The sequence below is a fragment of the Klebsiella sp. JN_Kp126 genome, from assembly GCF_033843325.1.
Classification (GTDB): domain Bacteria; phylum Pseudomonadota; class Gammaproteobacteria; order Enterobacterales; family Enterobacteriaceae; genus Klebsiella; species Klebsiella michiganensis.
Genome location: NZ_JAWXQV010000043.1, coordinates 1 through 57,671, shown reverse-complemented (window position 1 = coordinate 57,671; position 57,671 = coordinate 1). Strand labels below are relative to the sequence as shown.

Genomic DNA, 57,671 nt, shown 5'->3' with positions numbered 1-57,671 from the left:
GAGCTCGCCTTTGTCGTAGGCGGCGAGGAACGCTTTGCCGAGACGCGGCCCCAGCGCATCGCTGAGGAAGTAGAGATAGCTGATGCCCTCGGCATCCGCCAGCGCCTGATGGCGGGAGGTCTGTACGGCATCGCGGTTGATGGCGGTGACCGTCGCCAGATTTTGCTCAATTACCGCCTTCGGCAGCGCAGTGAACGCCGAGAGCAGCGCAATACCCGCCTGCTGGTTGGCTTTTGCCTGGAAGTCATAACCGCTGGCCTTCAGCCACGCGGTATCCGCCTGTGTTTTATTCTGTCTGGCGTGTTCAAGCTGGTCGCGAGTCAGGGTTGCCGCATCGCCCTTCAGCGCGTTGCGCAGCTGCGACAGGCTTTGGCTCTCCAGAGCATCAAACCCCGGACTGGCGGCGGCTGGCGTCACGCAGTTGGCGATTGCCGCCGCCTGATTCAAAGGAACCTCTTTCGCCAATGCCGGCAGCGCCAGCATGAGCGCCGATGCGAGAAGCGTGATGTGCAGTTTCATTATTTTTCCTTTTATTCAAACCATTACCTTGCCTTTACGTGACGCTAGCCCTTCTGTTTGACGCTTTTATGACACGGTTATGTTTTGCAACGCTTTAAGCGGAATGGAAACAGCGCGGCGGTAATCCAGGCCGATCTGCGGTAAACTATCGGTCATCTTGTCTCAATCCCGGAATCACCGTATCCATGCTCAGTTATCGTCATAGCTTTCACGCAGGCAACCACGCCGACGTTCTTAAACACACCGTTCAGAGCCTGATCATTGAATCGCTCAAAGAGAAAGAAAAACCGTTTCTCTATCTGGACACCCACGCCGGCGCAGGCCGCTATCAGCTGAGCAGCGAACACGCCGAGCGTACCGGTGAATATCTCGAAGGCATCGCCCGCATCTGGCAGCAGGATGACCTGCCCGCCGAGCTGGAGCCGTATATCTCCGTCGTTCAGCACTTCAACCGTAGCGGCCAGCTGCGCTACTACCCCGGCTCGCCGTTGATTGCCCGCCAGCTGCTGCGCGAGCAGGACAGCCTGCAGATGACCGAACTGCATCCCAGCGATTTTCCGCTGCTGCGCGCCGAGTTTCAGAAAGACGACCGCGCCCGGGTTGAAAAAACCGATGGCTATCAGCAGCTGAAGTCGAAGCTGCCGCCGGTTTCTCGTCGTGGACTGGTGCTGATCGACCCGCCTTACGAAATCAAAAGCGACTACCAGGCGGTCGTGACCGGTATTCATGAAGGCTACAAACGCTTTGCTACCGGCACCTACGCGCTGTGGTATCCGGTGGTGTTACGGGCGCAGATTAAGCGCATGATCAAAGAGTTAGAGGCCACCGGCATTCGCAAAATTCTGCAAATCGAGCTGGCGGTGCGTCCGGATAGCGACCAGCGCGGGATGACCGCCTCCGGGATGATCGTCATCAACCCGCCGTGGAAGCTGGAGCAGCAGATGAACAACGTTCTGCCGTGGCTGCATAAAAAGCTGGTGCCGACCGGCATCGGCCATACCACCGTCAGCTGGATCGTGCCTGAGTAATCGCAGTCATCGGTGGAAACTATTGATTTCAGGTATACAATCGCGCCAATCAGACATTAAGGATAAGACTCATGAGCAAGCATTATGACTATATCGCCATTGGCGGCGGCAGCGGCGGTATCGCCTCCATTAACCGTGCCGCTATGTACGGCCAGAAGTGCGCGCTGATTGAAGCCAAAGACCTGGGCGGTACCTGCGTGAACGTCGGCTGCGTGCCGAAAAAAGTCATGTGGCATGCGGCGCAGATCCGTGAAGCCATCCATCTGTATGGCCCGGATTACGGTTTTGATACCACTATCAATCACTTCGACTGGGACAAACTGGTCGCCAGCCGTAGCGCCTATATCGATCGTATCCACACCTCCTACGATAACGTGCTGGGCAAAAATAAGGTCGATGTGATTAAAGGCTTCGCCCGTTTTGTCGATGCGAAAACCATCGAAGTTAACGGCGAGACGATAACCGCCGATCATATTCTGATCGCCACCGGCGGCCGCCCGAGCCATCCGAATATCCCCGGCGTCGAATACGGCATTGATTCCGATGGTTTCTTCGAACTGCCGGCGCTGCCGAAACGCGTTGCGGTTGTCGGCGCGGGCTATATCGCCGTTGAGCTGGCGGGCGTAATTAACGGCCTGGGCGCGGAGACGCACCTGTTCGTGCGTAAACACGCGCCGCTGCGTAGCTTCGATCCGCTGATCGTGGAAACGCTGGTTGAGGTAATGAACGCCGAAGGCCCGCAGCTGCATACCCATGCCATTCCGAAAGCGGGAGTGAAGAACGCCGACGGCAGCCTGACCCTGGAACTGGAAGATGGCCGCAGCCAGACCGTGGACTGCCTGATTTGGGCGATCGGTCGCGAACCGGCAACCGATAACTTCAACCTCGCCGCGACCGGAGTGGAAACCAACGATAAAGGCTATATCGTCGTCGATAAATTCCAGAACACCAACGTTCCGGGTATTTACGCCGTCGGCGATAATACCGGCGCCGTCGAGCTGACCCCGGTCGCCGTTGCCGCAGGCCGTCGTCTCTCCGAGCGCCTGTTTAACAACAAGCCGGACGAACATCTGGACTACAGCAATATCCCGACCGTGGTGTTCAGCCATCCGCCTATCGGCACCGTCGGCTTAACCGAGCCGCAGGCGCGCGAGCAGTACGGCGATGAAGCGGTGAAAGTGTATAAATCCTCTTTCACCGCCATGTATACCGCCGTGACCTCACACCGCCAGCCGTGCCGCATGAAGCTGGTCTGCGTCGGCCCGGAAGAGAAGATTGTCGGTATTCACGGTATCGGCTTCGGGATGGACGAGATGCTGCAGGGCTTCGCGGTGGCGCTGAAGATGGGCGCAACCAAGAAAGACTTCGACAATACCGTGGCGATCCACCCAACCGCCGCGGAAGAGTTTGTGACGATGCGGTAAGACGCGCACCATGCCTGAAAAAGAAGCTCTCCGGAGCTTCTTTTTTTTCCTCTACGCCACGCCGTTATTCCCGTGACGCTTAAACGCCGGCCGCTGATTCAGCGCCATATACCAGCGCCCCACTTCCGCCATTTCAGGATGGGCGAACGGCGTCATTTTCCAGCGATGCACCGACAGGCCAAGGACAATATCCGCCAGCGTAAACTCTCTACCGGCGACCCATGCCCCGGTTTGCTGCAGCTGCGTATTGACGATCTGCACGCAGCGGGTCCAGGCGGCAATACTCTCTTTGATAGCCGTCGGATCCTGAAAACGCGGGTCCTTGCGTACCAGTCCCATAAAGGCATAGCGCCAGGCAGTATTAAATTCCGTCGCCTGCCAGTCCATCCAGTGCTCAACCTCGGCGGCAGCCCGCGGCGCCGTGGGGAGCAGGTCTTCCCGCCCGGCTTTGCGCGCCAGATAGCGGCAGATGCTGTTCGACTCCCATAACACAAAGTCGTCATCCCGCAGCACGGGCACCAGGCTATTCGGATTAAGGGCGCGAAACTCCGGGGTCTCAATCGACTGAAACCCGCTACCGTAATCCTCCTGCTGATATTCAAGCCCCGCTTCTTCGCAGGTCCACAGCACTTTGCGCACGTTAATTGATGAGCGTTTGCCCAGTATTTTTAGCATTGTCAGCAATTCCTCAATCAAAAGAGATGGTTGTTTCACAATACTGCATCGGCGGCGCATGTACAGCCGGATAATGTGTATAGTGGATTGCACGATTTTTCTCCAGGACAGGTTACCCGACATGTTGACCTCTTTTAACGTTTTAACACCGGGCAATATCCGCTTTGGACGCGGCCTTGCTCGCAGCGCCGCCCCCTGGCTCGCCGCCCGCTCCGCACAGATACTGCTGATTCACGGCGCCAGCCTGCAGCGCGCGGCGTTCTTATTAAGCGAACTCCACGCTCACCAGCTGAACGTCACCACGCTGTCTATCGCCCATGAACCCGACCTGCAGGATATTGAACGGGGCGTCCGTCTGGCGCGGGAAAAAGGCGTCGGCGCGGTGGTCAGCCTCGGCGGCGGCGCGGTGATAGATGCCGGCAAAGCGATTGCGGCGCTGGTTCCCGCGCAGGGGCCCGCGATCGAGTATCTGGAAGTGGTGGGTACCGGGCGCCTGTTAGAAGCCAATCCGCTGCCGTTCGTCGCCATCCCCACCACGGCCGGTACCGGGGCGGAAGTCACAAAGAACGCGGTGATCAACGTCCCGGAGCAGCAGCGCAAGGTCAGCCTGCGCGACGACCGCATGCTGCCGGACCTGGCGATTGTCGACCCGTCGCTCACCGACAACACCCCGCGCGCGGTGACCCTCGCTTCCGGCCTGGATGCCCTCACCCAGGTGATTGAGCCCTGGCTGTGCGCCCGGGCGAATCCTTTTACCGACGCTCTCTGCCGGGAGGCGATCCCGCGCGGCATCAAAGCGCTCAGAACGCTGATGGCCAAAGAGTGTCCGGATAGCCGCGATGAGATGGCATGGGTCAGCCTGTGCGGTGGGCTGGCGTTAGCCAACGCCGGTCTCGGCGTCATTCACGGTCTTGCGGGCCCATTAGGCGGTCTGAGCAACGCCCCCCACGGCGCGCTTTGCGGCAGCCTGCTTCCCTTCGGCCTGGCGCTCAATGAAACGCAAATTAGCGACGAACGCCTCCGCCAGCGTTTTGCCGACGTACGCCAGTGGCTGGCCGCCGGACTGGACGCCGATCCAAACAGCGCCTGGGAGAGCCTGCGCGAGTGGAGCCAGCGATCCGGTCTGGGCAATCTGCGCGAGCTCGGCGTCCCCCGCGAAGCGCTGGAACCCGCGGCCCTCGCCGCCAGCAGCTCATCCTCCATGAAGGCTAACCCGGTTATGCTCACCAGCGAGCAGCTGCTGGAAATGCTGGAGGCCGCGTGGGAGTAAGGGCTTAATCGCTAAAGCGCCTGGAAATTTAGATTTTGTTGCAAAACGAAATCTCCGAATTTTTCGGCGCAATACGAAGCGGTTAAAACGGTTTTAATGCGCCAGGTCAACGAGTTAAAGCAGAAACCCCGGGCAGACGGTTTAGAACAAAGCGTGATCTACCGCACACTTCTCTTTTCGTTTCCCGCTGCGAATGTCTAAGCTTAATAGACAGGTCGGGCGCGCCCGGCATCCTCTACTGACGCAATCCGGAGGTCCGTACCACTATGTTCAGCCAGAAATTACGCAACGTTGATGACGATGAGCTCAGGATCGAAATCGATCCGTGCTACGAAGCCGATCCGTATGAGTTAAAGCTGGATGAAATGTTCGACGCCGAACCCGAACCGGAGATCATAGAAGGGCTGCCCGCCTCGGATGCCCTGACCCCTGCCGATCGCTATCTGGAACTGTTCGCTCACGTCCAGAAGTCGCGAATTTTCGCCGATAGCAAAACCTTCCCCGACTGCGCGCCGAAGCAGGACCCGCTGGATATTTTGATTCACTACCGTCGCGTCCGGCGTACCCCCGGATTCGATCTCCGCCAGTTTGTTGAAGACCACTTCTGGCTACCGGAAAACCGCGCCGAGGATTACGTCTCCGATCCCACGCGATCGTTAAAGGAGCATATTGATAATCTGTGGCCCGTCCTGACCCGCGAGCCGCAGGATCATATTCCCTGGTCGTCGCTGCTGGCGCTGCCGCAGTCTTATATTGTCCCTGGCGGGCGGTTTAGCGAAACCTACTACTGGGATTCCTACTTCACCATGCTGGGGCTGGCGGAAAGCGGCCGCGAAGACCTGCTGAAATGCATGGCCGACAACTTCGCGTGGATGATTGAAATCTACGGCCATATTCCTAACGGCAACCGCACCTACTATCTCAGCCGCTCGCAGCCGCCGGTGTTTGCCCTGATGGTCGAACTGTTTGAAGAGGATGGGGTTCGCGGCGCCAAACGATACCTTGACCATCTGCGGATGGAGTACAGCTTCTGGATGGACGGCGCGGAATCGCTGATCCCCAATCAGGCCTACCGTCACGTGGTGCGGATGCCGGACGGCTCGCTGCTGAACCGCTACTGGGACGATCGCGATACGCCGCGCGATGAGTCATGGCGGGAAGATGTCGAAACGGCGAAGCACTCCGGGCGCCCGCCTAACGAGGTCTATCGCGACCTGCGCGCCGGGGCGGAGTCCGGCTGGGATTACTCCAGCCGCTGGCTGCGGGATATTACCCGGCTGGCGAGCATCCGTACCACCCAGTTTATCCCCATTGATTTGAACGCCTTCCTGTTCAAGCTGGAGAATACCATCGCCAACCTCTCCGGCCTGAAGGGCGACCGGGAAACAGAGGCCGCTTTTCGCCAGAAGGCCAGCGAGCGCAGGGCGGCGGTAACCCGCTATCTGTGGGATGACGAAAGCGGCTGTTTCCGCGATTACGACTGGCGCCGCGAGCAGCTGGCGCTGTTTTCCGCCGCCAGCCTCGTCGCGCTGTACGTCGGCATGGCGACCCATGAACAGGCCGACAGGCTCGCCGACGCGGTACGCGCCCGCCTGCTCACCCCCGGCGGTATTATGGCGACGGAATATCAAAGCGGTGAGCAGTGGGATAAGCCCAACGGCTGGGCGCCGCTGCAGTGGATGGCGGTACAGGGTTTTAAAATGTACGGCCAGGATCCGCTGGGCGATGAGATAGCCCAAAGCTGGCTGCAAACGGTGAATCATTTCTATAAACAGCACTATAAGCTGATTGAAAAGTACCATATCGCCAGCGCCACCCCCCATGAAGGCGGAGGCGGTGAATATCCGCTCCAGGATGGCTTTGGCTGGACGAATGGCGTGGTGCGCCGGCTTATCGGCCTGTACGGCGAACCGTTGTAAAAGCGGACTATTCCCGCGGTCGATGTCCTGCTATGTTCATGGCATCGACTTTCGCCGGAAGCCCAGCTATGCCTGAACTGGTTACCCCACGTCTGCGCTGCTCGCCGCTGCAGCTTGACGACTGGCCCTTTTTTCTCAGCTTACAGCAAGACCCCCAGGTGATGCTTTACGTCGCGGATCCCCGCCCGGTAGCGGACATTCGCGACGCTTTTGATGCCCGGCTCCCCGCGTGGTCGCCGGGCGCGGCCCACTGGCTGTGCCTGGTGGTGCGCGACCGCTACACCCACGCTCCCCTGGGCCTCACCGGCTATCAGCATCACGCTCCCGATAGCGCTGAAGCGGGTTTTCTGTTCGCTCCCCGGGCGCAGGGCAAAGGTTACGGCTATGAGTCTCTGCGCGCGCTGTGCGATTACGCTTTCTCCGCCGGCGGCATCCGGCGGCTGACGGCAACCGTCACCGCGGGCAATCTGGCGTCAAAAAATCTGCTGCAAAAGGTCGGTTTTCACCAGGAGGGCGAGCTGCGCGACTGCTACTGGCTCAACGGTCGCTGGCACAACGATTGGCTGTTTGGCCTGCTGCGCCGCGATTACCACCAGCCTGGGCCATCTGGCGAATAGGGCGCGACGCGCTTTTCCTCTACACTGCAGGCCGACAACAGAGGAAGCGATAAATGTCCCCAACCATACCGCCGCTAAGCCTGCACGGGCTGGAGTTTATTAAGCGAATGCAGGGGCTAGCGCTCGCCCCCTATCGGGACGAAAGCGGCCTGCGCGTGATTGGCTACGGCCACGTTCTCAATGATTACGAATCGTTCCCTCACTTCACGCGCGAGATCGCGGAGACTCTGCTTATCGTCGATCTTCTGCAGTGCCAGCGCGAACTTAAGCGCAGGCTCCGGGTCACGCTTAATCAAGCGCAATATGATGCGCTGGTCTCTTTAGCCTTTAGCTGCGGGGCGGCGTCTCCGGCGCTTGATACCGTCCTGACCCATCTTAATCATCAGCGGTTCGCTGACGCGCTGAGCGCATGGGAAAATATTCGCAGCGGCCGCGAACAGCGGCGCGAAGAGTGCGCAAGATTCAAAACCAGAGCCGATTAAGTTTCGCTGACGCGATGAAAGACCATCGCCGCCTGGGTACGATTCTTCACGTCCAGCCGACGGTACAGCGACTCAAGATGGGCCTTTACCGTGCCGGTGCTGATATTTAACGTCCGGCTAATCTGTTTATTAGAGTCACCGGCGGCCAGCAGCTGCAAAATCTCCCGCTGGCGCTGGCTCAAATGAACCCGTTTATTATCGCTCACCTCCGCCATTATTAATCCATCGTCCGGCAAGCAGGGCAGCCCCCGCCGGAGACGGTTGATGGTCTGAGCGAAAGTGGGCAAACTTTCCTCGCGCTGCACGATGGCCCGCACATTATAAGACAGCGCGCGCTGTAGCCAGCCCTTGTTATCGTCAGAAACGATCAGCAGGACCTGAGCGTGCGGAAAACGACGCTGTTTTTCCTCCAGCAGCCAACAGCAAAACTCACCGTGCATATCCCCGTCCAGCATGAGCAGCGCGTCAGGATGCGCCGTCAGCTTCTGCCAGAGCTGTTCAGCCTGACAGGTGCCAAAAATATCAATCTCTGGAATGTATTGCTGGAGGCCAATTTTCATTCCATGAATAAATATCGACTGCCTGTCAAACATGAGTATCTGCATGGGTTTCGCTCCAATAAATAAATGCCCGATGAAAAGACAAACATCAGCCAAAATAAATAACAACTTGCCGTTTGGCCTGGGGCATTTTACCGATAGGGATGCGAAACTAAATATCATAACAATGAATAGTTACAGGGCTTATTGGCCCCATTACTTATCCACAATATTTATTACATTTGAATTAAGGAAATCCTTAATCAGGCGGGCAAGAAAAAATAAAAATAATACTAATTTTCTAGTTTAAACGAAGCCGGAAACGCAGGCGATGGCAAAATGAGGAAAGTCTGTTACGAAATAAGAAAGTGCATGAAATACGTTAGCCCCTCCATACTCTATGGAGGGGCGCGGGATTACAAGAACATCCCACCGGAGACTTCTACGCGCTGGGCGTTCATCCAGCGCAGGTCATCGCTAAGCAGCGCGGCGATGGCATCGCCAATATCATCCGGCAGCCCCACTCTTCCGAGCGCCGTTTGCGCGGCAATATGCTGATTCACCTGCGCGTTATCCCTGACCACACCGCCGCCAAAATCGGTTTCAATCGCGCCGGGCGCAATAATATTGACCGAAATTCCGCGTTCTCCCAGCTCCTTCGCCTGGTAGCGCGTCAGCACCTCCATCGCGCCTTTCATTGAGGCGTAGGCCGCATAGCCCGGCAGCGCGAAACGCGCCAGTCCGCTGGAAACGTTGAGGATCCGCCCCCCGTCCTGCAATAACGGCAGCAGGCGTTGGGTAAGGAAAAACGGCCCCTTAAACTGGATGTTCATTAATTCATCAAACTGCGCCTCGCTGGTTTCAGCAAAGGGAATATTCAGGCCAATTCCGGCATTGTTCAATAAATAGTCGAAGGTCTCCCGCTGCCAGCGCTGCTGAAGCACTTCTCTTACCTTCTGAGCAAAACTGTCGAAACTGCCAACATCACCGACGTTTAGCGGTAATGCCGCGGCTTTCACGCCTTTTTGCTCAATTTCAGCCACTACGTCCAGCGCCGCCTGCGGGTTACTGTGCCAGGTCAGAATAATATCGGTTCCCTTTGCCGCCAGCTTCAATGCGGCGTTTTTTCCCAGTCCACGGCTACCGCCGGTGACTAAAGCGATACGTTGCGTCATCAGAAAACCCCTTCTTGGTTGCGTTTGCATCGTTGAAGAGCTTATTAGCTGCTATAAAAACAATAAATATGGCAAATTACGTTTTACTGTTTCATTAAAAACAACAATAGGCCGCCGGCATGGATAAAATTCACGCAATGCAGCTGTTCATCAGAGTCGCGGAGCTGGAAAGTTTTTCCCGCGCCGCCGATACCCTTGGCCTGCCGAAAGGAAGCGTCTCGCGCCAGATTCAGGCGCTGGAGAGCCACCTTGGGGTTCGTTTGCTGCATCGCACAACCCGCCGGGTACAGCTGACGCAGGATGGTATGGTTTATTACGAACGCGCCAGAGACCTGCTCAGCAATCTTGAAGAGCTGGACGGCATGTTTCAGCTCGACCCCTCCAGCATCAGCGGGCGTCTGCGGGTTGATATGCCCGTCGCCGTAGCGAAAAAGCTGGTCATTCCACAGCTGCCGGCATTTCTGCAGCAGTATCCCGGCATCGAACTGGAGCTCAGCAGCAGCGATCGGTTAGTCGACGTGGTTCGCGAGGGCTTTGACTGCGTGGTGCGCGTCGGTACGCTGAAAGATTCCGGGCTCATCGCGCGGCCGCTGGGCAAGCTAACGCAAATCAACTGCGCCAGCCCGCAGTACCTGACGCGCTTCGGCTATCCGCAATCGCTGGACGATCTCGCCGATCATGCGCTGATCCACTACGCAAGCAGCCTCGGGGTGCGCCCGCTGGGCTTCGAAGTGGTCAGCGAGGGCGCCGTCCGCTGGATCAAAACCGGCGGCGTCTTGACGGTGAACAGCACCGAGACCTATCAGGCGTCGTGCCTGGCGGGGCTGGGCATTATTCAGGTGCCGCGGGTGGGGGTTCGGGAATGGCTACGCACCGGCGAGCTGATAGAAATTCTGCCCCACTACCGCGCCGAGCCGCTGCCGGTGTCGCTCATTTATCCGCACCGGCGTAATCTCTCGCGCCGGGTACATCTGTTTATGGAGTGGCTGGGCGGCTTGATGAAAAACTACGTTGATTAGGCCGAATGATGAAAAATCTGTATTTGAGAGCGTGCCGATATTCCCTGCCGGGTGCCGGCTGACGCCTTACACGGCGTAAAAAAACCAATAATATCATTATATTATTAATTTCGCCCAGGGCCATGCAAACGCAGCGCTGCCGGGGAATAACACAAGAACGCGCTTCAGTGATTCGCAGATTCCGATGCCCGCTCCCCCCCGATACGCCCCATCCGTGATTTTACGTATATAATTTTTGAAGAATATCGCTGTAAAAAAGGAAGAAATAATTTATGACGCCGGAAAACGACGCTCAACGCCCAACCGAGGATCCGGGCCAGCAGCCGGATAAAAACAAAAGCGCGATGGCTGCGATAAACGACTCTACCGTGGCGAAAAAAGCCAACCAGGCGCTGAAAAGCGTCACCGGAACGGCGGAAAAAGTTCAGCGTAACCATATGGTCGCCCATATCATCCGCGCCGCGGAGCGCTTCAACGACAGGCTGGGTAATCAGTTTGGCGCGGCAATCACCTACTTCTCGTTTTTATCGATGATCCCAATCCTGATGGTCTCTTTTGCGGCCGCCGGTTTTGTTCTCGCCTCGCATCCCACGCTGCTACAGGACATCTTCGATAAAATCCTGCTTAACGTTAGCGACCCGACGCTGGCGGCAACGCTGAAAAATACCATCAATACCGCCGTACAGCAGCGTACCGCCGTCGGTATCGTGGGTCTGCTGGTGGCGCTCTACTCCGGCATTAACTGGATGGGCAACCTGCGTGAGGCCATCCGCGCCCAGTCGCGCGACGTCTGGGAACGCACGCCGCAGGATCAGGAGAAAATTTGGGTTAAGTATTTCCGCGACTTTATCTCGCTGATCGGCCTGCTGGTTGCGCTGGTCATTACCTTGTCGATCACCTCTATCGCCGGCTCGGCCCAGCAGATGATTATCTCGGCGCTTTATCTTGATTATATCGAGTGGCTGAAACCGGCGTGGCGGCTGATTGGCCTCGCGATTTCCATCTTCGCCAACTATCTGCTGTTTTTCTGGATTTTCTGGCGACTCCCGCGCCACCGCCCTCGCCGTAAGGCGCTGATTCGCGGCACCCTGATTGCGGCCGTCGGCTTTGAGATAATCAAAATCATTATGACCTGGACGCTACCGGCGCTGGTGAAATCCCCATCCGGGGCGGCATTCGGTTCGGTGTTGGGGATAATGGCCTTCTTCTATTTTTTCGCCCGCCTGACGCTGTTCTGCGCCGCATGGATTGCCACCGCCGAATATAAAGACGACCGCCGGATGCCGGGCAAAGCCCACGACTAAACCATCACTGGGCTGAATAAAAGACGCAAAATTCAGCCCAACCTGGCATTTCAGCATATAAATCCAACATGTAACTTTTATTTAACCTAAACCTGGTTTTATCGACCATTATTTGAATTTTGTGAAGCATTTCATAGAAGTTATTTTTCTGGCACAGAAATTATTCACTTTTTGCTTCTTTTTTCGCCTCCCCCGCCCCTTGTTACAGATTGAAATGTCCCCAAGGCTGTGGCTATATGGCCTTTCGTTCGCAAAAAATAAGAAAGATCTATGCAAGCCACAGCCACAACACTCGACAACGCGCAGGACACCGTTCCGGTTAACTCACGCAATAAAGTCGTCGTCGCCTCACTCATTGGTACCGCCATCGAGTTCTTCGACTTCTACATCTATGCCACCGCGGCGGTTATCGTATTCCCGCACATTTTCTTCCCGCAGGGCGATCCCGCCGCCGCGACGCTACAATCGCTGGCGACCTTCGCTATCGCCTTTATTGCGCGCCCTATCGGTTCAGCGGTCTTTGGCCACTTCGGCGACCGCGTAGGCCGTAAAGCGACCCTCGTCGCCTCGCTGCTGACGATGGGGATCTCCACCGTGGTTATCGGCCTGCTGCCCGGCTATGAAACCATTGGCATTATGGCACCGGTGCTGCTGGCGCTGGCGCGCTTTGGTCAGGGGCTCGGCCTTGGCGGCGAATGGGGCGGCGCGGCGCTGCTGGCGACGGAAAACGCCCCGCCGCGCAAGCGCGCGCTGTATGGCTCATTCCCGCAGCTGGGCGCGCCTATCGGCTTCTTCTTCGCGAACGGCACCTTCCTGCTGCTCTCCTGGCTGCTGACCGACCAGCAGTTTATGGAATGGGGCTGGCGTATGCCGTTTATCTTCTCCGCCGTGCTGGTCATTATCGGCCTGTACGTCCGCGTTTCGCTGCACGAGTCGCCGGTGTTCGCTAAGGTAGCCGCCGCGAAAAAACAGGTCAAAATCCCGCTGGGCACGCTGCTGACCAAACACGTGCGCGTCACCGTTCTCGGCACCTTTATCATGCTGGCGACCTATACGCTGTTTTACATCATGACCGTTTACTCCATGACCTTCAGCACCGCCGCCGCGCCGATTGGCCTCGGCTTGCCGCGTAACGAAGTGCTGTGGATGCTGATGATGGCGGTTATCGGTTTTGGCGTGATGGTACCGGTGGCGGGCCTGCTGGCGGATGCATTCGGCCGTCGTAAGAGCATGGTCGTGATTACGACCCTGATCATCCTCTTCGCGCTGTTTGCCTTTAAACCGCTGCTCGGCTCCGGCAACCCGCTGCTGGTCTTTGCCTTCCTGCTGATTGGCCTGAGCCTGATGGGGCTGACCTTTGGCCCCATGGGCGCGCTGCTGCCGGAGCTGTTCCCGACGGAAGTTCGCTATACCGGCGCATCGTTCTCCTATAACGTCTCGTCGATCCTCGGGGCGTCCGTGGCGCCGTATATCGCCGCCTGGCTGCAGGGCAACTACGGTCTGCCTGCGGTAGGGCTCTATCTGGCCGCCATGGCGGCGCTGACGATGATCGCGCTGCTGCTGACTCACGAAACGCGTCATCAATCGCTGTAACTCTCCCTCCACGCCCCTGGCCATCCGGCGAGGGGCGTCTCCTTGCCGACTATTTTTTCATCTGCGACAGGATTGCCCGACACTGGTTCGCCTCGCCTTCGGCGGGTGAGATCAGCGCCAGCAGCGCGGCGGCCGGCGTCACCAGGGTCGCCAGCGCTGCCGCTACCGCGCCGCGGGCAATCAGCGGCCCCGCCTTCACGCCCGCATTCGGCGACTTAAAGGTGCCGCGCACGTAGAGCGGTGAACGCAGGGTAATAATGCGAAAGCCTTTGCTTTCCGGATCGATAGTGAGGTCCAGCTGCTCTGAGGCAAAGCTGGCGGTACCGGTGACGTTGATCAACGCGTTTTCCGTATCAAAGGCAAACACCTGCGGCCGGGCGACGCCGTTGACCACGTCGATATTGGCCGCCGCGCAGTTCACCCGCACCTCATCATCGCCAAAGATCTGCCCGATGATAAAGTTACCGACGTTCAGGCCGAGGATCTCCATCAGGTTGCGGCTAATTAAACCGTCGTTCATCAGCAGCTTCAGGTTACCGTTACTGTTGCCCAGCAGCGCGGCGACGGAGTTGCCGGTGCCGCGAAGCTGCACATCGCCGTTCATTTCGCCGAGGGTTTTCTGCATCATCTCCACGTTTGGCATCAGCGCTTTCAGCTTCAGGCGGCGCGCCTGCAGGTTCGCCGTCCCGTGCAGCGGTTTTTTATCCCCTTCAAGATGAATGCTGCCGGCAATCGTGCCGTTGGCCAGCCCCAGACGCAGCGGCTGCAGGCGCAGGTCGCCCCTTTCGAGGAGCACGTGGGTGGAGAGGTCGCTGATGGGGAGCGTGCCGCCGTGCTCAATGCGGCGTCCTTTAAAGCGCACATCGGCATCCATCACCTGCCACTTATCGGTTTCAAAGCGGTCATACGGCAACACTTTTCCGGCCGGCTGCGGGGAGGCCTCGCCTTTGCGCCGTTCGGTCTGGCTGCCTTTACCGCCGGAGTCGACGCCAATCAGCGGCCCCAGATCCGCCAGCCTTAGCTGTCTGGACTCAAGGTCGCCCTCCAGCTTAGGCCGGGGTTTACCGGTGGTGTAGGTCAGCGAGCCGTGGATATCGCTCTCGCCGATGCGGCCATTAAAATCCTGATAGGCGAAGCGTGAACCGTTTTTCTCCTTGAAGGTGGCCCGCAGATGCCCGTCGGTCGAAAAGGCCGGCGTATCCGGCAGCAGCACGCCGGTCAGGTCATAGAGATCGCCCAGCGAGTCCCCGGAAAACTTCAGCCGCAGATCGATGCCGCCGAGGTTAAGCGGATCGCTGACCGTGCCGGTAAACGCGACCCGGGTATTGCCGGAACGAAAATCCCCCTGCAGGGGGAACGGCGTCCCTTCGCTGCGCAGCGCCAGCATGCCGCCGATTTTGCCGCTACCGGAGAGCGGCTGTCCGTTGTAGCTCCCTTTCGCCTGCAGGCCGAAGACGTAATCGCCTACTTTCTGCGGCTGCCCTTTCCCCTTCTCGCCGGTCACTTCACTGAACGCCAGCGGCTTACCGAGCGGATCAACCACGATCGTCACGTCAGCGCGCGACACTTTGTCATCAACGGCAATCTTGCCGCGATCGAAAAGAATATTGTCGAGGCGGAAAGACCAGCTGGAAGGCGCCGCATCTTTCTCCGACGACCCCGCCGAAGCCAGGTCGAAAGTCCAGTTGTTGGTCTTCTCCGACAGTCGGATCAGCCGCGCGTCGGGCTGTTCAAGCTTAATCCACGGCAGATAGACCGTTTTGCTGAGCAGCGCCAGCGGGGCGAGAGTCGCCTCAACGCGCGGCAGGTGGACCATTGTGACCTGCGGGATATCAGGGGGGTTGCCAAGGACGATATCTTCGGCATGAACGTGCGGCCAGGGGATCCAGCTTCGCCAGCCGCTTTCGCCGGGCTGGCGTTCCCAGACGACGCCCAGATCGCCGCGAATCGCGAACGGGCGGTTCAGCTCGGCAGAGACTTTCTGGTTGATCGTCGGCTTCAGGCGGTTCCAGTCAAAGGTCGCCAGCACGATAAAAAACAGAACGATCAGTACGACAATCGTTCCCAGGATAATAGCCACGGTTTTTCGGGTTCTGCTCATCCCTTCTGCACTCCTTTTGCGTCTCGTCACTCCTGAATATAGTTGAGAAACGCCATTTGCTCCGCCGAATGAGGTTTTCGTCACATAATCCGCGTCAGGTCAAAAAAATAATGGAACGTTGTTTTAATATCATTGACCATCAAAGCGCCCCAGCGCACACTAGGGTTAATATTGATTTAATTTCAGGTCATCACTATGTCGAAGAAAATTGCCGTCATTGGCGAATGCATGATTGAGCTGTCAGAGAAAGGCGCAGCGGTTAATCGCGGCTTTGGCGGCGACACCTTAAACACTTCCGTCTACATCGCTCGCCAGACCGACGCCAGCGCGCTGGGCGTGCACTACGTTACCGCCCTGGGCACGGACACCTTCAGCCAGCAGATGCTCGAATCCTGGCAGCGCGAGAACGTTCAGACTGACCTGATTCAGCGCATGGCCGACCGTTTACCGGGCCTCTACTACATCGAAACCGACGAGAGCGGCGAGCGCACCTTTTACTACTGGCGCAACGAAGCCGCGGCGAAGTTCTGGCTGGAGAGCGAGCAGTCTGCGGCCATCTGCGAAGAGCTGGCGACCTTTGATTATCTGTATCTTAGCGGGATCAGCCTGGCGATCCTCAGCCCGACCAGCCGCGAGAAGCTGCTGACCCTGCTGCGGGAATGCCGGGCAAACGGCGGCAAGGTTATCTTTGATAATAACTATCGTCCGCGCCTGTGGAGCAGCAAAGAGGAGACGCAGCGGGTTTATCAGCAGATGCTGGCCTGCACCGACATCGCATTCCTGACCCTCGATGACGAAGACGCGCTGTGGGGCGAGAAGCCGGTTGCGGAAGTGATTGCCCGCACCCACGCCGCCGGCGTTGAAGAAGTGGTGGTTAAGCGCGGCGCAGACTCCTGCCTGGTGGCGATTGCCGGCCAGCCGCTGCGGGAAGTCCCGGCCGTTAAGCTGCCGAAAGAGAAAGTGGTTGATACCACGGCGGCGGGCGATTCGTTCAGCGCCGGCTACCTGGCTGTACGCCTGACCGGCGGCGACGCCGAATCGGCGGCAAAACGCGGACACCTGACCGCCAGCACGGTGATCCAGTATCGCGGCGCGATTATCCCGCGCGAGGCGATGCCGCAGTAATTTTCGATTGCGTTACGCCCTCCTGCGAGAATCCCGGCTGGCGCTGCGCTTAGCCGGGCTACTGTCTGGCGCTGGCATTAGACCGGACAAGGCGCGCCAGCGCCGCCTCCGGGAAAATCACCGGGCCAATCCAGCAATACGTAAAACAGATTAGCCATAAACCTCACCGGATAGCCACGCTATCCGGTTTTGCTTTACTGTGCTGGCGGGATATCCGTCGCTTCGTTACGCCCTTCCACAACATCACCGGCGGCGCTCGACGCCGCTGCGGCCGCTGGCGCGGGCGCCATCAGCTTTTCCCACGTCGCCTGCAGTTCCTTCATGTTGTATTCCGGCTCACCCTGCGGCTGCTGCAGCACCAGCGCCATATCCTGCGACAGCTGCTGACGCAGGTACTGATTCAGCATGTCGACCGTCAGCGAATTGAGAAACTCCTGGCGCAGTTTCTGATACTGCTCGGGCGCGATATCCACCACCTGATTTTGCAACGAACGCATCCGCTGGCTAATCAGGATGTACGTATCGGTGCGCGCATAGGTGGCAAACAGCTTCTGCAGTTCGAGGTTTTTCTGCGCGATCAGGGCGTCAAACTCCTCCTGCGGCAGGCCGCGATCGCGGACTTTCGCCAGCTCGCGCGCCACGGTCGTTAAGTTGGCGTTCAGGCGCTCGCCCGGCGATTCGATATTGATCGCGCACTGGGCGCGCTGGTAGAGCACGCGGCAGTCAAAGCCAAGGCCGATATCCTTGATATTACTTTTGCTCAGATTCTGCTGTACGTGCCAGAACAGCGCTTCCCGGGCAAGATCGTCGCGCCAGTAGCGCTGCAGCGCGACCGAGTCGCGGATCGGCTGCCACGGCGCATCCCACATCAGCGACAGCTTATCCTGGCGCACCGCATCGGTCATGATGCTGACCGGCGTCGTCGGCAGCGGCGACAGCGTAGGAACCGCCACCGGCGTTTCGCGCTTGCCCTTCAGGCCGCCGAAAGTTTTGTTGATTTGTTCCGCGACGCTGCGGCTATCCACGTTGCCGACCACAATCAGGGTCATGGCATCCGGGGTGTACCACTTGTGGTAATACTCTTTTAGCTGAGCAATATCCACCGGCTGCTTCAGCGGCGCCGCCGGATCGTGCCCCAGCATGGTGGAGCCTTTCAGCCGATAGCGCCACCAGCCTTCTTTGGTATCCGCAGGCCAGGTCGCCACCATGTCTTCGCCCTGCAGCGCGTGGTTGACGGTTTCCGGGGAGATCGACATTTTACCGCTGGCGCTGGCCAGCCAGCTCAGCGCCTCTTTCAGAAGGTCGTTACGGTTATTCGGTATGCTCAGGTTAAACAAACTGTAGTCATAAGAGACGATGGCGGGCGGCAGAGGACGCTTCGGGTCAATACTCTGCTGCCATAGCGAACGGGCCTGCATGGTCGGGAGGCCACCGTTTTGCGTCAGCGCGAGGCGCGGGATAAAGTGGCTAAAGCCGCTCTGCTGAGTGCTTTCGCTCAGCGAGCCAATATTCACGGACAGGCGAACTTCGATACGATCGCTGGGACGCTGCGGGGTGGCTAAAACCTGCCACTGAAATCCATTCGCCAGTGTCCCCTGTTGCCAGGCCGGGTCCGGCTGGAGCGCTTCTGCCTGCACATAGCCGACCGTCGCCATCATCAGCAAACCACCGGTTAAGAGTCGAATTTTTGTGCCCTGCATGTGAACCCCTGATGAACAATCCTGGTTACAACAGCGGCCCACGGGAGGGCCGCCGAAAAAATATGGTGAGTTAAGTACGTCGGTTAGACCACACGGAGATGAAAATGTCGCATGTTGACGTGAAATAAACATAAGGGTCACCGCCGCGCAAGCGACAGTGACCCCTAATTATGCGCAGGAGCCCGTAGTCCAGCAAGGGACAACGGGCCTAACAGATGGATTTATGAGGATAATTCGTGCGATTTGCTTACCGGAGTACGGTTGTTCAGCACATCATCCAGCTGTTTCGCGTCCAGCTCTTTGACCCATTTAGCGACAACGATGGTCGCGACGCCGTTACCCACCAGGTTGGTCAGCGCGCGCGCCTCGGACATAAAGCGGTCGATGCCAAGAATGAGCGCCAGACCGGCAACCGGCAGGTGCCCGACGGCGGAAATCGTCGCCGCAAGGACGATAAAGCCGCTGCCCGTCACCCCCGCCGCGCCTTTTGAGGAGAGCAGCAGCACCACCAGCAGGGTGATCTGATGGAAAATATCCATATGGCTGTTCGTCGCCTGGGCGATAAACACCGCCGCCATCGTCAGGTATATTGAGGTGCCATCGAGGTTAAAGGAGTACCCCGTCGGGATCACCAGCCCCACCACCGACTTGCGGCAGCCCAGCTTCTCCATCTTATCGAGCATACGCGGCAGCGCCGACTCGGATGAAGAGGTCCCCAGGACAATCAGCAGCTCTTCGCGGATATAGCGGATAAATTTAAAGATGCTGAAGCCGGTGGCTTTGGCGATCGACCCCAGCACCACCACCACAAACAGGATGCAGGTGATGTAGAAGCAGACGATCAGTTGGCCAAGCTGCACCAGCGTACCGACGCCGTATTTTCCAATGGTAAAGGCCATGGCCCCGAACGCGCCAATCGGCGCCAGGCGCATGATCATATTGATGATGCCGAAGATCACCTGCGAGAAGCTTTCGATAACGTTAAAAATCAGCTGGCCTTTGCTGCCGAGGCGATGCAGCGCGAAACCAAACAGCACCGCAAACATCAGCACCTGCAGAATGTTGCCGCTGGCAAAAGCGCCAATTACGCTGCCGGGGATAATATCGAGCAGGAACGCTACGATGCCCTGATCTTTCGCCTGTTCGGCGTAAACCGCCACGGCCTTCGCGTCGAGGGTCGCCGGGTCAACGTTCATTCCCGCGCCGGGCTGCACCACGTTTACAATGATCAGGCCGATGATCAGCGCAATTGTGCTCACGATTTCAAAGTAGAGCAGCGCCACCGCCCCGGTGCGGCCGACGGCTTTCATGCTCTCCATCCCGGCAATCCCCGTCACTACGGTACAGAAGATAACCGGGGCAATAATCATTTTAATCAGCTTAACGAAGGCATCGCCGAGGGGTTTCATCTGCGCACCCAGTTCCGGGTAAAAATGGCCCAGCAGAATACCGATCGCTATGGCCGAGAGAACCTGGACATAGAGGCTTTTAAAGAAAGAGATTTTCATAGGGTGTCCTTTGGAGATAACCACAGACTTTGAGGGGATATTGCGTCCGTGGCTTAAAAATAACACCCATGAAACATTTCAGAAATAACGAGTGATGAAATTGCAATGCAATTGTTAATTTATTTGAACTGACTCGCATAAGCTAACAATGTTGTTACAAACTTGCATCCTCAACATCACCGGGTAAAAAACGGGCCATAAAAGCCTCAGGCGGCATGGCGCAGCCAAAAAGATACCCTTGCACCGTCTCGACCCCCGCCTCCTGCAGCCAGCGATACTGGGTATCGGTTTCGACGCCCTCCGCGACAATGTGCAGACTCAGCCCCCGCGCCAGCTGGATAATCGCGGGCAGCATGCTGATGTCATCGGGCAGCATATCGATAAAGACTTTATCGATTTTCAGGATGTCTACCGGCAGCGATTTAATATGCTGCAGTTGGCGCAGGCCGGCGTAGCCCATACCAAAGTCATCGAGGGCAATCCGCACGCCCGCTTCACGCAGCGGACGCAGCAGGGAAATAATCGCCTGCGGGTCGTCTATCCGACGGCTTTCGGTGACTTCCAGTACCAGCGTGCCCGGCGCGATACGATAGCGCGCCAGCAGCGCCAGCATCTCCTCGCCGCGATCGTGATGCAGCAGCTGCAGCAACGACACGTTGACCGACAGCGGCAACATGATCCCCTGATTTTGCCAGGCGGCAAGCTGCCGGCAGGCCTCTTCCATCACCCAGTAGCCGACCGGCACCATCAGCCCGCAGGCTTCGATACGCTCAATCAGATCGCCCGGCAGCGACCAGTTGCCGTCCGCCTGACGCTGACGCAGCAGCACTTCCGCACCGCACACCTCGCCGCTGTGGGTATCCACCTGCGGCTGCAGCCAGATGGCAAACTGCTGGTTATCAAGCGCCGTCAGAATATCGTGCTCTTCCATTAAGCGGCGCTGCGCCTTTTCCATCTGCTGCGGATCGAAGAACTCAATCTGGTTTTTCCCTTTACGACGCGCGGTTACGGCGGCGGAAAACGCCCGCCGGTAGAGCTGTTCGGCGTTAATTTCGCCGTTAAACATCGCGATACCGACGCTGGCGCAGGGGCGCAGCTGGATGCCGTGCAGCGGCAAACGTTCATTTAAGACAGTGAGTACTTGCTTACTTAACGTCACCGCCTGCCAGGGTTCGTCAATACCGTGGGCCAGAATCGCGAAGTCGTAGCCGCTCACCTGAGCCAGCACCATCTGCGCCGGGATAATCGCCCGCAGCTTTTCAACCAGGGTTAGCAGCAGCATTTCACGCTGCGTCTCTTTCAGTACGCCAGCGGTATCCTGTAGCGTTTCGCAGGCGATAATCAGCAGCGCCGAGGCCTGCGGTCGCGCGACGGTTTGCTCCAGCATGGCCATTAGAAAGGCTTTGTTCGGCAGCTCGGATACCGGAAAACGGGTCGATTGCAAAGAGAGTTCATCGTGCAGGCGCAGCAGCGTCTGCTGATTACGGTTGTAGCTGCGCACCAGCATGCCGATTTCATCGTCATGATGGAGACGCGGCAGCGTGAGCTGATGGCCCAAACGCTCGTGCTGCGGGACATCGTTTAGCTCACGGGCGATTTTACGCAGCGGTCGTACCATCAGACGGTTGATGCACCAGGTGATCGCCACCGTCAGCATCAGCACCAGAAGCAAGTAAGCGGTCACTAACGTCGCCAGCGCGCTCATGACGAATTTATACATGCGGTATGAGTCGGCCTGGAGCACCAGATAGGCCAGCGGCTGTGGGTTAGCGGGCCGTTCAAGGGAGTAGATAGGCAGCGAAATCTGTACCGGCAGTTCAAACATACGGGTGATGGTTACCGGTACCGGGCGCTCGGGGATAAAGCGCATCCGCAGCGCCTGGAACTGATTGGGCAGGACAACATCCGCCCGGCTGACGATGCCTGCGGGTTGAATACGGCTCAGAATGGCTTCCGCCTCAGGGATATCGGCTTTCAGGATAGCCGCTGACAGCGGTTCGCGAACGGAACGCGCGATGCTTTCTAACTGCGTGGCCGTGGTAAAACGACTCTGCTGAACAAAGTGGAACAGCAGAATAGAACAGAAGACCAGTACAAACGCCATGGACACGCTCGCGACCATCGCCATCTGTTTAATTGTAAGTGAACGGCTGACGCGCAACGGGGTTCTCCACTGAAACTGAACGCATATCGGGTATAGGTCCCTCTCACCGATCGTTATCAGGCTGATTATATACTCAAATTGTTTGCTCACGCCCGCAAGGCGCGAAGCAATGCCATCGGGATGCTTTCCCGGAGGCGGCGCAATGCGCCTGTCCGGGCTACAAAACCCGCAGGCAGCGCGGCCGGTGGCCCCGGTAAGCATAGCGCGACCGGCGGACATTCCCGGGTCGCGGCTGACGCCTTACCCGGGCTACGAAATTGCCCGGCCTACACGTTCACAGCCGCCATCAGGCCGCTTTCCCGGAGGCGGCGCAATGCGCCTGTCCGGGCTACAAAACCCGCAGGCGGCGCGGCCGGTAGCCCCTGTAAGCACAGCGCGACCGGGGAACATTCCCGGGTGGCGGCTGACGCCTTACCCGGGCTACACGCTCACAACCACCATCGGGCCGGTAGCCCGGACAAGGCGCCCCTGGCGCCGCCTCCGGGATGCAGCGCGCTATGCAGCTTCCGCGCCACCGGAGGGGAAATCGGGCTGCCTGGCCGGAGGCAACGAGTATACGCGAAGAGCGCCGTGGAGTGGCGCCCTGTCGCATAATTCAGCCTAATCTGCTACCAGTCGGCATAAGGAACCAACGGCTGCGGCGGCATATCCATATCGCCCTGCCAGCCGGAAGCCGAATAGCGAACGTACAGCAGCGCATGGCTCGGGGTGTAATCCTTCGCCTGCTGGATATCCACCGCCGCCCCGACAAACCAGTTGCTGGTCACCCGTCGTTCAATCAGCGCCCGTGCGGTATAGCCGACGCCAGAACTGCTGCTGCCTTCTTCCGTGAGCTGGCTGGCATCATGACGATACTGCGAAGGAATCAAATTGAGCAGCGGATAGCGCGCCTCGGTTTTGGTGCGCGAGTGGGACCACGATACCGAGCCCCCCAGCTCCCATGACCAGTTCGCCGTCCGCTGACGCCAGGTGACCGGCACCGAGAAGGAGACATATTCCTGCGGACTGTAGTAACCGCCCTGACCCAGCGTATAGCCGCTGAGATCCTTATCGTAGTGCCAGAGCATATTGTTCAGGCCGACGGTGACCCGGCGGTTATCTTCGTTAACCACTTTATAGTAGTAGCCGGTCATCCAGCGCACGCGCCAGTTGTCGGCGACGTTTTTCCCGGTCAACTGGTCGACGCCCAGCGAAGACCAGACGCCGTTGGCCTCGCCTTTATCGTAGCTCAGACTCAGACCGCCGCCGTCGGCGCGCACCCCGCCCCAGGTCTTGCCGGTATGGCCGTCGTTAGAGTTATCCTTCTGCCCGCCAAAGGCCAGCAGCGAGCTGGAGATGGGGCGTCGGTGGAGGTTCACGGTGTAGCCCAGCGGACCAACGTCGCTGCTGTAGCTCAGGCCGCCCACCACATCAACGACGTTAAAGCCCATCGGCGTGGTGCCGATATCGCCGCTCCAGGTATCGTTCTTCCAGCCCACCGCGACGCTGGCGCCGCTATCGCTCTGATGTTTGCTGCCGCCGCTACAGGCGATTTCACCGCAGGTGCCCCAGCTCGGCGAATAGCTGCCGTCGCTGTTCGTCGAAAAACTCCCGGCATCCATATTAACCAGATCGGTACGGAAGAACATTCGCCCGTCGGCCAGCGGCGCATCCACATGCAGCATCGTGGTATGGGCTTTCAGGTCGGAATAGCCGCCGGTACCGCTGGAGCCCCAGTAATCATGTTCGAGGGTGACGTTAAGATCCTGCTGACGATAAAGATCCGCCGCGTCGCTGCGGATCCCGCGCTTCAGCCAGTCATCGCTGCTATCGTTACGCGTCAGCCGCGTAAAGGTGTCGTTATCCTGCGGGCGCTCGCGGGCGACGCCGGAGGCCACCATTGCATCTTTATAGCCTTCCAGCGCCTGCTGCGGCTCGCCGTTCTGCGCCTGGAAACGCGCGGCGTCGCGCAGCACCAGCGCGCTTTCCATTGACGGCGGCTGCGCTTTCGCCTGCGGAACGATGCGGGCGAAGGTTTGCTGCGCCTGAGCGCGATCGCCCAACCCGGCCTGCGCCAGGGCGATACGCCGCTGCATATTGATAGAATCGATATCTTCGCCCTTGAGCTGCGCCACCTGGGCGCGGGCGGCGTTTTTATCGCCATCGGCAAGATACACTTCCGCCAGGCCCAGACGCGCATCGCCGTTGTCAGGCTGCTGCCCCAGCACCCGCTGATATTCAGCAATTGCCGTCTGGCTGTCGCCGCGCTGCTGCGCCCAGTCCGCCAGCGTGAGCGCGTAGCGCACCGACGTCGGCTGCTGGTTAATCAGGGCGATCGCCCTGGCTTCCTGGCCGCTATCGCGCAGCTGATTGGCCTGGCGCAACACGTTATCGCTTTGCAGGCGCGCCTCCAGCTCGCGAATATTGTCCGTCCACTGCCCGCGCGGCAGAGCGTTAATCTGCGCCAGCGCCATCTCATCCTGATTATTCCCGGATAGATAGAGGCCGTAGGCGTAAACCCGGTCGGCATCGCCGGGCTGGCGGTTGACCATCGCGCGCATGATGGCATCGGCTTCGCTGCGGCTGCCTGCGCTGACCAGATCCCGCGACAGGCGGTAGGCGATCCACACGCTATCCGGATCCAGCGCCAGCCGTCTGCGCTGCACTTCCGCCGCCTGCGCCCAGTTGCCCTGGCTCTCCAGCGCTTCGGCCTGTTTCTCCAGCCGATCGTTCGTCAGGCTGCGTTCGATATCATCAATGCTGCGCCGCTGGCCCGGCGACAGGCTGGCGATGTACGCGCTGGCTTTTTCCGGCGATTCGGCGCGATACAGATTCGCCAGACCGCGCACCGCCAGGCTGTTGCCGCGATCCATTCGCAGCGCGCGCTGGTAGTAGCGCTCCGCCGCCGCGTTTTCTTTACGCGCCGCCGCCACGTCCCCCAGCCCCAGCACCGCATAGCTGTCGGTATTGTCTATGCGCTGCGCCTGGGCGTAATAATTTTGCGCCTGCGCCAGCTGGCCGCTTTTGAGGGCGCTATCGCCCTGCTTAATCAGCAGCCAGTAGCGGTTAGTCTTGAGCAAGCTGTCCCACTTATCGCGGCTCGGGCTATCCGGGTCCATTTTGATGGCTTTACTCAACTGGGCAACCGCCCGCGCCCGATCGCCGCGCTGGGAGTACGCCTGCCCCAATGCGCCAACCGCGTCGCTGTCTTTGGCATCCGCCCGCACAGCCTGCTGCAAATCGGCCACGGCCACCGAACCTTTCCCGGCCTTCACCGCCGCCAGCCCCTCCGCGCGATCGCGGAACGTCGGGTCTTTTAGCTGCGTCTGCTGCTGAGCGAGCAGGACGCGGGCATTCGCCGAGGTGGAACCGGTGGGAAACTGCATGAGAAAGCGCTGCAGCGCCTGCACGCTGGCCCGGCTGACCGGCATACTTTTCACTTCGTTAAACCAGATGTCCGCCGCGATACCGCGCCCCGCCGCCGAGCGGGACATCTGCTCCAGATAAGCAAATCCCTCTTCCGGCTTATTATCGCCAAACATCTGTTTCGCCAGCGCCGTTTGCAGCGGGACGTTGCCCGGCAAGCGGGCGTTGAGTTTTTTCAGCTGATTGATGCCTTCGTTATGACGGGCGGGCAGCCGCGCCACCAGCGTCCAGTACTCAATCGCCGCGTCATCATCATCAGGAACGCCGTTAAACAGCTTCTCGTAAGCGGCGATGGCCTCATCAACCTTCCCGGCCACGCCCAGCAGACGAGCCTGCTGCAGCTCCTGGCGACCATCGCCGGTGCTGCTTTTCATTTCGTCACGCGAGGCTTTCAGCTCGGGCGATTCCGGCGCCAGCTTCGCCAGACGCTCCAGCTGCTGCTTCGCGCCGGCGGTATCGCCCTGGCGGAGAAGATAGCGCATCCGCGCGGCAACAACGTCCGGGTTATTCGGGTCGATCAATTCCAGGCGATAGAGCGACTGGCGCACCAAATCCTCACGTTTGCTGGCCTCACCGAGGCGGACCTGCTCCAGTAGATGTTCCTGAACAGGGGTAGTCGCGGCATGCGCCAGCGGCATCAGCGCGACGCCTAAGGAGAGGCTGAATAAGCTTAGTGAGAACTTGTGCATTCTTGGTTCCAGTCAGGCCGTAATTCGCCACCGGCGGTGAAGCGAAAACGGTGTTGATCCCATCCCTGGCCGAAAAGGGTCAGGACCGCGCTGTAGTATGCATCCGCGCCGGGATAGTTATCGGCGACGCGCTGGCGCTGAATGGCGCGTGCATCTTCCTTCTGCAAGAAAGGCAGTAGCGCAGCGGAGAAGCCAACCGGACCGTTGCCGGTAGTTTTACCGGTCGCGATGTTGGTTTTTTCCGGCGGCACGCCCTGGTCAATCGTCCGGGTCGCCATCGGTTTAAAACGCGCCAGCAGGCGAGCTTTTTGCTTATCGCCGTCATCGAGCATACCGACCCACAGATAGACGCGAATGGCGTCATAGCTGCCGATAATGGGTTTATCCGCTTTCAGCTGCCAGCCTTTGCTTTTTTCGTAACGCACCCAGTCAGGCGAAAAACCTTTCGGCGCGGTTTCCAGCAGCAGACGCAGATTGCCGTCGCGTATCTTCGGCCAGGGAGCGCCAAACGCGGCAAAATAGGTCGCCAGCTGCGGCGGCAGATAGCTGGGATTAAAACGCCAGCCGCGGTCATCGACGAAGCCGACTCTCCCCGGCAGAATCATCGGCCCCAGCCCCGGTACGGTGGCGACCTCTTCGTCGGCAATGCGCGCCAGCAGCGCCTTGCCTACCTCGGTGTACTGAGGCGTGTCCCACAGACGTCCGGCCTCCAGCAGCGCCCAGGCTATCCACAAATCGGAGTCCGAGGCTGAATTGTTGTCCAGCACCGTCCACTCGTCATCGCTCTTTTTCCCCCACAGCCAGCCCGGGAGATGCGCGCGCAAATCGCCCTCGGCAAGGTTGTTTTGCGTCCACTCGAACAGCTTGCGGAAGCCGTCGCGATCGTTAGCCGCCAGAGCAAAGAACAGCCCGTAGCTTTGCCCTTCCGAGGTGGTGATTTTTCGCGCATCGCTGGGGTCGATAATTCGCCCTTCGGCGCTGACATACTCTTTTTTAAACTGCTCCCAGGCCGGCCACTGGCAGGCGGCGCTCACCTGCGCCGCCGCCAGCATCAATACCGATAACACCACACCGCGCACCGCGTTCATCATCAATTACTCATCATCAAGGTCGAGGCGGCGACGGCTGATAATACGCAGCATGCGCCATAGCACCCATGCCAGCAGGACGATGCTGACCGCGGCCAGAATCGCCAGCAGCACCGGATGGCTGGAGAGCGCAAACCAGATACGTTCGAACCACGGCAGGTGCCCGATATAGTAAATATCGCCCACCCTCAGGCTGTTGACGCCCGACTCACGAATCACCGCAACGGAACCAAACATCGCCGCGCGTTTACCGCTGTCGTTAAGCGCCTGGGTCAGCAGTTCGTTGCCGCGCGGGCTGTCGGCCAGCAGCGCCACGACGCTGCGCTGATCGTTGTACGGCGACTGGAAGCCAATAATCGCCGCCATCGGCCCGGTCGACGTGACGTCGGTGCGGGTATTCGGCGTTCTGGCCTCGGTATCGGGATAGATGCTGGCCAGATCGTAGTGGCGCATCGGCGTTTTCACCCAGCTTTTGGTCGCTTCAACCAGCAGGTTGATTTTCGTGTCGTCCTTCAGCGCCTGCGGAATGGAGCCAATCAGCAGCAGGTCGGCGTCTTTGTCCTTAATCTGGCTGCCGTCGTCGGTCATGCGCAGGTTAATGGCCGCCAGGCCGGTTTGCGCGCCAATGCCGCCGGCCGTCTCCAGCAGCGTGGCAACCTGGCCCTCGGTCGGCGATTTGGGCACCACGACCAGGGTATCGGCGAGATCGGCCATCCGGCTGTACGGGAAGCCCGCGTTAGCAAATACGCGCAGATCCGGCATCGCCATAAAGTGATAGTACTTCGAGAAATCGATGGTCGAGTCGTCGCCTATCACCACGTGGTTCTGCACCGGCTGGAAGGTAATACAGTTATCGATAGAACCGCCCGGCATCGGGTTCATATACTGAAAGTCAAAGCGCAACTGATTCATGGCGCCGAGGCGCAATGCCGGGATCGTCACTTCCGTTTTGCCGTCCAGCAGCCCCTGCAACACCGGCAGGCGTAGTATCAGCTTATTCACATCCTGCGAGCTGTTGAGGCTGAAGGACTGTAAGAACCGATCGTTCAGGCTGATATCCATGCGCGAGCTGTCCTTGATAGGCGGCATGGTGTAGCGATAGTTCAGGTTCATATCGATGCCGTTGGCGCGCAGCAGGTAGAGGTCCGGCGGCAGGTTCAGCGCTACGTTGATGGAGTCCGGCACCAGGCCGCTGGATTGCAGCTGCTGTTCGTAGGTTTTCAGCTCGGCAAAGGTCACCGCCCGATCGGTACGCACCCAGTTCGGCGCATCGTAGGGTTTACGCGCCTGCAGCTGTTTGACATCGTCAACCGTCACGCTGCTGCCGCGGAACAGAATATTGCCCTGGGCTATCCCCTTCGCTGCCTGCAGCAGGTCGTTGTCATCCCGCCCGAAGACCACCAGCAGCTTGACGTACGGATTAACCGGGTGGTCGATCATTTCAATCGTCGGCGCCTTAACCGGCGGATGCTCGCGCAGGAAGTCAGGGCGCTTATCGTTGGTCGCAAACACAATGGCGTTACGGTCCGGCAGTTGGTTGAACTGCACCGGGAACTGCTGGCCGCGCCAGCCCGCCTTGCTGCCGAACCAGGAGGCGACGATGGCCGCCGCCTGCTGCTGCAGGACACCCGGCGCGGAGGCAAAGACCATCGGTAGCGTCAGCTGGCGGTTATCGCGCGAATCGTAGAACGGTACCGGGAAATGCGAAAGATCGTTGCGCACGTTCAGCGACTGGTAGGTTAAATCAAGATAGCTTTCGCGACCGACGTCCAGCCACAAGGTGCTGCTGGCCGGGTTTTCACAGACATCGCGATAGTGGCCGACAAACTCAAGGCGCACGCGGTTAAAGTCGGTGATATAGAGCGGATCGATAGGGATCTGCGCGCTGACTTTTTTACCCAACTGCTCTTTGGTGACCGGCAGCACGCCCATCAGCTCATCGTTAAGATACACCTTCAGCTGCGACTGCACCGGCAGCAGCGACGGAGAGGGCGTGTAGTCGAGATTCAGCAGCGCTTTTGCCACCACTTCATCGCTGCGCATACCGAACTCTACCGACCCCTCAGGGCGCGCGCCGCGCAGCACCATGCTGCCCGGAGGCGGGGCGATTTTGGCGAAGGTCAGCTTCACGTCGCGGGTCGGAGCGTTATCCAGCACCACCACCGGCGCTGCCGGATCGGCAAGCGTCGCCGTGGGCTGGCTGTCCGCCACAGTACCAGCGATACCGGGGACCGTCGTCGTCGGCGCGGCCTGAGTCGCCGCCGCCGTCGGTTCCGCATACGAAGCGAAGGGAGACCATCCGCTAATACCCACCGCTACTGCACAAATCAAAGAGAGTTTTCTGTTCATCAATATGCCCCCAGGATCCCCCCACCTATGGAGGTGAGAGAGGAGTGGAGGCGGTTTTCGTGCATGAATACTGTATATTTGATCACTATCAATAACCCTCGCATAATTGTGCGTATCTTGCGAAACCATGAAACGCGCATATAAATTTCGATTCTATCCAACGCCCGAGCAGGCTGAGCTTCTGGCCCGGACGTTCGGCTGTGTGCGTTTCGTCTACAATTCAATCCTTCGCTGGCGCATTGATGCCTACAACGAACGGAAGGAGAAAATGGGCTACGTCCAGGCCAGCGCCCGGTTAACGGCCCTAAAAAAAGAGCCGGAATTTGCCTGGCTCAATGATGTTTCCTGCGTGCCGCTACAGCAGTCGCTGCGCCACCAACAGACCGCCTTTACTAACTTTTTCGCCGGGCGTGCCGCATACCCGGCATTCAAAAGTAAGCGCCATAAACAAGCCGCTGAATTGACCGCCAGCGCATTCAAATATCGCAATGGCAAGCTGTATATGGCAAAGAGTAAAGCGCCTTTAGACGTGCGCTGGAGCCGTGAATTGCCGTCTACTCCATCTACCGTCACCCTTTCCAGAGACGTCGCCGGGCGATATTTCGTCTCCTGTCTCTGCGAGTTTGAGCCCGTATCACTGCCGATCACCGCTAAAACGGTCGGAATTGATGTGGGTTTAAAAGATTTGTTCGTCACTGATACCGGATTTAAATCCGGCAATCCCCGCCATACTGCTAAATACGCGGCCCGCCTGGCGCAGCTCCAGCGCCGTTTAAGCAAAAAAGCCAGAGGCTCAAAGAACCGTGCCAAAGCCCGCTTAAAGGTGGCCCGACTCCACGCGAAAATAGCCGATTGCCGTCTGGATGCCCTGCACAAAGCATCCCGCAAACTGATAAACGAGAACCAAGTTGTTTGCGTCGAATCTCTGAAGGTGAAGAACATGCTCCGCAACCCGTCGTTGTCCAAAGCGATAGCAGACGCAGGCTGGGGTGAATTCACGCGCCAGCTCCGGTACAAAGGCGAATGGGCCGGGCGTTCAGTGGTCGCAATCGACCGGTTTTTCCCGTCTTCAAAACGCTGTAGCTGTTGCGGTTTCACCATGAAAAAGATGCCTCTGGATGTTCGTAAATGGTCCTGCCCGGAATGCGGGGCAGACCATGATCGCGACATTAACGCGGCCCGTAATATCAAAGCGGCAGGGCTTGCCGTGTTAGCTTGTGGAGTGGCTGTAAATCCTTAACCCCCCTGGGGCTAAGGTCACCACCGTGAAGCAAGAATCCCGCTCCTGAGTCGAGTCAACGCAAAGGTGGGGGAATACGTCAACATTGTTGAGCCATCGCCGGTTCTGCCGAGAGTGTCGCCGCTGCGCGTTCCGGACGGCGCGGAATAAACGAGACAAACCAGGCCACCAGCATGGTGAGCGAGCGGAAAATAACCTTCACCGACGGCGGAGAAAACTCCGCCAGGTGACGATATCCACGGAACCCCAGCTTCAGGATATCCAGCAGGCTTTCCATCGGCTTATCTTCCGGGAAGCTATCCTGCCAAAGCGCCCACGTATCTGCGCGGGCAAACGTACACTGTACAAAATCAATATGCTGTTGATTGCTTAACGGCAGCAGCTGTAGCCCGACCTCGCTGCCGTTGACCCGCGCGACCCGCACCGGGAAGGCGTACTCCTGCTGCCCGCGTTTCAGCAACAGCTTGACGTGCTGGCTTTCCAGCACCTGCGCCTCGCCGTGAATCTTGACCCCAAGGCCCCCGTCTGAGTAATCATGGACGGTACAGGAGAACAGGTGCCCGTCATCGCGGGCAATCGCCGCCGGCATCGACATCTCCACGCGGTGCGATCGCCGCACCTGCTTGCTTTCAACCGAGACCGCCACCGCGCCGCCGAGAATAATCAGGTTATAGAACACCCAGATAATGCTCACCCAGACGGTCAGGATTTCGTTTTCCGGGCCGTACATAAAGCGCCAGATCCCCACCCCGACGCCGACCAGGTTCAGCAGCACGAGGTAGATATAGGGACGAGAGATCACCCAGTCGACGTACTCGTCCTCCACCAGTCCGCCTTTTGCCGTCACGTTGAATTTGCCCTTATGCGGGTTAATCAACGCGACAAAGGTCGGCGGCGCGATATACCACGCCAGCACCGTTTCATAGATCTCGCTCCAGAAAGAGTGGCGGTATTTGCCCTGAATCTTCGAGTTGGTCAGGCTGGCGTGAATCATATGCGGTAGCACGAACAGGGCGATCATCAGCGCTGGCGCATAGATGATATAGGCGTGCAGCAGCAGAAACGCCAGCGGCGCGGTCAGGAAGATCAGCCGCGGAATACCGGACAGAAAGTGCAGCATCGCGTTGACGTAGCAGATGCGCTGCGCCAGCTTCAGCCCTTTGCCAAACAAGGGGTTATCAAGGCGGAAAATTTGTACCATCCCGCGGGCCCAGCGGATGCGCTGGCCAATATGCGCCGACAGGCTCTCCGTCGCCAGACCGGCCGCCTGCGGGATACGCATGTAGGCTGAAGTGTGCCCGCGACGGTGCAGGCGCAGAGAAGTGTGGGCGTCTTCAGTCACCGTTTCCACGGCAATGCCGCCGATTTCATCCAGCGGGCCGCGGCGGATCACCGCGCAGGAGCCGCAGAAGAAGGTCGCGTCCCACATGTCGTTCCCATCCTGCACCAGGCCATAAAACAGCGTGCCTTCGTTCGGCGTTTTGCGGAATCGTCCCAAGTTGCGCTCAAACGGGTCCGGGGAGAAGAAGTGGTGCGGCGTCTGCATCATCGCCAACTCTTTCTCTTTCAGGAACCAGCCCATGGTCATCTGCAGGAACGAGCGGGTCGGCACGTGGTCGCAGTCAAAAATCGACACGAACTCGCCCTTGGCGTACTTCAGGGCGTTGTTGATATTCCCGGCTTTCGCGTGTTCGTGGGTGGTGCGGGCGATGTAGTGCACCCCGACGTCTTTGGCGAACTGGCGGAACTCTTCGCGCCCGCCGTCGTCGAGGATCCAGATATTGAGCTTGTCCTTCGGCCAGTCGATCCCCTGGGAAGCGTAAATGGTGTTTTTCACCACGTTGAGGTCTTCGTTGTAGGTCGGCACGAAAATATCGACCGTCGGCCACTGCGCCATATCCTCCGGCAGCGGGACCGGCTGACGGTTCAGCGGCCAGACGACCTGGAAATACCCCAGCACCAGCACCACCCAGGCGTAAGTTTCGGCGAACAGCAGAATTATCCCGCACACGAGGCTCACGGGATCATCCCAGTTGAGCGTCGAGGTGTAGCGCCACCAGATGTAGCGGCAGGAGACGGTCAGCGACAGCACGATCAGCATCAGGGCCGAAAAGCGTCCCGGAATGCGGCGCACCAGCAGCGCCACGCCCCACAGCAGCAGCAGGAAAATAAACTGCGAGAGCGGATTAAACGGCTGGGTAATACAGAGCAGCGCGAGGATTAGCGAGAAAAAGGTTATCGTGCCCAGAATAAACCGCCGCAGCTTTGGCGACAGGTGAGCCAGCTCTTTATGCTTATCCAGGTGACCGGTGCGGGCGTTAACCTTTTCCGGCAGCTTTTCCAGCCACTGGGCATAGCGCCCCTGGACGCCTTCCAGCGCCGCCAGCGAACGCCAGTTGATCTTTTTATCCGGCTCCGGCACCCGCGTCGCCAGCAGCCACACGCACTGCAGCAGGTAGCGAATCGGGTCCAGCGGGCGCGGCCGATGCGGATTAATATGCGGGAAAAACTCGCCGTGACGTTCGCGAATAGCCTGCCAGCGCGGCGTTTCCAGCGGCATAAACGCCCATGCCAGAGATGCCCACAGGCAGCCCAGCGCGGCCGACAGCCACGACGCGCCGTGCTGGCGATAGTCGCGATAGCGCTCGTTCAGCCGTTTCCCGACCGGCGGCGCCAGCAGTAGGGTGCTCAGGCGAATCATTCCGCCCCCTTCCCGGCGTAGTGCAGCAGACACCAGTTGGCCAGCGTCAGTATCTCCTCCGCCGCCAGAGAGTCCTGCCGGTACTCGCCGAGCGGCTGCTTCGCCGCCAGACACTCCGCCATCGCCTCATCACGATGGATGGTCACCGGCAGAATGCGGCGCTGGCTCTCCAGCCACAGCTGATACAAATCCTCCTGCAGCTGGCTGCCGACGCGCAGATCGTTAATCAAAATATCGCTATTGACCGGCAGCGCCTGCTGATGCAGGCGAATATGGCTGTTGCCGTCCGGATGCACGATGACCAGCGTGCGGTCGCAGACGTCAATGAGGGAGCGGGTCAGCGGCGAGTAACCGTCCGGCAGGTCAATCAGCAGCCAGCGGTGATCGCCCTGCTGATGGAGCTTCTGCACCATCCCGGCCATCGGCGCCAGCGTCGGCTGAAGCTGGTCAATGTTCGCGCGCTCGCCCGGCGTCAGCTGCCCAAAGGGCAAAAGATCGATATGCGAGGTGTAGCGCAGACCGGCGTCGCGCCAGTCGCTGCCGTCGATCGTGGCGCGCGCCCAGCCCGCTTTGTGGCTGAAATCGACGTTGAAAAAAAAGCGCAACATGTTGTCCGGGCTGGCGTCCACCACCAGTACGGTTTCACCGAGTAATTGCAGCGCCCAGGCCAGCGCAGCGGTAATCGACGTGGTGCCGGTACCGCCGCGCACGCCCTGTAATCCCAGAATCGCCATCGACGGCTTCCTTACTTTTTCTCTGCTAATTCAGCCAGTAATGGCCAGCGTTTTAGCGCCGCGGTTAACTGCTCGCGTCGGGAAATATCGTGGTAGTGAATATCAGGCAGGGAAAATGCCCGGCTTAACGCCAGGAAATCATTTTGAAACGTGTAGCCCAAAGTCGCATCGGTGGGTACAGCAGGCTCTTTTGCTGGCATTTCTCTGTCCGTTGGAAAATACAATAAATTAAACCGAGAGGCGTAAGATCATCCTTAAAATATGTTTACATGCTAAAACTGATGTCCTTTAATTTCAATGTTAGGTTTACTCTGACGCTTTCGCTAGTAAACTAATCAAGTGTAAATCAAGTCTCACGAGGGACGCCGTGGATATCGTATATTCTTTGGGTATTTCATCATTATGGGACGAAGTACGCCATATGCCCGTGGGTGGAGTATGGTGGCTGAATGTCGACCGCTATGCCGACGCGGTAAGCCTGCTCAACCATACGCTGGCGGCCCAGGATAAACAGAGCCAGGTTGCGGCGATAGTCATGGGTGATAACCCAAATAAAATCATTGAACTAGAGAAAAATTGCGGGCCAGAAAAGGTGGCGTTATTTAGCATGCCGAACCGTGCTGAGGGGCTGCAAGAAATGCACCGCGATTTAGTTTGTTCCCTCGAGCCTGGCAATTATTTGTTTATTCTGCTATGCGCTGAAAATGCCTGGCAGAATATAAAAAGCGATGATTTATGCAATTGGGTTGAGAAATCGTATCGATGGACTAATTATCATCGTTGTTCATTACTAGTACTTAATTCCGGGCACGATATCGATAAGCAACTCTCCCCTTTATTACGCGAGTACCGTTCGCTTTCCGGCCTGGCAAGTATTCGTTACCAGGGGGATAACCACCTGTTCGATATCGCCTGGTGGGGGAGTGAAAAAGGCATCAGCGCCCGGCAGCAGCTCATTGTTCTTCAGGATGAAAACGGCTGGCGGCTGGCACAGGATGAAGAAACGGTGGTGCAACCGCGCAGCGACGAAAAAGTCATTCTTAGCAATCTGCGCGTACTGGAAGGTGCCCCCGCGCTATCCGAATACTGGACGCTGTTCGATACCAACGACGCCGTTTTCAACGCCGGGAGGATGGCGCAGGCGGCAACGCTGATCTTCTCCATTACCCAGAACGAACAGATTGAACAGCTGGGACGCTATATCCATACCCTGCGCCGCCAGCGCGGCAGCGCGTTAAAAATCGTCGTCCGCGAGCAAACGCCGAGCCTGCGCGCCACCGATGAACGCCTGCTGCTGAGCAGCGGCGCCAATATGGTTATTCCCAGCGGCGCGCCGTTATCCCGCTGCCTCACGCTTATAGAAAGCGTTCAAAAACAGCAGTTTACTCGCCATATCCCGGAAGATTTTAATACTCTGCTGACCTGGAGCCAGCCGCTAAAACTGCGCGGCTACCAGAAATGGGGGGACTTCTGCGAAGCGGTGCACAATATTATGGCCAACACCATGCTGCCCGCCGATGGCAAAGGCGTAATGGTGGCGCTGCGCCCGGCGCCCGGCCTGCGCGTAGAGCAGGCGCTGACGCTGTGTAAGCCCAACCGTATGGGCGACATTATGACCATCGGCAACAACCGCCTGGTGCTGTTTCTGTCATTTTGCCGGGTGAACGACCTGGATACCGCGTTAAACCATATTTTCCCTTTACCAACCGGCGATATTTTTTCTAACCGTATGATTTGGTTTGAAGATAAGCAAATAACGGCTGAAATCATGCAGATGCGCGGGATTCTGCCGGAGAACTGGAACACGCCGCTGCCCATTTCGCTTGGCAAAAATGAAACCATCAACGCCACCCATGACGGGCGAAGCTGGCGGCGCAACCCCGAGGCGCACCGTCTGTCCATTGATGGGGAGCCAACCTTATGATGTCTATCGCCGATATTATTCAGCTGGTCGTCCTGTGCGCCCTGCTGTTCTTCCCGCTGGGATACCTGACGCGCCACTACCAGCGGCGTATTCGCACCACATTAAGACTGATGTTCTTTAAACCCCGTTATGTCAAACCGGCTGGCGTGCTGCGCCGGGAAGCGACATCCAGGCAAGGCAAATCAACGAAATGACCAAACCCAAAACACCCACCGCGTCGCTTCCGCTCTGGCGGTACTGGCGAGGCTTATCTGGCTGGAACTTCTACTTTCTGGTGAAGTTCGCATTGCTATGGGGCGGATACCTCAATTTTCATCCCATGTTAAACCTGGTGTTTCTGGCCTTCCTGCTGGTGCCAATTCCGCAGTATAAGCTGCACCGTATCCGCCACTGGATAGCAATCCCGCTGGGTTTTATGTTGTTCTGGCACGACACCTGGCTGCCCGGCCCGGAAAGCATTGCCAGCCAGGGCTCGCAGATTGCCGGCTTCAGCGCCGACTATATCTGGGATCTGGTGACCCGCTTTATTAACTGGAATATGGTCGGCGCGTTCTTCGTGCTGCTGGTCCTGTGGCTGTTTATCAGCCAGTGGCTACGAGTGACGGTTTTCGTCTCGGCGATCGTGGTCTGGCTGGTGGTCAGTCCGCTGCTGCCCTCTTTCAGCCTTTGGCCGGCAGGTCAGCCGACGACCGCGGCGGCGAACACCGCCGTTAATACGGCCGGCGGAACGGCCATCGCGACCAATACTGCGCCGGCGAATAACGATATTCCGCCGCAGACCGAGCCGCCGACGTCGGCCAATCTCACCAACTGGCTGAATGCCTTTTACGCTTCTGAGCAAAAACGTAAAACCACTTTCCCGGATGCGCTTCCGGCCGATGCCCAGCCGTTTGATGTGCTGATAATCAACATCTGCTCGCTCTCATGGTCGGATATTGAAGCGGCCGGGCTGATGGATCATCCGCTGTGGAAGCATTTCGACCTGCTGTTCAAAAACTTTAACTCGGCGACCTCTTACAGCGGGCCGGCGGCGGCGCGTCTGCTGCGCGCCAGCTGCGGCCAGCTCTCTCATGCGAACCTTTATCAGCCATCGGGCAGCGAATGCTATCTGTTTGAAAACCTGGCGAAGCTGGGCTTCACCCAGCAGCTGATGCTCGGCCACAACGGTATCTTCGGCGACTTCCTGAAGGAGCTTCGCTCGCTGGGCGGGATCCAGAGCCCGCTGATGGATCAAAGCGGCCTGCCGGTCATTCTGCAGGGCTTTGACGGCTCTCCGGTCTATGACGACCAGGCGACGCTGAACCGCTGGCTGCAGTCGCTGGATAAGCTGAATACGCCGCGCACGGCGACCTTCTACAACACGCTGCCGCTGCATGACGGTAACCACTATCCGGGCCAGAGCAAAACCGCGGACTATAAAGCCCGTGCGCAGAAGTTCTTCGATGAGCTGGATAATTTCTTCACCGAACTGGAGAAATCGGGGCGTAAGGTGCTGGTCATCGTCGTACCGGAACACGGTGCGGCATTGAAAGGCGACAAAATGCAGGTTTCCGGCCTGCGCGATATTCCCAGCCCATCCATTACCAACGTACCGGCGGCGGTGAAATTTTTCGGCATTAAGGCAAGACACCCCGATGCGCCGATTATCATTAACCAGCCAAGCAGCTACCTGGCGATTTCTGAGCTGGTGGTCCGCGCCCTCGACGGCAAGATGTTTGACGAAAACGACATCAACTGGCAGCAGTATATTGCCAACCTGCCGCAGAGCGCGGCGGTGTCGGAAAACTCCAACGCCATCGTCATTCAATACCAGGGGAAACCGTATGTTCAGCTGAACGGCGGCAGCTGGGTCCCTTATCCGCAATAAACGAAAAAGGCCGCAGGATGTTACCCCTGCGGCCCCGTTCGGGCGCATGCTGCCACTAAGGCAGGCAGATACCCACCGGCCGGCTACTTCCGGTTATCCATCCGGCTCACGATAATGCTGACCAGAATGCCAGCAATCACCGGAGCCGCCAGATCGTCCCACAGCACCAGGCCCAACTGAGCGAGCGTCATACAGCCGCCTTGTTGCAATGGCAACCGTTCGCGGCTATTCTCGAATTGTTGAGGTTCGAGATTAGCCCCCGATACGTTGCCAGGTTGATACCAAACAACGTGCGGGGGATTTCTCTTTCCAGCAACCCATCCATCGATGCCGCCGGGGTTCAAGCCCCCGCAACATTGCGCCTCACCGGGCGAGCCCGGCTTGCTGACGATTCTACTGGCCCGATCGGGTACCCGCACTCCGCCATTACGCGCGGTGCGAGACGCATTCCAGGAAACTTTTTTGTTGCAGCAATACAACGAAAAAGGCCGCAGGTTGTTACCCCTGCGGCCCCGTTCGGGCGCATGCTGCCACTAAGGCAGGCAGATACCCACCGGCCGGCTACTTCCGGTTATCCATCCGGCTCACGATAATGCTGACCAGAATGCCAGCAATCACCGGAGCCGCCAGATCGTCCCACAGCACCAGGCCCAACTGAGCGAGCGTCATACAGCCGCCTTGTTGCAATGGCAACCGTTCGCGGCTATCCTCGAATGGTCTAGATGCGAGGTTAGCCCCCGATACGTTGCCAGGTTTATACCAACAACGTGCGGGGGTTTTCTCTTTCCAGCAACCAATTCATCTCTGCCGCCGGGGTTCAAGCCCCCGCAACATTGCGCCTCACCGGGCAAGCCCGGCTTGCCGACGATTCTACGGCGCCCTTCAGATTTCAGCACCCGGCTCGACTGCGTTATTCGAGGCGCATTCCATAGTTTACGCCTGGTCTTTATTTGCCAGCCATACCAGCAGCTTCAGGCTGGCGGAGTAATAGTCGTCCTGGGGCGTAATCTGCGGATCGGCCTGCGCTTCGCCAAGGGTTAAATCGCGTACCGCCAGCAGCCCGCCGGTCATAAACCACGGCGCCACTTCATCGGTATTCACGTTTATCCACGCCGGCGTCTGCAGACGCGGATAGCGCTGGAACCAGTTTTTCCACGGCGTCAGCAGGCTGCTTTTCGGGTCACTCCAGTAGACATACAGCGGAATACGGATCGCATCGAAGCTCATTCGCGTCGGCCACTCTTTTGCCGGCTCCATCTTACCGTCCGCTCTTAAGGCCACCCAGTCGCTGGGAAGCTGCGATTTCCCCCAAGCCATGTTTCCCAGCAGCGCCTGGCCATCGCTCTGCAGCTTTCTCCAGGCGGTTAGATGCGTACGCGCGGCGAAGGCCTGCCACGCCGGAAAGATAAAGTAGGAGGGGTTAAGATTCAGGTGGTCGTTGAGATAGAATCCCTTTGCGCCCGGAAGCATCACCTGACGACCGGCAAACGTGACCACCGTAGACTTCAGGAGCGAAGCGGTTATCGCATCCGACGCGCTGCCGTAGGATTTTTCATGCCACTGCTGCTGCGCGCGCAGCAGCGCCCAGGCAATCAGGGTATCACCATCGGTGGCATCGTTTTTGTCCGCCACCGGATTGGGCGCCACCGGATTATAGCGCCAGTAAAACAACCCGTTATCTTTGTTGCGTAGGGTTTTATCGGTCCACTGCCATAGCTTGTCAAAGGCGGGGCGATCGTTATTAGCCACCGCTAACAGCATGGCAAAACCTTGCCCTTCGGTATGGGAGACGTTGCCGTTTCCGGTATCAATAATGCGTCCGTCCGGCATCATAAAACGCGATTTATAGCTTTCCCACGCCGTATCGGCCCACGCGTGGGGAAGCATCATCACCGTCGTCACCACGACTGTCGCTAAAGCACGCAAGGACATAAATTCACCCTTCAGGGATGGAAGTAAAGAAACTGAACGTCAGAGACCGAAAACAGCCGCTCGCGCTGTAACACCACGTGCGCCGCGCCGCCCTGTCCCTGTAGCCAGCGGGAATAAAGCCCCTCGAGTATGGCACAAAACGCATTACACCAGCGGACGCGGCGCGCTTCATCGCGGCTCATCGGCAGCGCCTGATGGCGTAACCGCAGGCCGTCATCGCTAACCTCAACGCTCACTACGCCCCACTGAAACCGGCTTAGCTGCGCATTCATATTGGCTTCCAGCTCACCGAGCGTTTCCGACTCCGGTAGCGGATGCTCATCGGCCAGCGCCTCGCCCATTTGCCGCAGAAAGGGCTGGCTCTCCAGCTCGCCCGCGTTATTGACCATGCCATCAACCATAATCAGCAGCAGATCGAACCACCCGGCAGGGGTTTGCTGCTGCTGAAACCAGGCCATTACCAGCGCATTATTATTGTCCGTCACGATCAGCGATCTCCCAGCATGTAGCGGATATAGAGGCCGGCGGTGCTCTCGTTGTAATCGCCGAAGGTGTCATAACCCACCTGGCCGCCGAGCGTCATCTGTTTATTGACTTTGTAATCCGCGCCGGCGCGCAGGGTATAGCCGATGCCGCTCTTCGAGGTGGCTGAATAGTAGGCCTCTTTGGCAAAACCGTTGCTCACAGCGGTCTCGAGCGTTTGCTGCCACTCGGCGTTGGTCGGGAAATAGGCGCTCTTATCCTGGCTGTAAGATTGATACCCCACCGAACCGCCAAGCTTCATCGTCCAGTTATCATATTTCTCCGTCAGGCTTACCGGCAGCGACACGCTGACGTAGTTCTGCGGGCTGAAGTAGCCCCCTTGTCCGTAGGTGAAGTAGCTCAGGTTTTTCGAGTAATCCATGTAGCTCATACTCAGCCCGGTCTGCAGCTGACGATACTCATCGTGGTAAGGCCGCAGATAAACCCCGGCGTTGGCGTTGATGCTGGTATTGCTGGCGACGTTTTGTCCCAGGTAGCTATAGCCCCCGCCGCCGACGTAGAAACCGGCATCGCCGTCGTCGTAGCTGAGCTGCAGGGTACCGCCGTTTTTGGTCACCTGACCCCAGGTTTTGCCGGAGTAGGAATCCTTCAGCCCCACCCAGGAGAGCAGGCTGTCGGTCAGCGAACGACGCTCGCCGGTAAAAATCAGCGACAGATAGTTAGTCAGCTTCGGCGACCACTTCACGCCGCCCACCACGGTATTCAGATCCTGACCCAGCGGCGTGCTGCCGATATCGACGCGATATTCGTCGCCGCTCAGCGCCAGCGCCAGCGCCACGCCGTTGGCTTTTTGCGAATCGGTTGAGCCGCTGGCCCGATCAACGTTAGGTTTCAGATTTGAAGAAGCCAGATAGCTGGCGACCTGCCCGGAATCGTAAGCGCCCAGCTTCGCCAGATTCTCCATGCCGCTGCTGGTGGTGGCGTTAAAGTCTGAAGCATTCAGCGTGCCGAGACCGCTCAAGGTCTCCGCCCCCGGATTGTTGGCAAAGTACGTCGTGCGCTCGGTAGCGGTCATCGCCGCAATCGCCGCCTGCTCGCTGGTGGCGGTGGAGATCATATTGGAGACCGCGTTTGATAGCGGATTCGCGCCATAGCGCCGCCAGGCGTCCCCGGTTGCCGTCCCTGCGTTCAACGTAATCGGCGTCACGGTAAAGTCGAAACGCGAATCACCGAACGGCGAGGAGGACCAGGTCAGCGGGGTTTTGATTTCGGTCAGCTTACTGGTGCCGGATTCGCCATCGCGGCCGCGAACCTCCATGCCCCCCTGCAGCCAGGTGCCGGTTTTTTCCTGCAACGTCTCCATCATGGTATCCACCTGGCGCAGCATCCGGGTCTGCGCGGTTTCGACCGGCAGATCGGTGCGCTGGATCCCCGGCAGCGTGCTGCCATCGCCCGTCGATACCTGTGAAACCTGCCACGGCATATATTGCCCGTAGCTGGAGGCGGTACGCGTCGCCGCCGGCGTGCGCGAGACGCCGACGAACGGATTATCCGCCGCCAGCACGCCGCCCACGGTCGGCGTTTGCGTGCCGTTGCTGCTCTGTAACCCCAGCAGCCTGCCGCGAGCGCTGCGCAGATAGGTCATCGCCTGCTGATGATGGCCCTGCGATTCGGCCACGCGCGCCAGCAGCAGCAAACGGTCCGGCGAATTATCCGGGCGCAGCCCGCTTGCCAGCTGCGCCGCCCGGTCGTTATCGCCCGCCGACAGCGCGACATCAATAGCCCCGCTGCGCGCGTCCTGGGTCGGCGTATCGCGGGTCATCAGGTAGTCATAGACGACCCCGGCCTCTTTATTCATTTTGCCGCTCTGATAGAGACGCGCCATGGCGAACATCAGGTCGGTATTTTGCGGGTCGCTCTGCATGGCGCCCATCAGCTTGTCATACGCCGCCGCGTAGTTACCCTGCTCGCGCAGGCGATCCGCGTCGTTAATCACATAGCCGTTGCGAATGCTGGCCAGCTGCGTCGGCGTACTGCTTGCCTGCAGCTGCGGGTTGGTGAGCAGCCTCTGCGCTTCGTTGGTCAGGCCAGCCTGGTTAAGCACCGTCACCTGATCGGCGTAATCCCCGGCGTTGCCGGAGATGCCGCCGTTAATATTGTTACGCACCAGCGATACCGCGGTAGTGACATCGCCGCTCTGGGCCAGCAGGCGCGCCAGTTTACCGACATCCGCCGGGGCTTTTGGCGGCGTCGCGGCCATCGCCCTCAGCGTATTGGACGCCGCGACGGAATTACCCTGCGCCAGATACCCCTCGGCCGTCGCCAGCTGCAGGTTGTAGTTCACCCGCTGGTGCAAATCGCGCATCTGGCTGGTCTGGCTGGCGGGGGGAATTCTTGCCAGCAGCGTTTGCGCCTGCTGCCAGCCGCCGTTCTCGCTGGCGAAAAGGGCGGCGGCGTACAGCGAGCTGCTGCTGGCGCCGGGACGATACGCGGCGCCCATAATCGCATTCGCCTCGCCGTCGTTGCCGGATTTTTGCAGCAGTCGGGCCAGATCGAGGCGCATCCACGCATCGTCCGGATAGCGAGAAACGCCCTGGCGCAGCGTGGCGATCGCCCCGGACACGTTACCGCCGCTGGCCTGCTCCTGGGCCTGTCGACGCAGGGAGTCTCCCGGCGTCCCGGTGACCACGCGCGGCTGCAGCTTTTGCTGCAGGCTTTCCGGCAGCGTTCGCAGCAACGACTGGGCTTCTGCGGTTTTATTCTGTTCACGCAGAACGTAATAGAGATTCTCCCGGGCGGGGCCATTTTGCGGCTGCTCGTTGAGCAGCGCCCGCAGCGTTTGTTCGGCCTGGGGCAGGTCTTTGTTGTGGCGCAGAACGTCGGCGCGGAACAGCTTCGCCGCCGAGCCCTGCGTCCCGCTCTGCTGCGCCAGCGGCGCGGAGAGCGCCAGCGCCTGGCTAATGTTGCCTTGCTTATAGGCCTGCTGCGCCTGAGCAAGCTGGCCGTAAAACAGCGCATCCCCCGCCTGCTGACGCCGGGTTTCAGAGCCCTCGCCGCCGAGATCCGCCGCCCGGCCCAAATACTGAGAGGCCGCCTGAAAATCGCCGCTGCGCTGGGCGATATAGCCCATCCCGGCAAGCGCGTCAGCATCCTGCGGATTGGTTTGCAGGACCTGTTCAAACTGCTGCTTCGCCGCGGCGGTATTGCCGCTGTTCAGGTCAGCGTAACCCTGACCGCGCGCCTGGCCGCTGCGCCGTTCGCGGAAGTAGTTCTGCACTTCGCTATCCTGCGGGTGGCGCTGCATCCAGGTATCGTAAAACGGCTCATCTCCCGGCTGCGGCCCCATCCACAGCAGCGCCTGACGCAGTCCCGCATCGGCTTCTTTGCTGCCGCTGGCCATCGGCTCCAGCATGGCGATCCCTTCCCGGCGGGTCTCTTCGCGCCAGGTCAGCGCCTTGCCCAGGGCCACGCGCGGCCCGTTTTCCTGCGGATGCTGAGCGACGTACTGACGCAGTTCGCTCAACGCCTGCGGATAGAGCGATTTGTCGCTGGCCATCGTCATGTAGTATTCCGCCGCCAGTCCGGAAGGCGGAACGCTGCCGTTGAACATACTCCGCCAGGTCGCCAACGCGGCGGGCACGTTGCCGCTGCGCGCCTGCTGTCTGGCCAGGTTGAGCTGCCCCTGCGGGACCTGCGCCATTTTTTTGGCGCTATCCAGATCCTGCAAGCCGGGACTGTTGGGCGCCGCTTTCTCCAGTCGCGCCCGCCACTGGGCCGCGGCCTGCAGGTTACCCCCCTGCTGCGCCCACAGCGCCATCAGATACAGCGCCTGAGCGTTGTTGGCATCCACCGATAACACTTTTTGCAGCGATTCCATCGCCAGCTCGTCGTGCGATTTTTCGTGCCAGTAGTTGGCCTGCGCAAACAGCGCCTGCAGCGCCGCATCGTTACCCGCCGCCTGCGCCTCGCCGAAGGCGCCAAGCGTCAGCGCGCCGGACAGGCACAGCGTGGAAAATTGACGGGCCGCCTTCGTATTCATTTTACCGACTCTTTTCATTGGCTATCTCCCGACTCCAGGCGCTTGCGGGCATGACGTTTGAACATCGCGGTCAGCGCCAGACCCAGAATGGACGTGGCGATTAACCCCAGCACCGCCAGCAGGCCGGAGTGCTGGTTGGCATACCACACCGCCATCATGTACCACGGCATCTGGCCGCTGGGGAACGGCGTACTGACCTGGAAGCTACGCACGCCGTTGTCGCTGGTAATCACCGCCGTATCGCCGCGAATACCGGCATTGATGCGCGGTGAATTAAGATCGTCTTCCAGTTTCGCCAGCTGATCGTCGCTGCTGGCCATCGCCACCACGACCACCCGCTGCGGGTTCCACGGCGAGCGATAGCTAATAAACCCGCGCCAGGCGCTGCTGGAAGAGAAATAGCGATCGGCATCCACGCCGTCGGAGGCCCAGTCGCCGCTCAGCCTGCGCTGAATTTTTGTCCATAGCGCCGGTTCACGTACGCTCAGCAGGTTATCGACCGGTTGATAGGGAGAATCGGCCAGCAGGCGCTGATTAAACGCTTTCTGATCGAGGGCGCTCACCGCCAGGACATCGCGATCGCGCAGGAACAGCGCATTCGCGCCGTCGTCAGGAACGCCCAGCATCACGCGGTTATTGGCCAGCGCTTTACCGGTCGAATTACCCGAACGGGCGGCCAGATTCAGCATCGTCGCGACCTGCGTTTCCGAAGGCTGTTCCGGCAGCAGCAGCGTGGTTTGCGAATAATCTGCCAACCGGGAGAACGGGAACGACGCGCCGACAAAATAGGAAAGATTCGGCAACAGCGAGAAGTGCCGCGTACCGCTCAAATCGATCCACGAGTCGTCGGTGATGCGGCTCTTAATCGTGCTGTTCAGCAGAACCGAACAGGGCGCGCTGTCCTTCGGCACCAGATTGAAATAGAGCGAGAGCTGGTTATCGCCGTAAATCAGATACGGCGCCAGCGGGATAGTGAACCGCTCCTGACGCGCGTCGCCGCCCAGGTGACGCCAGAGCTTCTCCAGCGGACCCTGTTTATTCATCGGCAGGTTGTTGAGGAAGGTGTTGTTGAGCGTCACGCTCAGCAGCGACCTATCCTCGTTAATCCAGCTCTCCGACGGGAAACGGTAGCCGATCTGCAGGGGAATGGTTTCGCCATCCCACAGGTAGAGGTCCGGCGCGGCGCGGAAGGCCACGCGTAGCGGTTCATGCCATACGCCGCTGACGGTCATACTTTGATCCTGGCGGATCAGCTCGCTGATTTTTACCGGCCGATCGGTGGCGATCCAGCGCGGGGCATCGTACGGCTTGCTGACGGCTATCGTCTGCGGATCAACATCCATGCTGGCCGTCTGCGGGGCGAAATCGCCGCGGGTCAGTCGCCAGGCGGCCATCCGCAGCGCCGCGTCGTTCTGGCCGACGATGAGCAGCAGCTTATAGGCCGGATTGCCGGGGTTCTCAACGATCCGCAGCAGCGGCTTGTCGGTTTGCGGTAGCGTCAGGCCGCCCACCCGATCGCCAGGGTGGCCGATGATAATACCGTGCTTCTCGGGCAGGCGATCGCGCAGCGCGTCAAAAGCGATACCGCGATAATCGGCCTGAATACCCAGCCATGACGACACCAGCGCCGCAGCGCTGAAAATATCCGCCGTTGGTTTCTCCGGATACGCGATAGCGATATCCGCCGGCGTCATCTGCATGCTGTCGAAAAACGGGCGCGGGAAATGGCCTAAATCGTTGCTGATATTAAGCTGCTGGCTCTCCCAGCTAAAGTGGGAGGCGGGCAAAATGGTCACCCGCGAGGTGTCGTGAATATCGAGCCGGCACTGCATTGCATCGCCGTCGTTAATCTTAAAGCTCAGGTTGTTGCTGGAGACCATCAGCGCCGCCGGGATATCCAGCTGATAGTGCGAGATCTCCTCGCCGTCCGCGCCCAGCGGCAGCGTGCCGAGCGGCTGGCCGTTGAGCATTAACTGCAGCGTGGCGTTGCGGGACGCCATCTCCGGCGAGACCTTAACATCCAGCATCAGCTGGGCGTGGGTGACCACCTGATCGGAGGGCAGCGTAAAGCTGGCGCCGCCCTGGTTTTGTCCACCGCTAAGGATGATACCGTCCGGCATGCCCATCTGCATGAGGTTCAGGTCTCCGCCGACAATCGGCGTTAGCGGCACCGTATCAGCGACCCCAGAGGCAACCGGCGACGGCATCGCGGGTAGCGAAGCCGGCTGAGGGACGTTTGCCGGCGCGGGCTCCGTCGTGGCGGGCGAATTCGACTCGCTGGCAGGCGCCGACGCGCCGCTGGCTTGCGCATCAGGTAGCGGAAAATTAAGCGGCGGCAATGCGTCCGGGGGCGTTTCCTCGCTATGCAGCGCTGGCGCAGAGAGCATACCGGCCAGCAGCGCAAGCGTCGTTAAACGTTTCATAGGCTGCCATCCTCCTGCGCTGGATTCACCGCAGGCGGCTGACGACGCTGGCTACGGCGCGTCTTCCACGTCAGCCAGAACAGTTCGAATACGCAGCGCAAAATGGTGGCAAAAGAGCGGAACGGGTTGTCCTGCGGGCGCGGCGGGTTAATCCACGCATCGGCGCGGGCCAGCACCACGCGCACCAGCTCGCGGCGGCGGGAGAGCTGAATATTTTCATCAAATTGCAGACGAATAAACTGGTCGTCAGCGGTGACCTGGCGCACCGGGATCGAAATCGCGCCGGACTGGAGAATCAGCTCAATCTCTTCGATTTCATCCTGCAGATGACGCTTATCCGGCGCGCTTACGCGGCAGCCGCCCATGGACAGGTCCGCGGTGTGGCTGCGGGAGACAATGCCGCTGGTGTAGTGGATCAGTACCGGAATATCGACATCAATACGAATCGTTTTTCGCACCTGACGGGTTTCGCGCGCCACGGCAATGGCGGCCAGCAGGAAGATCAGGCTGTAAATCCCCCAGCCGACGTTCAGCGCGATAACGTTCGGGTCTGAGCCAAAGTAGTCGTGACCGATGGCGCGGACGATACCGACCACCACCCCCAGGCCCAGCAGACAGGCGACGACCAGGTGCGGTCTGACGACGGTAAAATCGAAGTAGCCCACGTCCAGCAGGCCGCCTTTATCGGTCACGTTGAATTTCCCGCGTTTGGGGAAAATCATGGTCACCAGCGTCGGCAGCACCAGGTGGAACGCCAGCACGATATCGTAAATTTCGCCCCAGAAGCTGTAACGATAGCGGCCGTTCATGCGCGAGCCGACATAGATCGCGAGGAACAGATGCGGCAGCGCGTAGGAGACAATCAGGCTGGCCGAGGAGTAGATGATATTCAGGTTGAACAGCAGGTAGGCCAGCGGTGCGGTGACAAAGACCACCCGCGGCAGGGCGAACTGATAATAGAGCATGGCGCTGAGATAGCACAGGCGCTGCTGGAACGTCAGCCCACGGCCCAGCAGCGGGTTATCCAGACGGAATATTTGCGTCATCCCGCGCGCCCAGCGGGTACGCTGAATCACGTGCACCACCAGACGTTCGGTGGCTAAGCCGGCCGCCAGAGGTATATCAAGAAACGCCGACTTCCAGCCCAGGCGCTGGAACTTCAGCGCGGTATGGGCATCTTCGGTCACGGTCTCTACCGCAAAGCCGCCGATCTGCTCCAGCGCGGCGCGGCGAATGACGGCGCAGGAGCCGCAGAAAAAGGTCGCGTTCCAGTTGTCGTTCCCCTGCTGAATCGGGCCATAAAACAGCATCCCTTCGTTAGGAATATTGCGGCCCACGGAGAGGTTGCGCTCAAAGGGGTCCGGAGAATAGAAGTAGTGCGGCGTCTGCACCAGCGCCAGCATCGGATCGTTGAGGAATCCGCCCACCGTCGCCTGCAAAAAGACGCGGGTTGCCACGTGATCGCAATCAAAAACGCAGATCAGCTCGCCGTGGGTCAGCGTCATCGCGTGGTTGAGGTTGCCCGCTTTGGCGTGTTTGTTATCGTTACGGGTGATATACCCAACCCCAACGTCGGCGGCGAATACCGCGAATTCATTGCGCTTACCGTCATCCAGCAAATAGATTTTTAATTTATCTTTTGGATAATCAATACACTGCGCAGCCAGCACCGTATCACGCACCACCTCAAGCGGTTCGTTATAGCTGGGAATATAGATATCCACCGTCGGCCATTTGCTCATATCATCCGGCAGCGGGACAATTTCACGCTTTAGCGGCCAGACCGTTTGCAGGTAGTTAAGCAGCAGCATCACCCAGATATAGACTTCCGCCAGAAACAGCCCCATCCCCAGAATCGCTTCGATGGTGGAGTTAAAATGCAGGGTCTGCGTTAAACGGAAATACATATAACGGGTCGACATCAGCAGCGATGTCACCACCATGATGACGGAAACGCTGCGGTTTTTACTGAACCCCATCACAAAGAGAATACCGATGCTCAGCAGGCCAAAAATATACTGCTTTTGGCTGTCCATCGGCGTGATCACCACCAGCACGGCAATGGGCGAAAGTACCAGTACCAGCAACCAGAAAAGCGTCTTTTTCATTCAGCAGCCCTGCAATTAAATTAAAGCCCTGACCTGCGAGGCTGGCTATGCACCTTGCCGTCACCAATATTGATACCCAACTGCGCAGAGATTTTTTTGGCAATAATTTCAATATCAAAGGCGGCTGCGGAGGAGGAGTTAAAGTCCAGGATCGACTTCTGGGAAGCATTCGCTTCCACCACGCTTTCATCACGATGGATGATGCCCAGCAGACGATCGCCCAGCTTTTCTTCCATTAACGCCGTAACATCGCGACTGACCTGGCGACGGTTATCGCTCTGGTTGATCACAAAATAGTGTCCGAGTTTATGGTTGAGTTCGCCCCCGGTCAGACGCTGCTTTTCCACGTGCGCCAGCGCGGACGTCGAGGCGGTATCCGCCAGCAGCGGTACCAGATGCATATCGGCAAGCGAAGTGAGCGCCTTTAGCGCGGGCGAAGGGCCCGGCGGCAGGTCGGCAATAGTAATCAGTCCCGGATAATTGAGTAATGCCGCCAGGCCGCGGGTCAGGAAATGCTCGTCATGGCTCAGGCGTTCATCGAAGGCCTGCCGCTGCGCGTCGCTCACGTCGCCGTAGGGCAAGACGAAAATATTGCTGCCGGCGCTTAATACGCACTGGCTCCAGTCATGGAGCTCCAGCGCTTTCGCGACATAGCCGCGCTCGTCGCTGAGGGGGACGCCAAAATGCAGGCGCAGGGCGTTCTGCACATCAAAATCGAGGGCCAGAACTTTGCTACCTGCGCGGGCCAGCGCCCAGGCCAGATTTGCCGCCAGGGTCGTTTTTCCTACGCCGCCTTTCGGTGAACACACGCAGATCAACGGCATGTCGCAATCCTCTCCAGGAGTGATTTCAGTGACTGATCTTTATCTTTTGCTACCGGCTCCGCGGTTTTGGCCGCAAAAAGATGGGCAAAACCCTCCGTCGTCGGCGCGGCCGCCGGACGAGGCCTGACTGCCGGAGCAGGGACGCTGACCGGTACCGGCTGCGCAGCAGCCTGAGAAACCGCCGGCTGGGAAGCGGGCGTAGCCGCTGCCAGGCTTTGCGGCAGCGCAGGCTCTACGGCCACTGCAGCAGTCATGTCCGTCACGGGGGCGGGCTGCGGCGCGGAGGGCGGGATAATCAGGGACGGTGCAGCCAAAGAGGGCGCCGGGGGAGCCTGAACGACCGCAGGCTCCACCTTGTGAAACATATCGGCAGGAACCCGCTGCGGCAGAGGTAAGGAAACTGACCCACCCATGGCCAAAGAAGACGCTTCCTCCGCCGGAATAAGTTGATTGAGAATAACCCAATCCCCTTTTTCACCGGCGGCGGCTTCTGATGAAAGGTCCTTGAATTTTAGACTGTGTGTCCGCGTCTTTTCCTTGAAGCGCTGCAAATCATCATAATGGTTCATAGATAACCTCATGATTTAAATACGTCATATTTAATCTGTTTTAATTGTCATCCCACGCCACTAAAGCGTAGTTTAATTTGTTGTTTTTTGGGCATTTACCCGGCGTTACGGCCGTCACAATACGCTAACTTTAGTCGCGATTTGATTATTTTGGATAGGTCAGGCTGGTGTAATTCCATAGTGGTAGTGCGGTTACACTAACAGTTCTTTTTCAAAATGATAGCCCCATTTTTTGGGCGGCTGCGCCGTCAATCCCCCCGCAGCCTGCCAGGCTATTAGCAGATCGTAGTTTTTTATACTGTCTGAATTTAAAAAAACGGCGTAATACGCGCCAGGGGAAGGCTAAAGAGAATACATTTTAATATTTTTTAAGGCCTTTAGAAATCACTTACCGCGCTTAATTAAAATAATAAAATATTGTTCCCGTCCAAAATAAATAGCTCAGGATGTTAGCCAAAAACCAGGAATATAAAGCGTTGACCGAACAACAAGGAACAGTTTTATGCATCGCTTTTGCTGTTAATTTGCTCCGACTAAAGAAACAATCAAGATAAAGTAAAATACATTCATGTAGTTATCCCGGACTCCCGAGATAGCAATGGTTGTGGCGTAAAATGCCAGTATTGTTCGTTGTCGGTTGTTCCAACAGTGCTGAGTTATGGTTAAAAAAAAAGCCGAAGCACAGGCTTCGGCTTTGATTATCGATTGCCTGAATCAGCTCAGGGGCTTCTCGCCGTTCTGATCCTGGTCGACCGCAAAGCAGGCTACCAGCTGGCCGCCGTAGTCCTTCAGCTGCGGCTGAAGCTGGGTGCACGGGCCGAAACGGCGACGGCAGCGGGCGTTAAACGCGCAGCCCGGCGGCGGATTCAGCGGGCTCGGCAGCTCGCCGGTGAGCTTGATGCGCTCGCGGCGGTCATCCGGATTCAGACGCGGCGTTGCCGACAGCAGCGCCTGCGTGTACGGATGCTGCGGGTTGTTGAAGATTTGATCTTTCGTCCCTTTCTCCACGCAGCGGCCTAAATACATCACCATCACTTCATCAGCGATATGCTCCACGACCGACAGATCGTGGGAGATAAAGACGTAAGAAAGCCCCAGATCCTGCTGTAAATCCATCATCAGGTTCAGCACCTGCGCGCGCACCGAAACGTCCAGCGCGGAAACCGGTTCGTCGGCGATCACCACGTCCGGGTCAAGCATCAGACCGCGGGCAATGGCGATACGCTGACGCTGGCCGCCGGAGAACATATGCGGATAGCGGTCGTAGTGCTCGGTTTTCAGGCCCACTTTGGCCATCATCGCCAGCGCCTTCTCCCGGCGCTGCTCTTTGCTCAAGCTGGTGTTGATCTGCAGCGGCTCTTCCAGAATCTGCCCCACCTTTTTACGCGGGTTCAGCGAACCGTAGGGGTTCTGGAACACAATCTGGATTTTCTGCCGGCGCAGCTTCTGCGCCTGCGGATCGTGCTTAAGCAGGTCCTGTCCCTGATAATAGAGCTCGCCGCCGGTGGGGATTTCAATCATCGTCAGCAGACGACCGAGCGTGGATTTACCGCAGCCGGACTCCCCCACTACCGCCAGCGTTTTACCGCGTTCAAGGGTAAACGAGACGCCGTCCAGCGCCTTGACCAGGCGTTCCGGCGTGAAGAGCCCCTTCTTTACCGGATAGTATTTTTTCAAATCGGTGGCCAGCAACAGAGGCTGTTGCGTGGTGGCCTCATGCGTACTCATAGCCCAGGCCTCCCGGCATCATCAAGTGGGTAATGACATTTCGACTGGCGACCGCCGTTAAGCAGGTTCAGCTCAGGTTCTTCGCTGCGGCATTTGTCGGTCGCATAGGGGCAGCGCGGGTTGAGCAGACAGCCGCTCGGACGGTCGTATTTGCCCGGCACCACGCCCGGCAGCGAGGCAAGGCGCGCTTTATCCTGAGCGAACTCCGGCAGCGCGCGCAGCAGCGCCTGCGTATAGGGGTGGCGAGGCGCGCGGAAGATATCCTTCGCGTCGCCGGTTTCCACCACCTGCCCCGCGTACATGACGATGATTTTGTGCGCCGCTTCGGCCACCAGCGCCAGATCGTGGGTGATCAGGATCAGCGCCATATTCTCTTTCTGCTGCAGCTCCAGCAGCAGTTCGATGATCTGCGCCTGGATGGTCACATCCAGCGCCGTCGTGGGCTCATCGGCAATCAGCAGCTTTGGCCGACAGGCGATGGCCATCGCGATCATCACGCGCTGGCTCATACCGCCGGAAAGCTGGTGCGGATAGACGTCAAGACGCGAAGCCGGATCGGGGATCCCCACCAGCGTCAGCAGGTCAATCGCCCGCTGCACGCGGGTTTTCTTGTTGCCGCCCTGGTGCACCTTAATGGCTTCCATAATCTGGTAACCGACGGTATAGCACGGATTCAGGCTGGTCATCGGGTCCTGGAAGATCATCGCCACTTCCGCGCCCACCAGCTGGCGGCGCTCTTTTTCGGAAATGCGCTTCAGGTCGCGACCGTTAAACTCCAGCTTTTCAGCCATCACCCGGCCGGGATAGTCAATCAGCCCCATAATCGCCAGCGAGCTGACCGATTTACCCGAGCCGGACTCGCCGACGATACCGACCACTTCGCCCTGATTTACGCTGTAGCTTACGCGATCTACGGCGCGGAACGGCGTCCCTTCGTCGCCGAAGTGCACCGAGAGTTTATCTACATTTAATAACGCCATCTCGAACCTCTTACTGCTTCAGTTTGGGATCGAGCGCGTCACGCAGACCGTCACCCATCAGGTTAAATGCCAGCACCGTCAGCAGGATAGCGACACCCGGAAAGGTGACGACCCACCAGGCGCTCTGCGCGAACTGCAGCACGTCGGAGAGCATCGTGCCCCACTCCGGTGTCGGCGGCTGCGCACCCATGCCAAGGAAGCCAAGAGCGGCCATATCGAGAATGGCGTTAGAGAAGCCCAGCGACGCCTGAACAATCAGCGGCGCAAGACAGTTAGGAAGAATGTTGATGAACATCTGACGCATCGCGCCTGCCCCCGCCACGCGGGAAGCGGTTACGTAGTCGCGGTTTACCTCTACCAGCACCGCCGCTCGGGTCAGACGCACGTAGTGCGGCAGGGCGACAAAGGTCAGCGCTATTGAGGCATTGACGATCGACGGACCGAAGATGGCTACCAGCACCAGCGCCAGCAGCAGGCTCGGCAGCGCCAGCATAATATCGACAACGCGCATAATGACCGAGTCAACCACTCCGCCAAAGTAGCCCGAGACAAGGCCGAGCACCACGCCGAGGATCAGCGACAGTACCACTACCAGACAGCCGACCAGCAGCGACAGGCGCGCGCCGTACATCAGGCGCGACAGGATATCGCGGCCGACGTCATCGGTGCCGAGCAGGTGGCTCACGCTGCCACCCTCCTGCCAGAACGGCGGAGCCAGCAGCGCATCGCGGAACTGATCCGCCGGATTATAGGGCGCGAGGAAGTTGGCGAAGATGGCGATGATAATCATCACCACGACATAGGCCAGCCCCACGACGGCGCCTTTGTTGCGTTTAAAATAGTGCCAGAACTCCTGCAGAGGGGTCATTGGCACCGGCGCGGCGACAACTTTATTTTCAGTAATTTGTGACATGATGGCCCCTTACTTCTTATGCCGGATACGCGGGTTCACCACGCCGTACAACAGGTCGACCAGCAGGTTGACGAGAATAATCATCGTCGCCACCAGCAGCACCCCGCCCTGCACCACCGGATAGTCGCGGCGCTGCAGCGCGTCAATCAGCCAGCGGCCAAGGCCCGGCCAGGAGAAGATGGTTTCGGTCAGGATGGCCCCCGCCAGCAGCGTACCGACCTGCAGACCGATCACCGTGACCACCGGCAGCATCGCGTTACGCAACGCATGAACGATGATCACCCGCATCCGCGTCAGGCCTTTCGCGCGCGCGGTACGGATATAATCCTCGCCCAGCACTTCCAGCATCGACGAACGGGTCATACGCACAATCACCGCCAGGGGAATCGTCCCCAGCACCACGGCGGGCAGGATCATATGCATCACCGCATCAATAAAGTCGCCCGGCTCGCCCCAAATCGCGGTATCGATCAGCATAAATCCGGTCAGCGGCAGGGTATCGTCAAGGAAGACGGTATCGCTGATACGCCCGGAAACCGGCGTCAGGTTAAGCTGTACCGACACCAGCATGATCAGCATCATGCCCCACCAGAAGATGGGCATAGAGTAGCCTGTCAGCGCGAGGCCCACGGAGGTGTGGTCGAAGATAGAGCCGCGTTTAACCGCCGCCAGCACGCCCACCGGGATCCCGACGATGACGGCAAAAATCATCGCGCAGACGCCCAGCTCCATCGTGGCCTTAAAGCGCGGTACAAACTCTTGCCAAACGGGAATACGGCTTTTCAGCGAGATGCCCAAATCGCCGTGCATCACGCCCCAAATATAGTTGACGTACTGCTGCCACATCGGTTTATCGAGGCCCATTTCGGCCAGCAGCTGCGCGTGACGTTCAGGGGAAATACCACGTTCGCCCGCCATAATCATCACCGGGTCGCCGGGGATCATATGAACGAAGGCAAAAGTGAGAAGGGTAATACCGATAAATGTTGGGATGACAAGTCCCAAACGTCGGAGAATGAACTGCAACATAACCCGGATTCTCTCTGGAGACGGCCCGCCTGGTGACAGGACGTCTGTATTGCTCACAAATGTCAATTCCCTCTCCCCAAGGCGGGGAGAGGGGAAACACGCTGTTATTATTCGATAGAGACGTTATCGAAGTGGTGTTTACCTAATGGATCGACCACGTAGCCTTTGACCTCTTTACGCACCGGCTCATAGACGGTGGAGTGGGCGACGATCAGCGCCGGAGCCTGATCGTGCATCACGACCTGAGCCTGCTTATACAGCTCAATGCGTTTGTTGTGGTCATCGGTGGCGCGAGCCGGCTGAATCAGGTCTTCAAACGGCTTGTAGCACCAGCGGGAGTAGTTAGAACCGTCTTTTGCCGCCGCGCAGCTGAACAGGGTGGCGAAGAAGTTATCCGGATCCCCGTTATCGCCGGTCCAGCCCATCATGACGGTCTGATGCTCGCCCGCTTTCGCGCGCTTGAGGTATTCACCCCACTCGTAGGTCACGATCTTGGCCTGGACGCCGACTTTCGCCCAGTCGGCCTGAATCATCTCAGCCATACGGCGCGCGTTCGGGTTATACGGACGCTGTACCGGCATCGCCCACAGGTCGATGGTGAAGCCTTTTTCCAGGCCTGCTTCTTTCAGCAGCGCTTTCGCTTTCTCTGGATCGTAGGTGTAGTCTTTAACGTCGTCGTTATAGCCCCACATGGTCGGCGGGATCAGGTTCTTCGCGGCCTGGCCTGCGCCCTGGTAAACGGCTTTGATAATCGCTTCTTTGTTGACCGCGTAGGTCAGCGCCTGGCGAACTTTGACATCATCCAGCGGCTTCTTCTCGGTGTTGAAGGAGAGGTAGCCGACGTTCAGGCCCGGCTGTTCCAGCAGCGTGATGTTTTTGTCTTCCTTCATGCGCGCGATGTCTGCCGGGTTCGGGTACGGCATAATCTGGCATTCGTTTTTCTGCAGCTTAGCGTAGCGCACGGAAGCATCAGGGGTAATGGAGAAGACCAGGCGATCGATTTTCGGCTTGGTGCCCCAGTAGCCCGGGAAGGCTTTATAGAGAATACGGGAGTCTTTCTGGTACTGCAGCAGCTGGAACGGGCCGGTACCGATTGGGTTGAGGTCCACTTTCTCCGGCGTACCGGCTTTCAGCATGTTGTCGGCATACTCTTTTGACAGAATAGAGGCGAAGTCCATGGCGAGATCGGCAAGGAACGGCGATTCCGGACGGGTCAGCACGAACTGGACGGTGTTATCGTCCACTTTCTTCACTTCGCTAATCAGGTCAGGTAATCCCATCCCTTCAAAGTATTCATAGCTGCCGCCAGACACTTTATGGTACGGGTTATTGGTATTTTTTTGTCTGTCGAAGGAGAAGACAACGTCATCGGCGTTCAGCGTGCGGGTCGGTTTAAAATCTTTATTATCCTGCCACTTCACGTCTTTACGCAGATGGAAGGTATAGGTTTTCCCGTCTTCGCTAACTTCCCATTTTTCAGCCAGGCCCGGAATGACTTCCGTGGTGCCGGTTTTGAATTCCACCAGGCGGTTATAAATCGGCACTGAGCTGGCGTCATAGGTGGTACCAGAGGTGAAGAGCTGCGGGTTAAAGCCTTCCGGCGAACCTTCTGAACAATAAACCAGGGTCTTCGCTTGTACGCTTGCTGCGACGGTCATGGCAACCAGGCTCAGACCAAGCTTCAGCATCCCTGATTTCTTCAAGGAAATACTCATTATTCTGCTCCAAATGTGATGTTGTTTGCATATATCCGCCAGACCTTTATTTATTTTTATTCGTCATATTGCGAACTACGGATGCGTTGGCTGCGCTCGATAACCCCGGTCACATAGTCATCTATGCTCCTTGGGATTCTCACGCTTGCCGCCTTCCCGCAGCTCGAACTATTTAGAATATACCCGGTCCGGTCGGTGGTGCCCGAAAGCGTTGAGAGAGATGGGGATTCCTTTCACAAAAACGACTGAGTTGCAGTACGGATTCTCCATGAAATGCCCCTCATGCCCTACAATCTGTCAACAGAATGGGGAAACGTCAATACAGCCAACCTGGTTTTACATCCGGTGTGAGAATTGGCGGGCAAAGATTAAAAAAAGTGCAAAGCGCTATTTCCAGCAGAGAAATTTATGCTAGCGGCCAATAGACAGAATAAACACCTTAATATTTTCCAGCAGCCAGTGATAAGCAATTATGGTAAATGGTAAAAATTTCTTGCGATGTGACCAATATGTGAGCGATAAATAGCGTGAACGTTAAAACGCACAGCGGAAAATGCTGAAGTTATCCATAAGCTTCGCGAAAAAAGATCGGAGTATATATAAAAAAATACAATGGAAGATGTCACAAAATAGGGAATTGGCGCCAGGAAATGAGGGTGGAGGCGTTTTCTTACACTCTTAGCAAGCAGCGTATTTTCCCGGAGGCGATGCTGGCGCATCTGTCCGGGCTACCGGCCCGCAGACAACGCTGAACCCGTAGCCCGGGCAA

Annotated in this window: 41 protein-coding genes and 1 pseudogene (1 of these 42 running past the window's edge); 14 read left to right on the top strand and 28 right to left on the bottom strand. The window is 58.5% G+C overall.

Annotated features, from left to right (window positions below):
- Nucleotides 1-519, bottom strand: the 5' portion of a protein-coding gene (locus SIK97_RS03915; protein ID WP_047722838.1) for an acid phosphatase. It extends 753 nt beyond the left edge of the window; the window shows 519 of its 1,272 coding nt (coding positions 1-519); its start codon is at nucleotides 517-519; its stop codon lies off the left edge, out of view.
- Nucleotides 520-704: 185 nt separating this feature from the next.
- Here SIK97_RS03915 and SIK97_RS03910 point away from each other — a divergent pair, with 185 nt between their 5' ends.
- Together SIK97_RS03910 and gorA are read left to right on the top strand one after the other, a co-directional pair.
- Nucleotides 705-1,547, top strand: coding sequence for a 23S rRNA (adenine(2030)-N(6))-methyltransferase RlmJ (locus SIK97_RS03910; RefSeq protein WP_009651758.1), 843 nt, complete (start codon nucleotides 705-707; stop codon nucleotides 1,545-1,547).
- A 71-nt stretch (nucleotides 1,548-1,618) separates the two neighbouring features.
- Nucleotides 1,619-2,971 carry a glutathione-disulfide reductase gene (gorA, locus tag SIK97_RS03905; RefSeq protein WP_057173683.1) on the top strand — a complete coding sequence of 451 codons (1,353 nt, stop codon included), beginning with the start codon at nucleotides 1,619-1,621 and terminating at the stop codon, nucleotides 2,969-2,971.
- Nucleotides 2,972-3,022: 51 nt separating this feature from the next.
- Here the strand turns inward: gorA and SIK97_RS03900 are convergent, their stop codons facing one another.
- The gene (locus SIK97_RS03900; protein ID WP_032751614.1) at nucleotides 3,023-3,646 is read right to left on the bottom strand and encodes a glutathione S-transferase family protein; all 624 of its coding nucleotides are present in this window, start codon (nucleotides 3,644-3,646) and stop codon (nucleotides 3,023-3,025) included.
- Nucleotides 3,647-3,767: 121 nt separating this feature from the next.
- Between SIK97_RS03900 and SIK97_RS03895 the strand changes: the two genes are divergently transcribed.
- From SIK97_RS03895 to SIK97_RS03880, 4 genes are all read left to right on the top strand, one after another.
- A complete protein-coding gene (locus tag SIK97_RS03895) occupies nucleotides 3,768-4,916 on the top strand; it encodes an iron-containing alcohol dehydrogenase (protein ID WP_032694203.1) in 1,149 nt (382 codons plus the stop codon).
- Between the two features lie 266 nt (nucleotides 4,917-5,182).
- Complete coding sequence (locus SIK97_RS03890) at nucleotides 5,183-6,835, top strand: alpha,alpha-trehalase (RefSeq protein WP_014227158.1); 1,653 nt, start codon at nucleotides 5,183-5,185, stop codon at nucleotides 6,833-6,835.
- Between the two features lie 68 nt (nucleotides 6,836-6,903).
- The gene (locus SIK97_RS03885) at nucleotides 6,904-7,452 is read left to right on the top strand and encodes a GNAT family N-acetyltransferase (protein ID WP_014227159.1); all 549 of its coding nucleotides are present in this window, start codon (nucleotides 6,904-6,906) and stop codon (nucleotides 7,450-7,452) included.
- A gap of 53 nt (nucleotides 7,453-7,505) precedes the next feature.
- The gene (locus SIK97_RS03880) at nucleotides 7,506-7,934 is read left to right on the top strand and encodes a lysozyme (protein ID WP_032751618.1); all 429 of its coding nucleotides are present in this window, start codon (nucleotides 7,506-7,508) and stop codon (nucleotides 7,932-7,934) included.
- On the opposite strand, the gene SIK97_RS03875 is transcribed toward SIK97_RS03880, so the two are convergent.
- Nucleotides 7,931-8,539: a response regulator transcription factor gene (locus tag SIK97_RS03875; RefSeq protein ID WP_032751620.1), complete on the bottom strand. Its 609-nt coding sequence runs from the start codon at nucleotides 8,537-8,539 to the stop codon at nucleotides 7,931-7,933. The two genes, SIK97_RS03880 and SIK97_RS03875, sit on opposite strands and share 4 nt — an antisense overlap.
- Nucleotides 8,540-8,889: 350 nt before the next feature.
- Nucleotides 8,890-9,648, bottom strand: a complete 759-nt coding sequence (locus SIK97_RS03870) for an SDR family NAD(P)-dependent oxidoreductase (protein WP_032719951.1) — start codon at nucleotides 9,646-9,648, stop codon at nucleotides 8,890-8,892.
- A 119-nt stretch (nucleotides 9,649-9,767) separates the two neighbouring features.
- Here SIK97_RS03870 and SIK97_RS03865 point away from each other — a divergent pair, with 119 nt between their 5' ends.
- From SIK97_RS03865 to SIK97_RS03855, 3 genes are all read left to right on the top strand, one after another.
- The gene (locus SIK97_RS03865) at nucleotides 9,768-10,667 is read left to right on the top strand and encodes a LysR family transcriptional regulator (RefSeq protein WP_014227163.1); all 900 of its coding nucleotides are present in this window, start codon (nucleotides 9,768-9,770) and stop codon (nucleotides 10,665-10,667) included.
- Between the two features lie 272 nt (nucleotides 10,668-10,939).
- Entirely contained in the window at nucleotides 10,940-11,971 is a 1,032-nt protein-coding gene (yhjD, locus tag SIK97_RS03860; protein ID WP_004134249.1) for an inner membrane protein YhjD, read from the top strand.
- 270 nt (nucleotides 11,972-12,241) lie between these two features.
- Nucleotides 12,242-13,564 carry an MFS transporter gene (locus tag SIK97_RS03855; RefSeq protein ID WP_004126314.1) on the top strand — a complete coding sequence of 441 codons (1,323 nt, stop codon included), beginning with the start codon at nucleotides 12,242-12,244 and terminating at the stop codon, nucleotides 13,562-13,564.
- Between the two features lie 49 nt (nucleotides 13,565-13,613).
- Here the strand turns inward: SIK97_RS03855 and SIK97_RS03850 are convergent, their stop codons facing one another.
- Nucleotides 13,614-15,665, bottom strand: a complete 2,052-nt coding sequence (locus SIK97_RS03850) for an AsmA family protein (protein WP_032751622.1) — start codon at nucleotides 15,663-15,665, stop codon at nucleotides 13,614-13,616.
- 195 nt (nucleotides 15,666-15,860) lie between these two features.
- Here SIK97_RS03850 and SIK97_RS03845 point away from each other — a divergent pair, with 195 nt between their 5' ends.
- Nucleotides 15,861-16,790: a sugar kinase gene (locus SIK97_RS03845; RefSeq protein WP_042946099.1), complete on the top strand. Its 930-nt coding sequence runs from the start codon at nucleotides 15,861-15,863 to the stop codon at nucleotides 16,788-16,790.
- 194 nt (nucleotides 16,791-16,984) lie between these two features.
- On the opposite strand, the gene SIK97_RS03840 is transcribed toward SIK97_RS03845, so the two are convergent.
- The 6 genes from SIK97_RS03840 to bcsB (SIK97_RS03815) all read right to left on the bottom strand — a co-directional run bounded on the left by SIK97_RS03840 (nucleotide 16,985) and on the right by bcsB (SIK97_RS03815) (nucleotide 29,693).
- Nucleotides 16,985-18,490 carry a M16 family metallopeptidase gene (locus SIK97_RS03840; RefSeq protein WP_032751626.1) on the bottom strand — a complete coding sequence of 502 codons (1,506 nt, stop codon included), beginning with the start codon at nucleotides 18,488-18,490 and terminating at the stop codon, nucleotides 16,985-16,987.
- A gap of 221 nt (nucleotides 18,491-18,711) precedes the next feature.
- Nucleotides 18,712-19,998, bottom strand: a complete 1,287-nt coding sequence (gene dctA, locus SIK97_RS03835; protein ID WP_014227166.1) for a C4-dicarboxylate transporter DctC — start codon at nucleotides 19,996-19,998, stop codon at nucleotides 18,712-18,714.
- Between the two features lie 154 nt (nucleotides 19,999-20,152).
- Entirely contained in the window at nucleotides 20,153-22,159 is a 2,007-nt protein-coding gene (hmsP, locus tag SIK97_RS03830) for a biofilm formation regulator HmsP (protein WP_032751630.1), read from the bottom strand.
- Between the two features lie 611 nt (nucleotides 22,160-22,770).
- The gene (gene bcsC / locus SIK97_RS03825) at nucleotides 22,771-26,256 is read right to left on the bottom strand and encodes a cellulose synthase complex outer membrane protein BcsC (protein ID WP_032751632.1); all 3,486 of its coding nucleotides are present in this window, start codon (nucleotides 26,254-26,256) and stop codon (nucleotides 22,771-22,773) included.
- The gene (gene bcsZ / locus SIK97_RS03820; protein ID WP_025106808.1) at nucleotides 26,238-27,347 is read right to left on the bottom strand and encodes a cellulose synthase complex periplasmic endoglucanase BcsZ; all 1,110 of its coding nucleotides are present in this window, start codon (nucleotides 27,345-27,347) and stop codon (nucleotides 26,238-26,240) included. The genes bcsC and bcsZ overlap by 19 nt, the downstream gene beginning before the upstream one ends.
- Before the next feature lie 3 nt (nucleotides 27,348-27,350).
- Nucleotides 27,351-29,693: a cellulose biosynthesis cyclic di-GMP-binding regulatory protein BcsB gene (gene bcsB / locus SIK97_RS03815; RefSeq protein ID WP_032751634.1), complete on the bottom strand. Its 2,343-nt coding sequence runs from the start codon at nucleotides 29,691-29,693 to the stop codon at nucleotides 27,351-27,353.
- Nucleotides 29,694-29,820: 127 nt separating this feature from the next.
- Here bcsB (SIK97_RS03815) and SIK97_RS03810 point away from each other — a divergent pair, with 127 nt between their 5' ends.
- A complete protein-coding gene (locus SIK97_RS03810; RefSeq protein WP_057174121.1) occupies nucleotides 29,821-30,933 on the top strand; it encodes an RNA-guided endonuclease InsQ/TnpB family protein in 1,113 nt (370 codons plus the stop codon).
- A 79-nt stretch (nucleotides 30,934-31,012) separates the two neighbouring features.
- Here the strand turns inward: SIK97_RS03810 and bcsA (SIK97_RS03805) are convergent, their stop codons facing one another.
- The 3 genes from bcsA (SIK97_RS03805) to bcsR are packed head-to-tail and all read right to left on the bottom strand — an operon-like array spanning nucleotide 31,013 to nucleotide 34,568.
- Complete coding sequence (gene bcsA, locus SIK97_RS03805; RefSeq protein WP_014839747.1) at nucleotides 31,013-33,634, bottom strand: UDP-forming cellulose synthase catalytic subunit; 2,622 nt, start codon at nucleotides 33,632-33,634, stop codon at nucleotides 31,013-31,015.
- Nucleotides 33,631-34,368, bottom strand: a complete 738-nt coding sequence (gene bcsQ / locus SIK97_RS03800) for a cellulose biosynthesis protein BcsQ (RefSeq protein ID WP_032694187.1) — start codon at nucleotides 34,366-34,368, stop codon at nucleotides 33,631-33,633. Before bcsQ (SIK97_RS03800) ends, bcsA (SIK97_RS03805) begins: the two co-directional genes overlap by 4 nt.
- Nucleotides 34,369-34,379: 11 nt before the next feature.
- Nucleotides 34,380-34,568, bottom strand: a complete 189-nt coding sequence (bcsR, locus tag SIK97_RS03795; RefSeq protein WP_004855289.1) for a cellulose biosynthesis protein BcsR — start codon at nucleotides 34,566-34,568, stop codon at nucleotides 34,380-34,382.
- Between the two features lie 167 nt (nucleotides 34,569-34,735).
- On the opposite strand from bcsR, the gene bcsE reads away from it, so the two are divergent.
- The 3 genes from bcsE to bcsG are packed head-to-tail and all read left to right on the top strand — an operon-like array spanning nucleotide 34,736 to nucleotide 38,159.
- Nucleotides 34,736-36,292: a cellulose biosynthesis protein BcsE gene (bcsE, locus tag SIK97_RS03790; RefSeq protein WP_025106804.1), complete on the top strand. Its 1,557-nt coding sequence runs from the start codon at nucleotides 34,736-34,738 to the stop codon at nucleotides 36,290-36,292.
- Nucleotides 36,289-36,486, top strand: a complete 198-nt coding sequence (bcsF, locus tag SIK97_RS03785; RefSeq protein WP_014227175.1) for a cellulose biosynthesis protein BcsF — start codon at nucleotides 36,289-36,291, stop codon at nucleotides 36,484-36,486. Before bcsE ends, bcsF begins: the two co-directional genes overlap by 4 nt.
- The gene (gene bcsG / locus SIK97_RS03780) at nucleotides 36,483-38,159 is read left to right on the top strand and encodes a cellulose biosynthesis protein BcsG (RefSeq protein WP_032751637.1); all 1,677 of its coding nucleotides are present in this window, start codon (nucleotides 36,483-36,485) and stop codon (nucleotides 38,157-38,159) included. The genes bcsF and bcsG overlap by 4 nt, the downstream gene beginning before the upstream one ends.
- Before the next feature lie 83 nt (nucleotides 38,160-38,242).
- Here bcsG and SIK97_RS03775 read toward each other — a convergent pair whose 3' ends face one another.
- From SIK97_RS03775 to dppA, 14 genes and pseudogenes are all read right to left on the bottom strand, one after another.
- The gene (locus SIK97_RS03775; RefSeq protein ID WP_004855299.1) at nucleotides 38,243-38,350 is read right to left on the bottom strand and encodes a type I toxin-antitoxin system toxin Ldr family protein; all 108 of its coding nucleotides are present in this window, start codon (nucleotides 38,348-38,350) and stop codon (nucleotides 38,243-38,245) included.
- Between the two features lie 370 nt (nucleotides 38,351-38,720).
- Nucleotides 38,721-38,828 carry a type I toxin-antitoxin system toxin Ldr family protein gene (locus SIK97_RS03770; RefSeq protein WP_004855299.1) on the bottom strand — a complete coding sequence of 36 codons (108 nt, stop codon included), beginning with the start codon at nucleotides 38,826-38,828 and terminating at the stop codon, nucleotides 38,721-38,723.
- 264 nt (nucleotides 38,829-39,092) lie between these two features.
- A complete protein-coding gene (locus tag SIK97_RS03765) occupies nucleotides 39,093-40,091 on the bottom strand; it encodes a glycosyl hydrolase family 8 (protein WP_032694184.1) in 999 nt (332 codons plus the stop codon).
- Between the two features lie 11 nt (nucleotides 40,092-40,102).
- Nucleotides 40,103-40,579: a cellulose biosynthesis protein BcsD gene (gene bcsD / locus SIK97_RS03760; protein WP_032751640.1), complete on the bottom strand. Its 477-nt coding sequence runs from the start codon at nucleotides 40,577-40,579 to the stop codon at nucleotides 40,103-40,105.
- Nucleotides 40,579-44,631 (bottom strand): cellulose biosynthesis protein BcsC, encoded by a 4,053-nt coding sequence (locus SIK97_RS03755; protein ID WP_057173463.1) that lies wholly within the window; start codon nucleotides 44,629-44,631, stop codon nucleotides 40,579-40,581. The genes bcsD and SIK97_RS03755 overlap by 1 nt, the downstream gene beginning before the upstream one ends.
- Nucleotides 44,628-47,036: a cellulose biosynthesis cyclic di-GMP-binding regulatory protein BcsB gene (gene bcsB, locus SIK97_RS03750; protein ID WP_057173464.1), complete on the bottom strand. Its 2,409-nt coding sequence runs from the start codon at nucleotides 47,034-47,036 to the stop codon at nucleotides 44,628-44,630. Before bcsB (SIK97_RS03750) ends, SIK97_RS03755 begins: the two co-directional genes overlap by 4 nt.
- On the bottom strand, nucleotides 47,033-49,144 hold the full coding sequence (gene bcsA, locus SIK97_RS03745; RefSeq protein WP_052958990.1) for a UDP-forming cellulose synthase catalytic subunit: 2,112 nt from the start codon (nucleotides 49,142-49,144) through the stop codon (nucleotides 47,033-47,035). Before bcsA (SIK97_RS03745) ends, bcsB (SIK97_RS03750) begins: the two co-directional genes overlap by 4 nt.
- A 20-nt stretch (nucleotides 49,145-49,164) precedes the next feature.
- A pseudogene (gene bcsQ / locus SIK97_RS03740) lies at nucleotides 49,165-49,957 on the bottom strand (cellulose biosynthesis protein BcsQ).
- A gap of 1 nt (nucleotide 49,958) precedes the next feature.
- On the bottom strand, nucleotides 49,959-50,537 hold the full coding sequence (gene bcsO / locus SIK97_RS03735) for a cellulose biosynthesis protein BcsO (protein WP_014227184.1): 579 nt from the start codon (nucleotides 50,535-50,537) through the stop codon (nucleotides 49,959-49,961).
- 714 nt (nucleotides 50,538-51,251) lie between these two features.
- Nucleotides 51,252-52,265: a dipeptide ABC transporter ATP-binding subunit DppF gene (dppF, locus tag SIK97_RS03730; protein ID WP_014227185.1), complete on the bottom strand. Its 1,014-nt coding sequence runs from the start codon at nucleotides 52,263-52,265 to the stop codon at nucleotides 51,252-51,254.
- Nucleotides 52,262-53,245: a dipeptide ABC transporter ATP-binding protein gene (gene dppD / locus SIK97_RS03725; RefSeq protein ID WP_004855320.1), complete on the bottom strand. Its 984-nt coding sequence runs from the start codon at nucleotides 53,243-53,245 to the stop codon at nucleotides 52,262-52,264. Before dppD ends, dppF begins: the two co-directional genes overlap by 4 nt.
- A gap of 10 nt (nucleotides 53,246-53,255) precedes the next feature.
- Nucleotides 53,256-54,158, bottom strand: coding sequence for a dipeptide ABC transporter permease DppC (gene dppC, locus SIK97_RS03720; RefSeq protein WP_025106797.1), 903 nt, complete (start codon nucleotides 54,156-54,158; stop codon nucleotides 53,256-53,258).
- 9 nt (nucleotides 54,159-54,167) lie between these two features.
- A complete protein-coding gene (gene dppB, locus SIK97_RS03715; RefSeq protein ID WP_014227188.1) occupies nucleotides 54,168-55,187 on the bottom strand; it encodes a dipeptide ABC transporter permease DppB in 1,020 nt (339 codons plus the stop codon).
- 107 nt (nucleotides 55,188-55,294) lie between these two features.
- Complete coding sequence (gene dppA / locus SIK97_RS03710; RefSeq protein ID WP_004855324.1) at nucleotides 55,295-56,902, bottom strand: dipeptide ABC transporter periplasmic-binding protein DppA; 1,608 nt, start codon at nucleotides 56,900-56,902, stop codon at nucleotides 55,295-55,297.
- Nucleotides 56,903-57,671: the final 769 nt, after the last annotated feature.

Bases quoted from the DNA above. Each gene is read 5' to 3' on its own strand.
- SIK97_RS03770 (WP_004855299.1), bottom strand. From the start codon at position 38,828: ATGACGCTCGCTCAGTTGGGCCTGGTGCTGTGGGACGATCTGGCGGCT.
- bcsB (WP_032751634.1), bottom strand. From the start codon at position 29,693: ATGAACAGAAAACTCTCTTTGATTTGTGCAGTAGCGGTGGGTATTAGC.
- bcsA (WP_052958990.1), bottom strand. From the start codon at position 49,144: ATGAAAAAGACGCTTTTCTGGTTGCTGGTACTGGTACTTTCGCCCATT.
- SIK97_RS03775 (WP_004855299.1), bottom strand. From the start codon at position 38,350: ATGACGCTCGCTCAGTTGGGCCTGGTGCTGTGGGACGATCTGGCGGCT.
- SIK97_RS03855 (WP_004126314.1), top strand. From the start codon at position 12,242: ATGCAAGCCACAGCCACAACACTCGACAACGCGCAGGACACCGTTCCG.
- SIK97_RS03910 (WP_009651758.1), top strand. From the start codon at position 705: ATGCTCAGTTATCGTCATAGCTTTCACGCAGGCAACCACGCCGACGTT.
- dctA (WP_014227166.1), bottom strand. From the start codon at position 19,998: ATGAAAATCTCTTTCTTTAAAAGCCTCTATGTCCAGGTTCTCTCGGCC.
- bcsO (WP_014227184.1), bottom strand. From the start codon at position 50,537: ATGAACCATTATGATGATTTGCAGCGCTTCAAGGAAAAGACGCGGACA.
- SIK97_RS03875 (WP_032751620.1), bottom strand. From the start codon at position 8,539: ATGCAGATACTCATGTTTGACAGGCAGTCGATATTTATTCATGGAATG.
- SIK97_RS03885 (WP_014227159.1), top strand. From the start codon at position 6,904: ATGCCTGAACTGGTTACCCCACGTCTGCGCTGCTCGCCGCTGCAGCTT.
- SIK97_RS03755 (WP_057173463.1), bottom strand. From the start codon at position 44,631: ATGAAAAGAGTCGGTAAAATGAATACGAAGGCGGCCCGTCAATTTTCC.
- dppD (WP_004855320.1), bottom strand. From the start codon at position 53,245: ATGGCGTTATTAAATGTAGATAAACTCTCGGTGCACTTCGGCGACGAA.
- gorA (WP_057173683.1), top strand. From the start codon at position 1,619: ATGAGCAAGCATTATGACTATATCGCCATTGGCGGCGGCAGCGGCGGT.
- SIK97_RS03765 (WP_032694184.1), bottom strand. From the start codon at position 40,091: ATGTCCTTGCGTGCTTTAGCGACAGTCGTGGTGACGACGGTGATGATG.
- SIK97_RS03850 (WP_032751622.1), bottom strand. From the start codon at position 15,665: ATGAGCAGAACCCGAAAAACCGTGGCTATTATCCTGGGAACGATTGTC.
- dppF (WP_014227185.1), bottom strand. From the start codon at position 52,265: ATGAGTACGCATGAGGCCACCACGCAACAGCCTCTGTTGCTGGCCACC.
- SIK97_RS03880 (WP_032751618.1), top strand. From the start codon at position 7,506: ATGTCCCCAACCATACCGCCGCTAAGCCTGCACGGGCTGGAGTTTATT.
- SIK97_RS03840 (WP_032751626.1), bottom strand. From the start codon at position 18,490: ATGCAGGGCACAAAAATTCGACTCTTAACCGGTGGTTTGCTGATGATG.
- SIK97_RS03895 (WP_032694203.1), top strand. From the start codon at position 3,768: ATGTTGACCTCTTTTAACGTTTTAACACCGGGCAATATCCGCTTTGGA.
- bcsG (WP_032751637.1), top strand. From the start codon at position 36,483: ATGACCAAACCCAAAACACCCACCGCGTCGCTTCCGCTCTGGCGGTAC.
- bcsB (WP_057173464.1), bottom strand. From the start codon at position 47,036: ATGAAACGTTTAACGACGCTTGCGCTGCTGGCCGGTATGCTCTCTGCG.
- bcsQ (WP_032694187.1), bottom strand. From the start codon at position 34,368: ATGGCGATTCTGGGATTACAGGGCGTGCGCGGCGGTACCGGCACCACG.
- dppB (WP_014227188.1), bottom strand. From the start codon at position 55,187: ATGTTGCAGTTCATTCTCCGACGTTTGGGACTTGTCATCCCAACATTT.
- bcsZ (WP_025106808.1), bottom strand. From the start codon at position 27,347: ATGATGAACGCGGTGCGCGGTGTGGTGTTATCGGTATTGATGCTGGCG.
- yhjD (WP_004134249.1), top strand. From the start codon at position 10,940: ATGACGCCGGAAAACGACGCTCAACGCCCAACCGAGGATCCGGGCCAG.
- SIK97_RS03890 (WP_014227158.1), top strand. From the start codon at position 5,183: ATGTTCAGCCAGAAATTACGCAACGTTGATGACGATGAGCTCAGGATC.
- SIK97_RS03900 (WP_032751614.1), bottom strand. From the start codon at position 3,646: ATGCTAAAAATACTGGGCAAACGCTCATCAATTAACGTGCGCAAAGTG.
- bcsA (WP_014839747.1), bottom strand. From the start codon at position 33,634: ATGATTCGCCTGAGCACCCTACTGCTGGCGCCGCCGGTCGGGAAACGG.
- SIK97_RS03810 (WP_057174121.1), top strand. From the start codon at position 29,821: ATGAAACGCGCATATAAATTTCGATTCTATCCAACGCCCGAGCAGGCT.
- bcsR (WP_004855289.1), bottom strand. From the start codon at position 34,568: ATGCCAGCAAAAGAGCCTGCTGTACCCACCGATGCGACTTTGGGCTAC.
- SIK97_RS03870 (WP_032719951.1), bottom strand. From the start codon at position 9,648: ATGACGCAACGTATCGCTTTAGTCACCGGCGGTAGCCGTGGACTGGGA.
- bcsF (WP_014227175.1), top strand. From the start codon at position 36,289: ATGATGTCTATCGCCGATATTATTCAGCTGGTCGTCCTGTGCGCCCTG.
- dppA (WP_004855324.1), bottom strand. From the start codon at position 56,902: ATGAGTATTTCCTTGAAGAAATCAGGGATGCTGAAGCTTGGTCTGAGC.
- SIK97_RS03865 (WP_014227163.1), top strand. From the start codon at position 9,768: ATGGATAAAATTCACGCAATGCAGCTGTTCATCAGAGTCGCGGAGCTG.
- dppC (WP_025106797.1), bottom strand. From the start codon at position 54,158: ATGTCACAAATTACTGAAAATAAAGTTGTCGCCGCGCCGGTGCCAATG.
- bcsC (WP_032751632.1), bottom strand. From the start codon at position 26,256: ATGCACAAGTTCTCACTAAGCTTATTCAGCCTCTCCTTAGGCGTCGCG.
- SIK97_RS03845 (WP_042946099.1), top strand. From the start codon at position 15,861: ATGTCGAAGAAAATTGCCGTCATTGGCGAATGCATGATTGAGCTGTCA.